At 58.4% G+C, this 47,002-nt stretch carries 53 protein-coding genes; 37 read left to right on the forward strand and 16 right to left on the reverse strand.

Annotation, left to right across the window (positions count from 1 at the left end; genetic code table 11):
* From VK574_RS18005 to VK574_RS18165, 33 genes are all read left to right on the forward strand, one after another.
* On the forward strand, positions 1-514 hold a 514-nt coding region (locus VK574_RS18005; protein WP_472799411.1), incomplete at its 5' end, for an EF-Tu C-terminal domain-related protein.
* Positions 515-628: 114 nt separating this feature from the next.
* Positions 629-946, forward strand: coding sequence for a 30S ribosomal protein S10 (gene rpsJ / locus VK574_RS18010; protein ID WP_348264174.1), 318 nt, complete (start codon positions 629-631; stop codon positions 944-946).
* Positions 947-1,077: 131 nt separating this feature from the next.
* On the forward strand, positions 1,078-1,803 hold the full coding sequence (rplC, locus tag VK574_RS18015) for a 50S ribosomal protein L3 (protein WP_472801258.1): 726 nt from the start codon (positions 1,078-1,080) through the stop codon (positions 1,801-1,803).
* 115 nt (positions 1,804-1,918) lie between these two features.
* The gene (gene rplD / locus VK574_RS18020; RefSeq protein ID WP_472801259.1) at positions 1,919-2,587 is read left to right on the forward strand and encodes a 50S ribosomal protein L4; all 669 of its coding nucleotides are present in this window, start codon (positions 1,919-1,921) and stop codon (positions 2,585-2,587) included.
* Positions 2,587-2,880, forward strand: coding sequence for a 50S ribosomal protein L23 (locus tag VK574_RS18025; protein ID WP_472801260.1), 294 nt, complete (start codon positions 2,587-2,589; stop codon positions 2,878-2,880). Before rplD ends, VK574_RS18025 begins: the two co-directional genes overlap by 1 nt.
* 160 nt (positions 2,881-3,040) lie before the next feature.
* On the forward strand, positions 3,041-3,865 hold the full coding sequence (rplB, locus tag VK574_RS18030) for a 50S ribosomal protein L2 (protein ID WP_472801261.1): 825 nt from the start codon (positions 3,041-3,043) through the stop codon (positions 3,863-3,865).
* Between the two features lie 15 nt (positions 3,866-3,880).
* A complete protein-coding gene (gene rpsS, locus VK574_RS18035; protein WP_472801262.1) occupies positions 3,881-4,183 on the forward strand; it encodes a 30S ribosomal protein S19 in 303 nt (100 codons plus the stop codon).
* Positions 4,184-4,255: 72 nt separating this feature from the next.
* On the forward strand, positions 4,256-4,774 hold the full coding sequence (gene rplV / locus VK574_RS18040; protein WP_472801263.1) for a 50S ribosomal protein L22: 519 nt from the start codon (positions 4,256-4,258) through the stop codon (positions 4,772-4,774).
* 24 nt (positions 4,775-4,798) lie between these two features.
* Positions 4,799-5,467: a 30S ribosomal protein S3 gene (rpsC, locus tag VK574_RS18045; RefSeq protein WP_472801264.1), complete on the forward strand. Its 669-nt coding sequence runs from the start codon at positions 4,799-4,801 to the stop codon at positions 5,465-5,467.
* Between the two features lie 174 nt (positions 5,468-5,641).
* Entirely contained in the window at positions 5,642-6,088 is a 447-nt protein-coding gene (gene rplP / locus VK574_RS18050; RefSeq protein ID WP_472801265.1) for a 50S ribosomal protein L16, read from the forward strand.
* Positions 6,089-6,142: 54 nt separating this feature from the next.
* Positions 6,143-6,550, forward strand: a complete 408-nt coding sequence (rpmC, locus tag VK574_RS18055) for a 50S ribosomal protein L29 (RefSeq protein ID WP_472801266.1) — start codon at positions 6,143-6,145, stop codon at positions 6,548-6,550.
* Positions 6,547-6,879 carry a 30S ribosomal protein S17 gene (rpsQ, locus tag VK574_RS18060; RefSeq protein ID WP_472801267.1) on the forward strand — a complete coding sequence of 111 codons (333 nt, stop codon included), beginning with the start codon at positions 6,547-6,549 and terminating at the stop codon, positions 6,877-6,879. The genes rpmC and rpsQ overlap by 4 nt, the downstream gene beginning before the upstream one ends.
* Before the next feature lie 28 nt (positions 6,880-6,907).
* On the forward strand, positions 6,908-7,279 hold the full coding sequence (gene rplN / locus VK574_RS18065; protein ID WP_348264184.1) for a 50S ribosomal protein L14: 372 nt from the start codon (positions 6,908-6,910) through the stop codon (positions 7,277-7,279).
* A 129-nt stretch (positions 7,280-7,408) separates the two neighbouring features.
* Positions 7,409-7,735, forward strand: a complete 327-nt coding sequence (rplX, locus tag VK574_RS18070; RefSeq protein WP_472801268.1) for a 50S ribosomal protein L24 — start codon at positions 7,409-7,411, stop codon at positions 7,733-7,735.
* 174 nt (positions 7,736-7,909) lie between these two features.
* A complete protein-coding gene (gene rplE / locus VK574_RS18075; RefSeq protein WP_472801269.1) occupies positions 7,910-8,458 on the forward strand; it encodes a 50S ribosomal protein L5 in 549 nt (182 codons plus the stop codon).
* A 98-nt stretch (positions 8,459-8,556) separates the two neighbouring features.
* The gene (locus tag VK574_RS18080) at positions 8,557-8,742 is read left to right on the forward strand and encodes a type Z 30S ribosomal protein S14 (RefSeq protein ID WP_472801270.1); all 186 of its coding nucleotides are present in this window, start codon (positions 8,557-8,559) and stop codon (positions 8,740-8,742) included.
* 161 nt (positions 8,743-8,903) lie between these two features.
* Positions 8,904-9,299 (forward strand): 30S ribosomal protein S8, encoded by a 396-nt coding sequence (gene rpsH, locus VK574_RS18085; protein ID WP_472801271.1) that lies wholly within the window; start codon positions 8,904-8,906, stop codon positions 9,297-9,299.
* 211 nt (positions 9,300-9,510) lie between these two features.
* The gene (gene rplF / locus VK574_RS18090; RefSeq protein ID WP_472801272.1) at positions 9,511-10,050 is read left to right on the forward strand and encodes a 50S ribosomal protein L6; all 540 of its coding nucleotides are present in this window, start codon (positions 9,511-9,513) and stop codon (positions 10,048-10,050) included.
* Positions 10,051-10,195: 145 nt separating this feature from the next.
* Positions 10,196-10,543: a 50S ribosomal protein L18 gene (rplR, locus tag VK574_RS18095; RefSeq protein WP_472801273.1), complete on the forward strand. Its 348-nt coding sequence runs from the start codon at positions 10,196-10,198 to the stop codon at positions 10,541-10,543.
* Between the two features lie 118 nt (positions 10,544-10,661).
* Positions 10,662-11,168 carry a 30S ribosomal protein S5 gene (gene rpsE, locus VK574_RS18100; protein WP_472801306.1) on the forward strand — a complete coding sequence of 169 codons (507 nt, stop codon included), beginning with the start codon at positions 10,662-10,664 and terminating at the stop codon, positions 11,166-11,168.
* 2 nt (positions 11,169-11,170) lie between these two features.
* Positions 11,171-11,380, forward strand: coding sequence for a 50S ribosomal protein L30 (rpmD, locus tag VK574_RS18105; RefSeq protein WP_472801274.1), 210 nt, complete (start codon positions 11,171-11,173; stop codon positions 11,378-11,380).
* Between the two features lie 155 nt (positions 11,381-11,535).
* The gene (gene rplO / locus VK574_RS18110; protein ID WP_472801275.1) at positions 11,536-11,997 is read left to right on the forward strand and encodes a 50S ribosomal protein L15; all 462 of its coding nucleotides are present in this window, start codon (positions 11,536-11,538) and stop codon (positions 11,995-11,997) included.
* 196 nt (positions 11,998-12,193) lie between these two features.
* The gene (gene secY, locus VK574_RS18115; protein ID WP_472801276.1) at positions 12,194-13,579 is read left to right on the forward strand and encodes a preprotein translocase subunit SecY; all 1,386 of its coding nucleotides are present in this window, start codon (positions 12,194-12,196) and stop codon (positions 13,577-13,579) included.
* 68 nt (positions 13,580-13,647) lie between these two features.
* A complete protein-coding gene (locus VK574_RS18120) occupies positions 13,648-14,316 on the forward strand; it encodes an adenylate kinase (protein ID WP_472801277.1) in 669 nt (222 codons plus the stop codon).
* Positions 14,317-14,370: 54 nt separating this feature from the next.
* Entirely contained in the window at positions 14,371-15,123 is a 753-nt protein-coding gene (gene map, locus VK574_RS18125; RefSeq protein ID WP_472801278.1) for a type I methionyl aminopeptidase, read from the forward strand.
* A 58-nt stretch (positions 15,124-15,181) separates the two neighbouring features.
* Entirely contained in the window at positions 15,182-15,400 is a 219-nt protein-coding gene (infA, locus tag VK574_RS18130) for a translation initiation factor IF-1 (RefSeq protein WP_472801279.1), read from the forward strand.
* A gap of 153 nt (positions 15,401-15,553) precedes the next feature.
* Positions 15,554-15,667 (forward strand): 50S ribosomal protein L36, encoded by a 114-nt coding sequence (rpmJ, locus tag VK574_RS18135; RefSeq protein ID WP_026445768.1) that lies wholly within the window; start codon positions 15,554-15,556, stop codon positions 15,665-15,667.
* A gap of 230 nt (positions 15,668-15,897) precedes the next feature.
* The gene (gene rpsM, locus VK574_RS18140; protein WP_472801280.1) at positions 15,898-16,284 is read left to right on the forward strand and encodes a 30S ribosomal protein S13; all 387 of its coding nucleotides are present in this window, start codon (positions 15,898-15,900) and stop codon (positions 16,282-16,284) included.
* Positions 16,284-16,706, forward strand: a complete 423-nt coding sequence (rpsK, locus tag VK574_RS18145; RefSeq protein WP_472801281.1) for a 30S ribosomal protein S11 — start codon at positions 16,284-16,286, stop codon at positions 16,704-16,706. Before rpsM ends, rpsK begins: the two co-directional genes overlap by 1 nt.
* A 237-nt stretch (positions 16,707-16,943) precedes the next feature.
* Positions 16,944-17,573, forward strand: a complete 630-nt coding sequence (gene rpsD, locus VK574_RS18150; RefSeq protein WP_472801282.1) for a 30S ribosomal protein S4 — start codon at positions 16,944-16,946, stop codon at positions 17,571-17,573.
* 164 nt (positions 17,574-17,737) lie between these two features.
* Positions 17,738-18,832 carry a DNA-directed RNA polymerase subunit alpha gene (locus VK574_RS18155; RefSeq protein ID WP_472801283.1) on the forward strand — a complete coding sequence of 365 codons (1,095 nt, stop codon included), beginning with the start codon at positions 17,738-17,740 and terminating at the stop codon, positions 18,830-18,832.
* Between the two features lie 88 nt (positions 18,833-18,920).
* Positions 18,921-19,400 carry a 50S ribosomal protein L17 gene (rplQ, locus tag VK574_RS18160; RefSeq protein WP_472801284.1) on the forward strand — a complete coding sequence of 160 codons (480 nt, stop codon included), beginning with the start codon at positions 18,921-18,923 and terminating at the stop codon, positions 19,398-19,400.
* A 128-nt stretch (positions 19,401-19,528) separates the two neighbouring features.
* Positions 19,529-19,897: a VOC family protein gene (locus tag VK574_RS18165; RefSeq protein ID WP_472801285.1), complete on the forward strand. Its 369-nt coding sequence runs from the start codon at positions 19,529-19,531 to the stop codon at positions 19,895-19,897.
* Positions 19,898-19,928: 31 nt separating this feature from the next.
* Here VK574_RS18165 and VK574_RS18170 read toward each other — a convergent pair whose 3' ends face one another.
* The 6 genes from VK574_RS18170 to VK574_RS18195 all read right to left on the reverse strand — a co-directional run bounded on the left by VK574_RS18170 (position 19,929) and on the right by VK574_RS18195 (position 28,401).
* On the reverse strand, positions 19,929-20,816 hold the full coding sequence (locus VK574_RS18170) for a DUF72 domain-containing protein (RefSeq protein WP_472801286.1): 888 nt from the start codon (positions 20,814-20,816) through the stop codon (positions 19,929-19,931).
* A 90-nt stretch (positions 20,817-20,906) separates the two neighbouring features.
* Positions 20,907-21,401 (reverse strand): VanZ family protein, encoded by a 495-nt coding sequence (locus VK574_RS18175; RefSeq protein WP_472801287.1) that lies wholly within the window; start codon positions 21,399-21,401, stop codon positions 20,907-20,909.
* Complete coding sequence (gene guaB, locus VK574_RS18180) at positions 21,394-22,914, reverse strand: IMP dehydrogenase (RefSeq protein ID WP_472801288.1); 1,521 nt, start codon at positions 22,912-22,914, stop codon at positions 21,394-21,396. The genes VK574_RS18175 and guaB overlap by 8 nt, the downstream gene beginning before the upstream one ends.
* A gap of 130 nt (positions 22,915-23,044) precedes the next feature.
* Positions 23,045-23,911 carry an SCO family protein gene (locus VK574_RS18185; protein WP_472801289.1) on the reverse strand — a complete coding sequence of 289 codons (867 nt, stop codon included), beginning with the start codon at positions 23,909-23,911 and terminating at the stop codon, positions 23,045-23,047.
* Between the two features lie 4 nt (positions 23,912-23,915).
* On the reverse strand, positions 23,916-26,528 hold the full coding sequence (locus VK574_RS18190) for an FG-GAP-like repeat-containing protein (RefSeq protein ID WP_472801290.1): 2,613 nt from the start codon (positions 26,526-26,528) through the stop codon (positions 23,916-23,918).
* 97 nt (positions 26,529-26,625) lie between these two features.
* Complete coding sequence (locus VK574_RS18195; RefSeq protein WP_472801291.1) at positions 26,626-28,401, reverse strand: cellulose synthase family protein; 1,776 nt, start codon at positions 28,399-28,401, stop codon at positions 26,626-26,628.
* Positions 28,402-28,540: 139 nt separating this feature from the next.
* Between VK574_RS18195 and VK574_RS18200 the strand changes: the two genes are divergently transcribed.
* Positions 28,541-30,340, forward strand: coding sequence for an acyl-CoA dehydrogenase family protein (locus VK574_RS18200; protein ID WP_472801292.1), 1,800 nt, complete (start codon positions 28,541-28,543; stop codon positions 30,338-30,340).
* A 46-nt stretch (positions 30,341-30,386) separates the two neighbouring features.
* On the opposite strand, the gene VK574_RS18205 is transcribed toward VK574_RS18200, so the two are convergent.
* The gene (locus VK574_RS18205; RefSeq protein WP_472801293.1) at positions 30,387-30,839 is read right to left on the reverse strand and encodes a CBS domain-containing protein; all 453 of its coding nucleotides are present in this window, start codon (positions 30,837-30,839) and stop codon (positions 30,387-30,389) included.
* Between the two features lie 255 nt (positions 30,840-31,094).
* Here VK574_RS18205 and VK574_RS18210 point away from each other — a divergent pair, with 255 nt between their 5' ends.
* Complete coding sequence (locus VK574_RS18210) at positions 31,095-31,862, forward strand: Bax inhibitor-1/YccA family protein (RefSeq protein WP_472801294.1); 768 nt, start codon at positions 31,095-31,097, stop codon at positions 31,860-31,862.
* Positions 31,863-31,974: 112 nt separating this feature from the next.
* On the opposite strand, the gene VK574_RS18215 is transcribed toward VK574_RS18210, so the two are convergent.
* The 3 genes from VK574_RS18215 to VK574_RS18225 all read right to left on the reverse strand — a co-directional run bounded on the left by VK574_RS18215 (position 31,975) and on the right by VK574_RS18225 (position 36,465).
* Positions 31,975-33,837 carry a tetratricopeptide repeat protein gene (locus VK574_RS18215; protein WP_472801295.1) on the reverse strand — a complete coding sequence of 621 codons (1,863 nt, stop codon included), beginning with the start codon at positions 33,835-33,837 and terminating at the stop codon, positions 31,975-31,977.
* 71 nt (positions 33,838-33,908) lie between these two features.
* Positions 33,909-35,747: a serine hydrolase domain-containing protein gene (locus tag VK574_RS18220; RefSeq protein WP_472801296.1), complete on the reverse strand. Its 1,839-nt coding sequence runs from the start codon at positions 35,745-35,747 to the stop codon at positions 33,909-33,911.
* Between the two features lie 154 nt (positions 35,748-35,901).
* Positions 35,902-36,465 carry a type 1 glutamine amidotransferase domain-containing protein gene (locus VK574_RS18225; RefSeq protein WP_472801297.1) on the reverse strand — a complete coding sequence of 188 codons (564 nt, stop codon included), beginning with the start codon at positions 36,463-36,465 and terminating at the stop codon, positions 35,902-35,904.
* Between the two features lie 333 nt (positions 36,466-36,798).
* Between VK574_RS18225 and VK574_RS18230 the strand changes: the two genes are divergently transcribed.
* Positions 36,799-37,821, forward strand: coding sequence for an aldo/keto reductase (locus VK574_RS18230; RefSeq protein ID WP_472801298.1), 1,023 nt, complete (start codon positions 36,799-36,801; stop codon positions 37,819-37,821).
* Positions 37,822-37,830: 9 nt separating this feature from the next.
* Here the strand turns inward: VK574_RS18230 and VK574_RS18235 are convergent, their stop codons facing one another.
* From VK574_RS18235 to VK574_RS18260, 6 genes are all read right to left on the reverse strand, one after another.
* Positions 37,831-38,415, reverse strand: coding sequence for a hypothetical protein (locus tag VK574_RS18235; RefSeq protein WP_472801299.1), 585 nt, complete (start codon positions 38,413-38,415; stop codon positions 37,831-37,833).
* 10 nt (positions 38,416-38,425) lie between these two features.
* Complete coding sequence (locus VK574_RS18240) at positions 38,426-39,010, reverse strand: hypothetical protein (RefSeq protein ID WP_472801300.1); 585 nt, start codon at positions 39,008-39,010, stop codon at positions 38,426-38,428.
* Complete coding sequence (locus tag VK574_RS18245) at positions 39,003-39,530, reverse strand: RNA polymerase sigma factor (RefSeq protein ID WP_472801301.1); 528 nt, start codon at positions 39,528-39,530, stop codon at positions 39,003-39,005. The genes VK574_RS18240 and VK574_RS18245 overlap by 8 nt, the downstream gene beginning before the upstream one ends.
* A gap of 166 nt (positions 39,531-39,696) precedes the next feature.
* Positions 39,697-42,927, reverse strand: coding sequence for a translation initiation factor IF-2 (gene infB, locus VK574_RS18250; RefSeq protein ID WP_472801302.1), 3,231 nt, complete (start codon positions 42,925-42,927; stop codon positions 39,697-39,699).
* Between the two features lie 119 nt (positions 42,928-43,046).
* Positions 43,047-44,642: a transcription termination factor NusA gene (gene nusA, locus VK574_RS18255; protein WP_472801303.1), complete on the reverse strand. Its 1,596-nt coding sequence runs from the start codon at positions 44,640-44,642 to the stop codon at positions 43,047-43,049.
* 118 nt (positions 44,643-44,760) lie between these two features.
* The gene (locus tag VK574_RS18260; protein WP_472801304.1) at positions 44,761-45,351 is read right to left on the reverse strand and encodes a ribosome maturation factor; all 591 of its coding nucleotides are present in this window, start codon (positions 45,349-45,351) and stop codon (positions 44,761-44,763) included.
* Positions 45,352-45,832: 481 nt separating this feature from the next.
* Between VK574_RS18260 and VK574_RS18265 the strand changes: the two genes are divergently transcribed.
* Positions 45,833-47,002 (forward strand): EAL domain-containing protein (locus VK574_RS18265; RefSeq protein ID WP_472801305.1); only part of this gene is annotated, 1,170 nt, incomplete at its 3' end.

The following is a 47,002-nucleotide window of genomic DNA, read 5'->3' on the forward strand; positions in this document are numbered from 1 at the left end:
TGGCACGGTAGTCACGGGCCGCATCGAGCGCGGCAAGGTGAAGGTTGGCGAGGATGTCGAGATTGTCGGCTTCCGCGAGACCCGCAAGTCGGTTTGCACGGGCGTTGAAATGTTCAAGAAGCAGCTGGACGAAGGCCTGGCGGGCGATAACGCCGGCATCCTGCTGCGCGGCATTGCCAAGGAAGACGTGGAGCGCGGCATGGTTCTGGCCAAGCCGGGATCGATTACGCCTCACACCAAGTTCAAGGGGACGATCTATGTCCTGAGCAAGGAAGAAGGCGGCCGTCATACGCCGTTCTTCAAGGGTTACCGTCCGCAGTTCTACTTCCGTACGACGGATGTAACCGGAGTGGCGGAATTGCCTGAAGGCACGGAGATGGTGATGCCGGGCGACAACGTGGAGCTGACGATTGAACTGATTACGCCAGTAGCCATGGAAAAGGGATTGCGGTTTGCCATCCGCGAAGGCGGACGCACGGTAGGCGCAGGCGCGATTTCGGAAATTATCAAGTAGCGAGTGTGCAGTGAACAGTGGACAGCCGAAGCTGCTGCGGTTCAAGCAAAGAGCGACGGCAGGCGAAGAAAACTGATCACTGTTCACTGAACACTGATCACTGGAAGGACGCAAATGGTAGGTCAAAGGATACGAATTCGGTTGAAGGCATACGACTATCGCGTGCTGGATACCTCGACCGGCGAGATTGTGGAGACGGCCAAGCGCACCGGAGCAACGGTTGCAGGTCCGATTCCGTTGCCGACGATCAAGAACAAGTACTGCGTGCTGCGTTCGCCGCACGTGGACAAGAAGTCGCGCGAGGCGTTCGAAATTCGCACCCACAAGCGGCTGATTGACATTCTTGAGCCGACGCAACAGACGGTGGACGCGCTGATGAAGCTCGATCTCCCGGCAGGCGTGGACGTCGAGATCAAGGCGTTTGAAAAATAGGACTGGCCGTCCAGGCGGACGCGCTCTTCGAGCGCCAAGTCTGAGCAGCAGGACCTAAACCAAAAGTAGAAAGCCCGAGAAGGGCCCGGCAGTGCAGAGTCGAGTGCTTTGCATGATGAGGTGAGGAAGATATGGCAGTCACAGGGATTCTGGGAAAAAAGATCGGCATGACGCAGGTCTTCGACGAGAAGGGCGATGTGCACCCGATTACGGTGTTGCAGGCCGGCCCTTGCGTGATTACGCAGTTGAAGACGTTGGCCAGGGACGGCTATGACGCCGCGCAAATTGGCCTGGTGGAGTTCATCAAGACCAAGAACGTGACCAAGCCGCAGGCCGGACACTTCGCGAAGACCGAAGCGCCGCCGGTGAAATTGATCAAGGAAGTCGCCGTGGAAGCTTCCCCGGAAGGCGAAGTACAAACGAAGGCCGGCGACCGCGTGCTGGTGGATATCTTCACCGATGCGAAGTTTGTTGACGTGATCGGTACTTCGAAAGGCCGCGGTTTCGCTGGCGTCGTTCGCCGGCACAAGTTTGGCGGCGGACCGAAGTCGCACGGACACATGTTCCAGGTGCAGGGTTCGATCGGTGCATCGAGCTTTCCGTCGCGCGTTTTCCCAGGGCAAAGAATGCCGGGGCACATGGGCGCGGCGCAGATCACGGTTCGCAATCTTCGCATTCGCGGTATTGATCTCGAAGAGAACCTGTTGATGGTTGAAGGTGCAGTTCCGGGATCGCGTGAAGGCTATGTGCTGATTTCGAAGGCCAAGACTCCACCACGCGAGCGTCGTGGATTTGCGGGCTCGACCACGGTCGATCCGCTGAAGGCTTCGAAGAAGGCAACCGCAAAGAGGAAGTAAGCCAGCTGCGGTGGGCCGAAGGCGCCATGCGGCGCATGAGATGGAAGCTGACGGAAAGACGTCGGCGGAAGAGATTCAGAGCCGGATGTGAGTCCGGCGGAAGAAGAAGAAGACGATGGCAAACGTAGATGTTGTAAATTTGAACGGCGAAAAAGTGGGCTCGCTCGAACTGGCCGATTCGGTTTATGGCCAGGTCAACGAGGCTCTGCTGTGGGAAGCGGTGAAGCACTATCGCGCTTCGCTGCGCCAGGGCACGCACAAGACCAAGAGCCGCACTGAAGTTTCGGGTTCCGGCAAGAAGCTGTGGAAGCAGAAGGGCACTGGCCGCGCACGTATCGGCTCAGTCCGCTCGCCACTGTGGCGGCATGGTTACACCGTGCACGGACCCAAGCCGCGCAGCTATGACTATGCATTCCCCCGCAAGAAGTTGCAGGGCGCATTGCGTTCGGCGCTGGCTTCAAAGCTGGCCGACGGCAAGCTGACGGTGGTGGATACGCTGGAGTTGAAAGAAGGCAAGACCAAGCTCTATCGCCAGGCGCTGGACAAGCTTTCCGTGACACGCACGGCGTTGATTGTCGAAAACGGCAAAACGCTCTCGCAGTCGCTGATGCTCGGTGCGCGCAATCTGAAGGGCGTCGAACTGGTTCTCAACAACGAAGTGCATCCCTACGATCTGTTGCGGTATGAGCGGGCTATTTTCTCCAAGGCCGCGATCGAGCAGTTGACGGATTCTCTTGTGAAGACCGTTTCAAAGCGCAGCGCAGCGCATACGGAGGCCGCGTAATGTCGAGTCTTTATACAGTGATTCGTCGGCCCTTGATTACGGAAAAGGGTTTGAGCGTAAAGGAAACCGAGGGCACGCTGGTGTTTGACGTGGCTCCCGATGCTTCAAAGACCGAAGTGAGGCAGGCAGTGGAGGCTCTCTTCAAGGTGAAGGTGGCCGCGGTGCGGACCGCGAACGTGGTGGGCAAGGAACGCCGCCGCGGAAAGTTCGCGGGATTTCGACCGGATTGGAAGAAGGCTTACGTTCGGCTGAAGGCTGGGGAGAAGCTGCCGGAGTATGTGAGCAACCTGTAAAGGCAGTGAACAGTTGTCAGTGAACAGTGTTCAGTGGAGTTCACGATTCAAAGTTCACAGTTGCCAACAAGGAATATCGGAGCCGGTGAAGTAGAGAGGCTTCGGAGAAACGGGGAGAGCGGCGCAGAAGTCAGGCGCAGGCACTCCAGGACATAAGACGATGGCTATCAAGACATACAGACCGATAACGCCGACGTTGCGCTTTCAGACCACGCTGGTCAATGACGACCTGACGACGGACAAGCCGCACAAGCCGCTGCTGGCAGTGCGCAAGCGCACGGGCGGACGGCGCAACACGGGCGACATGACGATTCGCCACCACGGCGGCGGACACAAGCAGAAGATCCGCCTGATCGACTTCAAGCGCGATAAGTTCGGAGTGCCGGGGAAGGTTGCGACCATTGAATACGATCCAAATCGCTCGGCCCGCATTGCGCTGGTGCACTATGCCGACGGCGAGAAGCGCTACATTCTGCAGCCTGTGGGCTTGAAGGTTGGGGCAACGGTAAGTTCCGGTCCCGAGGCCGATATCCTGGTGGGCAATGCACTGCCGCTCAAGAATATTCCCGCCGGCACTACGGTGCATGCCGTTGAGTTGCGGCCGGGCAAAGGCGCGCAGATGGCGCGTTCGGCCGGTGCGCAGGCGCAGCTGGTGGCGAAGGAAGGCGACTACGCGCTTCTGAAGCTTCCTTCCGGCGAAACGCGCAAGGTGCTGGTAGAGTGCCTGGCGACGGTTGGACAGGTGGGTAATACCGATCACGAGAATGTGTCGATCGGCAAGGCGGGACGCAACCGCTGGAAGGGCATCCGCCCGACCAACCGCGGCGTCACGATGAATCCTGTGGATCACCCGCACGGCGGAGGTGAGGGCAAGACCTCGGGCGGCCGTCATCCGGTAACCCCGTGGGGCCAGCCGACGCGCGGATACAAGACACGCAACAACAAGCGGACCGATGCGTTCATCATCAGCCGCCGGGCGAAGTAGAGGAGCTGAGGGACTATGGCACGTTCGACGAAAAAGGGCCCGTTTGTGGATGCGCACCTGACGACAAAGATCGAGGTGCTCAACGTGGCCAACGATAAGAAGGTCGTGAAGACCTGGTCGCGGCGCTCGACGATCTTCCCGGAGTTTGTGGGACACACGATCGCGGTGCACAACGGCAAAAAGTTCGTTCCGGTGTACGTGACCGAGAACATGGTGGGACACAAGCTGGGTGAATTCGCTCCGACGCGCACGTTCAAGGGGCACACAGGCGGATCGAAGGCGGCGGAAGCTGTGGCGAAGCCGGCGGGACCGCGTTAGAGAAAAGCAGTGGACAGTGAGCAGTGGACAGTTCACTGAATACTGCCAGCAAAGATTTTGAGGAAGAAACCAATGGCAGTCGAGACAAAAGAATACCGGGCCGAAGCAAGGTTTCAGCGGGTGTCGCCGCAGAAGGCGCGGCTGGTGCTGGACCTGATCAAGGGCCGGGGCGTTCAGGAAGCGCTGGAGACGGCCCAGTTCACCAAGAAGCGCATTGCTCCGGTGATTCACAAGCTGCTGACCTCGGCTGTGGACAACGCGAAGTACGTGTCGGGCGAGCGGGGTGAAGATGTCGACGTCGACAACCTCTATGTGAAGTTGGCGATTGCCAACGACGGTCCGCGCATGAAGAGGATCCGTCCCGCTCCGATGGGGCGCGCATATCGCTACCAGCGCAGGCTGACGCACATCATCTTGTCCGTGGCCGAGCGCGATGGCGGAAACTCGCACCTGGTGACCAAGGCTGACGAGCCGGCAACAGCAGGCAAGTCAGGGAAGAAGACGGGCGCGAAAAAGTCAGTCCCGAAGACGGCAAAGAAATCAGCGGCGAAGAAGCCGGTTGCAGCAACGAAGAAAAAGGCCAAGAAGTAGGCCGAGAGGTTTGAGGAAAAAAGTATGGGACAGAAAGTCCACCCTTATGGATTCCGGCTGGGAGTGAACAAGCCGTGGCGTTCGCGCTGGTTCTCTGAGCGCGACTATGACAAGCTCCTGGTCGAAGACGTGAAGCTCAAGGCAGAGCTGCGCGAAAAGCTCAAGGCTGCCGGCGTGAGCTCGGTGGAAATCGAGCGTCCGGGCAACAAGCTGCGCTTTCTGATTCGCACCGCGCGTCCGGGTATCGTCATCGGCCGCAAGGGCGCGGAAATCGAGAAGCTCAAGACCGAGCTCGGCAAGCGCACCAACCGCGAAGTGTTCATCGACATCATCGAGGTGAACAAGCCGGAACTGGACGCACAGCTGGTGTCTGAGAATATCGCGCTGCAGCTCGAAAAGCGCGTGAGCTTCCGCCGCGCGATGCGCAAGAGCGTGGATTCGGCGCTGCGTTTCGGCTGCAAGGGAATCAAGGTGCGTGTCTCCGGCCGTTTGAACGGCAACGAAATCGCGCGCTCGGAGTGGTATCTGCAGGGGCGTTTGCCGCTGCACACGCTGCGCGCCGATATCGATTACGGGTTTACCGAGGCGCACACCACCTACGGCGTAATCGGCGTAAAGACGTGGATCTATCGCGGCGACATTTACGAGCAGAAGCGTCGCCAGCCCGCGCCCGCAGGTTCGGGAGTGTTTTAAGGGCAGTGGACAGTGATCAGTTAATAGTGGTCAGTGTCCGGGCGAGTTGAAGGTTTTTGGGTTCTTACGAAGGCGGTTGGAGCAGGACGAAGGAACAGTTGAGATGCAGGCTGAAGTAAATGCCAACTGTTCACTGTTCACTGTCAACTGACCACTGCACTTGAGGATTTCGTTATGTTGATGCCAAAGAAGGTGAAGTTCCGGAAGCAGCAGAAGGGCAAGCGGCGCGGTAAAGCGTGGCGTGGATCCTCCCTGTCTTTCGGTGAGTACGGTTTGAAGGTCCTGGAGTGCGGGTACATCACCGACCGGCAGATCGAAGCCAGCCGTATCGCCATGACTCGCTTCATCAAGCGCGGCGGCAAAATCTGGCTGCGGCTGTTTCCAGACAAGCCAATCACCAAGAAGCCGGCCGAAGTCCGTATGGGTTCCGGCAAGGGCGCGCTGGATCACTGGGTAGCAGTCGTTCGCCCCGGCAAGATCCTGTTCGAGATGGAAGGCGTGACGCCTGAAATCGCGCAGGAAGCAATGCGACTGGCGTCGAACAAGTTGCCGCTGCGGACCAAGTTTGTGCAGCGTCCGGGCGCCGAGCGGGTAGTAGCGGCCGAAAAGAAGTCGGCCTAGGGAAAGACGCGTCGCTGATTCCCGCGGGGATTGGCAGAGCGCCGGAGAGAAAAGATGGAACTCGCAAAGATTCGTAGTTTGAGCGACGACGAGCTGCTGCACCACGAGAAGACCTCGGGTGAACAGCTGTTCCGGCTTCGCTTCCAGGTCTCGATGGGGCAGAACGACGGAGTGAAGAAGCTTCGCCAGTTGCGCAAGGAGATCGCACAGATCAAGACCGTTTCGCGCGAGCGCGCACTGGGCATTCGCGGCGCACAGCATGAGCTGGTTTCAACCTTGCCCCATGGCGAAGAGAAGAAGACCGCGAAAACCAGCGCGAAGAAGCCGGCGAAGGCCAAGTCTGCGAAGGCCAAGTCTGGCGCAAAGAAGAAAAGCGTGACGAAGGGACCCAGGTCCACCGCTAAGAAGAGCGCCAAGAAGAGCGCAGCGGGCAGCGCAAAGAAGAAGGGAGCCGGTAAATGACGGTAGCAACAGAGAAGCAGGCGCCGGCATCCCGGCGTAACGAGAAGGTGGGCAACGTGGTTTCGACCAAGATGCAGAAGACCATTGTGGTCGAGGTCGAGATGCGCAAGGCCCATCCGAAGTACAAGCGCATTGTGAAGAGCTCGAAAAAGTTCTACGCGCACGACGAGCAGAATTCGGCGCGGCTGGGCGATGTGGTTCGGATTCGCGAGACCAGGCCGTTGAGCAAGCTGAAGCGGTGGTCGCTTGAAGAGATCGTTCGGCGTTCGTCGCTGGCGCAGATTGAAGACACGGCTGGAACAGCCGCCGCAGTAGAAGCCGCCAAGTAGGCGGACCGGTTCTTAAGGAGAAGAATCCATGGCTGTGCAAATGAGAACCATGCTCGCGGTGGCCGACAACTCCGGCGCGCGCAAGCTGCAAGTGATTCTGCCCCTGGGCGGCGGACTCGGCAAGAAAGCCGGATTGGGCGATGTGGTGACTGCCGCGGTGAAGGAAGCTTCGCCGGATGGCACGGTGAAGAAGGGCAAAGTGGTGAAGGCGGTGATTGTCCGCACCCGCAAAGAGCACCGTCGCCGTGACGGAACCTATATCCGCTTCGACGAAAATGCGGCAGTGGTGATTGACGACGCGCACGAGCCGGTGGGTACGCGCGTGTTCGGCCCCGTCGCTCGCGAACTGCGTGAGAAGAAGTTTTTGAAGATAGTGTCGCTGGCACCGGAAGTGGTTTAGGGGCAGTGAACAGTGCACAGTGAGCAGTGAACAATTTTGACGGTGGCAATGAAGCAGTCATGGCTAAGTAGGGCTGAGATTCTGCAAGTAGACCTGTCCACTGTTCACTGACCACTTGGGAGAAAACAAATGCCGAGTTTGAATATTCGTCGTAACGATGTGGTGAAGGTGCTCGCGGGTTCCGATAGCGGCAAGACCGGCCGTGTGTTGCGCGTATTCCCCGACAAGGGAACGGTGCTGGTGGAGCACGTGCGCGTAGTGAAGAAGACGGTCTCGAGCAAGCAGGGACAGCGGACCAAGGGCGGCATTGCGGAACACGAGTCCCCGATCAATGTGTCCAATGTGGCCCTGCTCTGCCCGAACTGTGAAACCGCCTCCATCGGCTACAAGGTTGAGGGCACAAGCAAGCAGCGGATTTGCAAGACGTGTGGGACCGAGTTGCCCACGAAGAAGTAAGAGGCAGTGAACAGTTGTCAGTGATCAGTGGTCAGTTTTTTCGTGCCCAAGTGCAGCATCATTTCTGATCACCGAACACTGATCACTGAAGACTGATTTTGGAAACCTTCCGCAGCGGTACACGGATCGACAAAAGCGGTCCACTCCGAAGACCGGAAGAAAGAGAGTGAAGGAATGGCAGCAAGGCTGAAAGAGAAGTACAACAAGGAAATCAAGCAGGCGCTCAAGAAGGAACTGGGCATCGAGAACATGATGGCTGTTCCGCGGCTCGAGAAGGTCGTCATTAACATGGGCCTGGGCGAAGCGACGCAGAACACCAAGCTTCTGGATCCGCTGGTGGGCGACCTGACGCAGATTACCGGACAGAAGCCGGTGATGACCAAGGCCAAGAAGTCGATTGCGGCCTTCAAGGTGCGTGCGGGCATGTCCATCGGAGCGATGGTGACGCTGCGCAACGAAAAGGCGTACGAATTTCTCGATCGCCTGATCTCGACAGCACTGCCGCGGGTTCGCGATTTTCGCGGCGTGTCGACCAAGAGTTTTGACGGGCGCGGCAATTACACGCTCGGTTTGCGCGACCAGTTGATCTTCCCTGAGATTGATTATTCGAAGGTGGAAAAGCTGAAAGGCATGAACATCACGATCGTGACCACGGCGAAGGACGACAACGCAGCGCGTGCGCTGCTGAAAGCCTTCGGCATGCCGTTCCGGCAGGGCGCGTAAGAACAGTTCGTAGTTCGCAGTTTGTAGTTCGCAGCCAGGGTGCCGGCGATTGAACAACTGAGAACTATGAACTAAGAAATGTGAACTTTTGAGGGTTTATGGCAACTACTGCAAAGAGAGTGAAGGACGCGCGGAAGCCGAAGTTCAGCTCCCGCAAACACAACCGGTGCAAGCTCTGCGGACGGCCGCGGGGATTCCTGCGGAAGTTTGGGATTTGCCGCTTGTGCTTCCGGTCGCTGGCGCTCAAGGGAGAAATCCCCGGCGTCGTCAAGTCCAGCTGGTAAGAAAAGCAGTGAACAGTGAACAGTGGTCAGTGAACAGAAAAACTGACCGGCACGAACCGAACTGATCACTGTCCACGGTGCACTGATCACTGAAGTACGCATTTCCGCTGGTTCTCCTGTTGAAGTGAGACCGGGAGCGAACGGGGAATGAAGGAGAAGGAATGAGTCTGACCGACCCAGTAGCAGATTTTCTGGCGCGGATCCGGAACGCAATCCGGGCGCGTCATCAGAAGCTGGATGTACCGGCTTCCAAGTTGAAGACCGAGATTGCCCGCATTCTCAAGGAAGAGGGCTACATTTCGAACTACAAGACACAGGAAGAGGATGGCAAGCCGATTCTCCGCGTGTACCTCAAGTACGGCGGACAGGAAGCTGCTATTCGTGACCTGGCGCGCATCTCGCGTCCCGGCTGCCGTGTTTATATCGGCCGCGATGAGATCAAGCGCGTTCAGGGTGGACTCGGCATCTCGATCATGACGACCCCCAAGGGCGTGATGACCGGCCGCCAGGCACGCCGCGAAGGCGTAGGCGGCGAACTGCTCTGCGAAGTGTGGTAAAGGCAGTGAACAGTTGTCAGTGATCAGTGGTCAGTTTGTTCGTGCTTGAACTCGCCGCTTAAGAATTGGGTAAACGTTCTGATCACTGTCCACTGAACACTGTTCACTGTTTTCCGGCTGCAGTGGAACGAATGAGAGTGGAAGCAATCACTGTTCACTGAACACTGACCACTGTTCTTCGGGACTCGCAAGCCAATGAAGGATTGATTCGATGTCGCGTATTGGGAAAAAAGTGATTCCGCTGCCCTCCGGCGTGAAGTACAAGGTTGAGGGCAACACGGTCCTCGTTGAAGGGCCCAAGGGTAATGTATCGGCGCTCGTTGCGGATGGCATTTCCCTCGAGACCAGGGACGGCGCTCTGCATGTAATCCGCGCCAGCGAGGACAAGGCTGCGGTGCATGGCTTGACGCGTGCGCTGGTGTTCAATGCGGTGCACGGTGTGACCAAGGGCTGGACCCGGGAACTGGATATCGTTGGCATCGGCTATCGCGCCGAGTTGAAGGGCAAGGGCACCGTTGTTTTCACGCTGGGTTATTCGCACCCCATCGAGGTTCCGCTGCCCACGGGCATTGAAGTCGCGATCGATCCAAAGCAGACGCACCTCACCATCTCCGGCATCGACCGGCAGAAGGTAGGCCAGGTTGCCGCCGACATGCGTTCGCTGCGCAAGCCGGATCCGTACAAGAACAAGGGCGTCCGCTACTCCGACGAGAAGTTGAAGAAGAAGGCCGGCAAGACCGGCGCGAAATAAACACTGATCAATTGTCAGTGTTCAGTGATCAGTTAGATGACCGTCGACATTAGCAAGTTCTGACCACTGACCACTGTTAACTGATCACTGCAGTTCAACCCGAACGGATCCGTAGGTCGGCTCCGCTATTAGGAAAGAGACGAAGATGATCAAGAGAAATGAAATTCGCCAGCGGATTCACTCGCGCATCCGCGCAAAGCTGGCCGGTACCGGTGAGCGGCCAAGGTTGAACGTGTATCGCTCGCTGAACCACATCTACGCGCAGGTAATTGACGACCAGAAGGGCGTGACCATTGTGTCGGCCTCTACACTGGCCACGAAATCAAAGACCGGCGGCAATGTGGCAGCGGCTAAGGAGATTGGCAAAGCGATCGCGGAGAAGGCGCAGGAAAAAGGCGTCAAGAGGGTGGTCTTCGATCGCGGAGGCTTCCTGTATCACGGCCGCATCAAGGCACTGGCCGAAGCAGCGCGCGAAGCAGGGCTTGAGTTCTAAAAGCAGTGAACAGTGAAACAGTGCACAATGCACAGTGAAAACTTCGAAATGGTGAGAGCATCCAAGTCTGACCACTGATCACTGTCCACTGTCCACTGAAAGAGACGAGAGAGCAATGATGATCTTGAATAAGAAACTCGATGCCAACCAGTACAACCTGAAGGATCAGGTGGTTTCAATTAACCGCGTGACCAAGGTGGTGAAGGGCGGCAAAAACATGTCGTTTGCCGCGCTGGTTGTGGTGGGCGACGCTGCTTCGGGCGTGGTTGGTTACGGATCGGGCAAGGCCAAGGAAGTTCCCCAGGCCATTCGCAAGGGAATCGAAGCGGCCAAGAAAAACCTGGTTCGCATCAACCTGACCGATACGACGATTCCGCACCAGGTGCTCGGCCGCTACGGTTCTGGCCATGTGCTGCTGAAGCCGGCTCCGGAAGGAACAGGCGTGATTGCCGGCGGTGCGGTGCGCGCGGTGATGACCTCGGTCGGCGTGCAGAACGTGCTCACCAAGAGCCTGGGAACGGCGAACCCGCACAACGTGATCAAGGCTACGTTCGATGCGCTGGTGCAACTGCGCGACAGGGCCGATGTGGCCACGGCGCGCGGCAAGCAGGTTGAGGAGCTTTAATCATGGCTGAGACCAAAAAGATTCGCATTGAATACTACCGCTCCAAGAACTCCACTCCCGCCAAGCACAAGGCGGTGGTGAAGGGTCTTGGCTTTACGCGGCTCAACCAGATCGTCGAGCGCGTAGACAACGAATCCATCCGCGGCATGGTGAAGACGGTGCCGCACCTGGTTCGCATTCTGGAAGACGAGAGTGAAACAGTGAAGAAGTGAAGGAGTGAAAAAGTGAAGTATCCTTCGGGCCCCTTCGCTTCTTCAATGCTTGACTGATTCATTTCTTCACTGATTTACTGGTTCACTTCTTCACTGCTTTATCAAACGCGAGTCGCTGAGGATCAACCTCATCGGCGCTATCAGCGAGGAAAATCATGGCAAAGAATCTTTCGAATTTGCGCGCGCCCAAGAATGCAAACACCGGGCCAAAGCGTGTGGGCCGGGGCATGGGATCCGGCATGGGAAAAACCTCGACCCGCGGCCATAAGGGTCAGGGTTCGCGTTCGGGCTTCAGCCTCATGCGCGGTTTTGAGGGCGGCCAGATGCCGCTGCACCGCCGGCTTCCGAAGCGCGGCTTCACCAATATCTTCCGCACCGAGTACAGCGTTGTGAATCTCGACCGGTTTGCCGAGCTCTCCGTGAAGGAAATCGGCCTCGACGACTACAAGAAGCTGGGCCTGGTCTCGAGCAAGAAGGCTCTGATCAAGGTGCTTGGCTCGGGTGATTTGAAATCGGCCATCACCATCCATGCGCACAAGTTTTCAAAGTCGGCCATCGAGAAGATCGAGAAAGCCGGCGGCAAGGCCGTTGTGGCGGGAGCGCCGGCGGCAGCGTAGGACACCCGTCCCCGGGCTAAGAATCGAGATCCGGGGCACCCAATGTGTCCGCGAACACCGCCAGGCTGACTTCAGGGCTGCCAAGATCGAAAGCTGAAGGCATCCGGCGGAATTCGGGGACATGGGGCGACCTTCGCGCTTACACTGGACTTTGGCAAGATCGAGCGGCGTCATCGCCTGAAGCGGAAAACCAAACATGCTTGAAAAGTTTCTGAATATCTTCCGGATTCCTGACCTGCGCAAGCGGGTTCTGTTCACATTGGGCATTCTCGCCGTGTACCGCCTGGGTGCGTTCATCCCCACACCCGGCGTGAACACCCACCAGCTTGAACTGATGTTCAACGCGCAAAGCGGTTCGGCGCTCGGCCTGATGGACCTGTTCGGCGGCGGCAACCTGCGCCGTATGACCATCTTTGCGCTGGGCATCATGCCCTATATCACTGCGTCGATCATCTTCCAGCTGCTGACGGTGGTGTATGAGCCGCTGGCGCGCATCCAGAAGGAAGGCGAACTCGGCCGCAGGAAAATCACGCAGTGGACGCGCTATGTGACGATTGTGCTGGCAGCACTGCAGTCCATCGGCATCGCGGCCATCCTGACCAAAGAAGGTTTGGTCCTTAATCCAGGAATCGGCTTTAGTCTCATGACGGTCCTGACGCTGACGACAGGGTCTGGCTTCATCATGTGGCTCGGCGAGCAGATTACGGATCGCGGCATCGGCAACGGCATGAGTTTGCTGATCTTCGCCGGCATCATTGCGGGTCTGCCTCGCGGTGTTGCCGAAATGGTGACCAAGGTACAGACCAGCGCCTGGGGCTCCCTTACCATTTTTGCCGTTCTGTTCATGGCCGTGGGCATGATCGCGGTCGTCGCGTTTATTGTGTATGTCGAGCGTTCCGAGCGCCGCATTCCCATCCAGAGCGCCCGGCGCATTGTCGGACGACGCATGATGGGCGGCTCCTCAAGTCACCTGCCGCTCAAAGTCAACTCCGGCGGCGTGATGCCGATTATCTTTGCCAGTTCCATACTCTCAGCGCCCCTGTTGTTCGGACAAATGGATTGGGTGCAGAACAACCGGTTCTTCCAGCCAATTCTCCAAGCGCTCGCACCAGGCTACCCCTGGTACGTTCTGCTCAATGCGCTGGCGATCGTATTTTTTGCATATTTCTACGTGTCCATCGTGATGAAGCCAGATGATATTGCTGACAATTTCCGCAAATCCGGATCGTTCATTCCCGGCATCCGACCTGGCAAGCGCACCTCTGACTTTATCAATGACATCCTCACGCGCATTACCTTGGTGGGAGCGGTGTATTTGATCGTGATCCAGATGGTGCCCACTTTCATGATTTCGGGCGTCCGTTTTGACAAGATTTGGTTAATCGGTAGGTTCTTTGAGAGTTTGCCTACCTGGGCTACGCACGGTTTGGGGGTCAATTTCTACTTTGGCGGCACCTCGCTGCTTATCGTAGTGGGTGTCGCTATGGACACTGTCAACCAGATCGAATCGCAGCTGATCATGCGCCATTATGACGGCTTTTCCCCGCGTTCCGGTCGTGTACGCGGAAGGAAAAACTGGTAATGTCGTCGTCTGCAGCAAGTATTGAAAGTGCAAGAGAAACAGTAGAAGGAGATCGAGGGTCGGCAAGAATGATCGTACCCGGACCGATTCTCCTGTTGGGTGCGCCGGGCGTGGGAAAGGGGACCCAGGCCAAGGAACTGGTGCAACATTGGGGGATACCCCAGATTTCGACCGGCGACCTGCTCCGAGCCAATGTGGCCCAGGGCACGCCTCTCGGCAAAACTGCCAAGGAAATCATGCACCGAGGAGAACTGGTTCCAGACTCCCTCGTGAATGAGATGGTGGCCGTGAGACTTCAGCAACCGGATACGGTCAAAGGCTACATTCTGGATGGGTTCCCGCGGACCTTGGCGCAGGCGCACTGGCTGGATGGCCGTCTTTCGACGCAAACAGAGGCTTTGCCGCTGGTTGCCGTCAGTATCCAAGTGGATTATAATCTGTTATTGCGCCGCATTACGGGGCGCAGGAACTGCCCGGTCTGCCAGACCATCTACAACATCTATACGAAACCGCCTCAAAGGGCTGGTTTTTGTGATGTTGAAGGGGCTGCACTGATCCAGCGAGCCGATGACACGGAGAAGGCTTTTGCGGAGCGCATGCGCGCCTACGCTGCCCAAACCGCGCCTGTGATTGAGCACTACCGGGAGCAGGGTAGATTTGTAGAAGTGCCTGGAGATGGGCCAATTGCCGCGATTGCGGCTGGAATTGTAGCTGCCGTTGAGCGGCTGCGCCAATAGCGCAGTGCGCGAACGGGGTTTTGTGCGTGCATTGAACCTGAAAGGGTAAACGAAGTGGCGGTCGTATTGAAGTCGTCTTTGGAGATAGAAAAAATGCGCCGAGCGGGCAAGGTTGTTCGCGAAGTGCTGGAGTTGGTGCGCAGCCAGGTCAAGCCAGGCGCCACTACTCTGGATCTCGAAAAGGTGGCGGAGGCGCGCATCACTGAATTGGGAGCCAAGCCGGCCTTCAAGGGATACCACGGGTTTCCCTGCGTGCTCTGCACCTCCATCAACAATGAAGTTGTGCACGGTATTCCTTCGAAGAAGCGGGTCCTGAAAGAAGGGGACATTGTTTCGGTGGATTGCGGGGCGATCGTGGATGGCTACTATGGGGATGCCGCGATCACCGTGCCCGTGGGCGAGAAGATTGCGCCCGATACGGCGCGGCTGCTTGAGGTGACAGAGAAGTCACTGCATGCGGGTATCTCGGTAGTGAAGCCGGGAGCGACGCTGGGTGACATCGGCAGCGCGGTACAAAAGGTGGTCGAGGCCGAGGGATTTTCGGTAGTGCGCGATTTTGTGGGCCACGGAATTGGCAGCCATATGCACGAAGATCCGCAGGTGCCGAACTTCGGCGAAGCGGGTTCAGGCATGCGGTTGCGTGCAGGAATGGTAATCGCGATTGAACCCATGGTGAATGCAGGCAAACCGGATGTGCGCGTGTTGCGCGATGGCTGGACGGCTGTGACGGGCGATGGAAGCATGAGTGCTCATTTTGAGCACACGGTGGCGGTTACCGACACCGGGGCAAAGGTTCTGACCGAATAGCGGCAAGGATTCGGTCCAAAACACAAGGGCGCTTCAAGCGCCCAGAAGTGGATACAGTTTGTCGAAGGAAGATGCGATTGAGGTCATGGCAACGGTCACAGAGACGTTGCCCAACGCCATGTTCAAGGTGAAGCTCGAGACGAACCACGAAGTGTTGGCTCATGTCTCGGGAAGAATGCGCAAGAACTTCATCCGCATTTTGCCGGGTGACCGCGTAGCCGTAGAACTGAGTCCGTACGACCTGAACCGCGGGCGAATTGTGTACCGCTATAAGTGAACAGTGGACGTGATCAGTGCCCAGTTGGACAGTTTTGAAAGGGCACGGCTTTAGCCGTGCCGATAGGCCCCGCGAACAAGGCGGGCTTTGTTGGACGAGGTTAAGATCTACAGACCGCGTTGTCGGCAGATGCGCGGAGAAGGGCAGTAAACAATGAAGGTCCGTGCATCCGTAAAGAAGATTTGCGTGAAGTGCAAGGTCATCAACCGCCGTGGGGTGGTTCGCGTGATCTGCGAAAACGCAAAGCACAAGCAGCGCCAGGGCTAAGCGAGCCTGGCAAGAGGGCGGAACTCCAAAAAGTGAACAGTGCACAGTGAACAGTTGAAGCGGTTGAATCGGAAAGAACACAACTGATCACTGTCTGCTGATTACTGACCACTGTTCAGGGGCTAGTTAGCTTGAGTCAAGGCTTGCGATGAACCCCGGAGTAAACCGCAATAACCAGTGCGAGCCGGTTGAGGCCGGAGGCACAAAACAGCAGCAGCAAAGGATTCAGAATGGCACGTATTGCTGGCGTCGATCTGCCCCGCAACAAGCAGGCTCGGATCGCGCTCACGTACATCTACGGCATCGGCAATCCCCGGTCGCTGAAGATCCTGGAAAAGGCGAAAGTTGACGGCCACAAGAAAGTCCAGGACCTCGGCGAAGAAGAGGTAAACCGCATCCGCCAGGTGATTGAGGACGAGGGTGAAGTCGAGGGCGATCTCCGCAAAGACACCCAGATGCACATCAAGCGCCTCATCGATATTCAGAGCTACCGCGGCAACCGGCATCGCCGGTCGCTCCCGGTACGTGGACAACGCACCCACACCAATGCACGCACCCGCAAGGGACCGCGTAAGGGCACTGTGGCGGGCAAGAAGAAAGCGACGGCGAAGACCTAATGGCGAAACCAGAACAGAAGGCCGCAGCCGGCAAAGCTGGCAAAAACAAGAAATTCAAAAAGCGCGAGCGCAAGAATGTGCCGTTTGGTATTTGCCACATTCAAGCCTCGTTCAACAACACCATCGTGACCATCACCGACCCGGTGGGCAATACGCTCAGCTGGAAGAGTTCGGGTTCGCTCGGCTTCCGCGGTTCGCGCAAGGGTACGCCGTTCGCGGCGCAGCAGGCTGCGTCGAATGCGGCGTCGATGGCGCGCGATCACGGTTTGCGGGCAGTCGACGTACGCGTTGCCGGTCCCGGATCGGGTCGCGAGTCGGCTATCCGTGCGCTGGCAGCAGCGGGCATCGATGTTCGCTCAATCCGCGACGTCACGCCGGTTCCGCACAATGGTTGCCGTCCGCCAAAGCGGCGGAGAGTCTAAAGACAGTTGTCAGTGGTAAGTGAACAATGATCAGTTGTTCGTGCAGAAGTTCGCAGTATTAAGTGTTCCGTTGACCAGACAACTTGCAGTGGCAGGGTAGGAATCAGTTGATGCTGTAGATTACGGCACGCCAAAAACTGTTCACTGCTCACTGTCCACTGTTCACTGAAACACCGGGCCGGGAGGAAGTCTCCTCCGGAGATGTAAACCGGCCGACATCCGAAGTCAGGAGAAGAAATGGCTCGTTATACCGGAGCAGTCTGCCGCCTTTGCCGTCGCGAAGGCACCAAGCTCTTCTTGAAGGGCACCAAATGTTTATCGGACCGTTGCCCGATTGAGAAGCGCAACTTTCCTCCCGGACAACATGGCAAGGACCGCAAGGCCAAGATTGTAGGCTACGGCCTCCAACTGCACGAAAAGCAGAAGGCCAAGCGCATGTACTTCACCCTCGAAGGCCAGTTCCGCGCTTATTACGAGAAGGCCAACCGCGCACCGGGCGTTACCGGCGAACTGCTGATTCAGCAGCTCGAGCGGCGCCTTGACAACGTGGCTTTCCGTCTCGGCTTTGCCATTTCGCGCCGCCAGGCTCGCCAGGTTGTTCGTCACGGCCACGTTTCCGTCAACGGCCGCAAGGTGAACATTCCTTCGTTCCAGGTGAACGTGGGCGACGAGATCGCAATCCGCGAAGCAGCGAAGAAGCTGATCATCATCGAGCAGGGCACGCAGTACGCTGCGCAAAACCCCGTGCCGGTATGGCTCGAAGCAAATTTCGAAAACATGTCTGGGCGCATTCTCAGCCTGCCCAAACGCAAGGATGTCAATCTCCCGATCAACGAACAACTGATCGTCGAGTTGTACAGCAAGTAGAACCACAGTGAGCAGTGAACAGTGCACAGTGATCAAAAACGCTCCGGCGCCAAGGTCAACTGTCCACTGTTCACTGTCCACTGATCACTCACATAAGGAGAACTTGCGCGGCCGCCGCAAAATGCATCGCGACGTACATGCCACGCGGGAAAAGAGATCAACATATGCTTTGGAGAGGATTCCAAAAACCGAAGCGCCTCGCAGTTGATGCCGAGACGCTCAGCGAAACATTTGGCAAGTTCAGCGCCCAGCCCTTTGAGCGCGGATTTGGCACAACCATCGGCAACGCCCTGCGCCGCACGCTGCTCAGCTCCATCGAGGGCGCCGCAGTTACAGCGGTTCGCATCGAGGGCGTATTGCACGAGTTCCAGTCGATCGCGGGCGTTGTAGAAGATGCGACCGACATCATCCTGAATCTCAAGCAGATTCCATTCAAGCTTGTGGGCGACGGTCCCAAGGCGCTGTACCTGCGCGTCGACCAGCCCGGTGTGATCACCAGCGGCATGATCGAGGCCGATGGTGAAGTGGAGATTCTGGACAAGAACGTATACATCGCCACCGTCTCCGAGGGCGGCCGGCTTGAGATGGAAATGCGCCTGAAGCGCGGCCGTGGATACATCTCCGCCGACAAGAACTTCGACGCCGATCTCGGACTGGGCTTCATCCCCGTGGATTCGGTCCACTCGCCCGTGCGCCGCGTGAACTACGTGGTCGAAGCTGCTCGTCTGGGGCAGATCACCGACTACGACAAGCTCACCCTCGAAGTGTGGACGAACGGCGCGGTTCTGCCCGCCGATGCTGTGGGTCTCGCTGCGAAGCTGCTCAAGGACCACATGAACATCTTCATCAACTTCGAAGAAGAAATCGAAGCTGAGTCGCGCAGCGAAGAAGGCCGCGTGATGCTGCGCAACGACAACCTGAACCGCTCGGTCGAAGAGCTGGAACTGTCGGTCCGCAGCTACAACTGCCTCAAGAACGCAAACATTCAGACCATCGGCGAACTGGTGCAGAAGACTGAAGCCGAGATGCTGAAGACGAAGAATTTCGGCCGCAAGAGTCTGAACGAGATCAAGGAAATTCTCGCGCAGATGGGCCTCTCGCTGGGTATGAAGATCGACGAGAGCGGCAATGCCGTTCCCGGACCGACCAGCATTCCTCCGGCGACAGCACTGGCTGCGAACTACAGCCACTTCGACGACGAGGACGAGCCGCTGGATTCGGTAGATCTCCAGCTGCCCACCGAGACCGAGAACTTTTAAAGGCAGTCAACAGTGATCAGTGGACAGTGATCTGTTCTGTCCACTTTTCACTGTGCACTGTCTACTGACTTCGAAAGAGAGTTTCACCATGCGCCATCGCAATGCAGGATTCAAACTCGGACGCAACACCAGCCATCGCCGCGCGCTGCTGCGCAACCTGGTCACGTCCGTCATCGTGGAAGACCGCGTGGAGACCACCGTGGCCAAGGCCAAGGCTGTGCGTCCGCACGTGGAAAAGATGATCACGCTGGGCAAGAAAGGCGACGTGCACTCACGGCGCATGGCGCTCAGCTTTCTCATGACCGACAAGGCGGTCGAGCGCCTGTTTGACACCGTGGCCCCGCGCTACGGCGATCGCCAGGGCGGCTACCTGCGTATTGTCCGCACCGGTTTCCAGAAGGGCGACGGCGCCGAAAAGGCGTTCATCGAATTGCTGGGCGCCGAAAAGCAGCTCGACGAGAAGCGCCAGAAGCGCGACGAAGTCAAGGCCAAGAAGCGCGCCGAACTCGAGAAGCAGCTCGAAGAAAGCAAGAAGGACGAAGAAAAGGGCGGCGAAGAGGCCGCGTAGCTTCTATCGCTCCTCACTCTTCTCTTCCAATTAGATCGACGGCGCATCGCCCACTCCGGGTGATGCGCCGTCCTTTTTTCTGCGAGAATATCATCTTCGGAGTTTCTAGCTGACAAGGAGTTGGATGAATGCCCGCGCGAATCGTACCCATGATTCACGTCTCCAATGTGGCTGCCACGGCGGACTGGTACGCCTCAATCGGATTCGAGATACGAGGCACGAACCGTGAGTGCGAGCATGGCGAGATCGATTGGGCATTGTTGCGTCTGGGAGAGAGCGAAATTATGCTCAGCGCTGGCGGCCGCACAAGCTCAGATCCGCGCCGCGAATTCGATCTCTACACGCATGTTGATGATGTGGACGCATTGCGCAGCCGCCTCGACGGCAAAGCCGAGATCGTTGAAGACCTGCACGACACATTCAGCGGCATGCGCGAATTCATCATCCGCGATTGCAACGGCTTCTGGATTACATTCGGCCAGCCGATTTCGCAATGAGTTCAACCCGCTGGCGTCGAAGGTACGCCAGTTATCCTTCGACTATTTCCTTGATCCGCTTGCTCAGGCTCATCGCGTCGAATGGCGCGCGAACTTTGACATCATCGTCGAAGTAAACGAAGACATCGCGCGCCGCCCGCTTGGGGCCGGGCTCGGGATGGATTGTGGTACCGTCGGTCACTTCTTCTCCGCGCGACCAGGCGATGACTCGGCGAGCCCATGTATCAATCGCATCCGGGGTATAACCGTTGGGGTAGACCTTTTCGCTGCCGTGAAGCCTGCAATAGACAATGTCCGCCGTGACGTCCAACATGCATGGCCACTTGACTGAGTCGGCGACGACAAGAGCGATGTTGTTTTCACGAAGCAGCGCAACGTATTCGGGAACCGCGAAGCTTTTGTGGCGGGTTTCAACGGCGTGATGAAGCGGCAGGTCTTCTTCAACTTCGAGCCATGAACGGCTTGCCATCCATTCATCGCGTTGCCGCGCGTAGGCCGCCGCCTGTTTTTGTGTTCGCGGCAGAAGCTTGAAGAAAGTCTCGAATCGCGGCAAGTCCATCGAGAAATTTGGCGGGAATTGCCAGAGAATCGGCCCGAGTTTCTTGCCGAGCCGCAGCAACCCTTGCGCAAGGAAGTTAGCCAGCGCCGTCTCGACATTCTCAATCTTGCGAATGTGTGTGATGAATTGCGAGCCCTTGATTGCGAAGACAAAGTCGTCGGGCGTGTCTTTGCTCCACTGCTGAAAACTCTGCGGCCGCTGCGTCGAGTAGAAGGTCCCATTCAGCTCGATGGAATTGAGCTGCCGCGAGGCGTACTCAAGTTCGCGCTTCTGCGCAAGGTCCTCCGGATAGAAGGTCCCTCGCCATTCGTCGTAGCGCCATCCGGCGATACCGATGCGAATTTTTCCCTGTTGGCTCATCTGATCTTTGACGCGCGAGATTGAACTGGCGACAACCGCAATTTAACACGCGCAGTCCATCAGGCGGCGAGAATGTTGCGACGGATGAGATCAAGCCGCTTTTGCGATCCGTTTAGGCCATCGCAGGCGAATGCAGAGATACGCGATCGAAAGCAGCACTATGGCGCCGGAGCAATCGAGCAGCACGTCCGATGGCACGCCAGTGCGGTTGGGCAGGAAGGATTGGTGGAACTCGTCGGAGCCGGCGACCAGGGCTGTGCCGAGGAGCGCGAGCGTGGCATCGAACAGGAAGCCGGAGCGCGGCAGGCTCATCCACCAGGCGCGCAGCCACAGCACACCCATGGTTCCGTAGCCGACAAAGTGGCCGGTTTTCCGAATGAGGTGATGAAAAAACTGCCAGCGTTCGTTGGTGACCGGCCCGAAAAGGTGTTCCCAAACCCAGCGCAGTGGTCCGCTGGTATGATCGGCGCCGAAGTACGCCGTCGACTCCATCGCGATCACGCAAATCGCAAGAAATACCGGCAGCCAGGCGCGAATCCAGAAGAGTGTCGATCGCCGATCAGTTGTACTAGATGTTTTATTCAACGTGGTAATTCGGCGCCTCGCGGGTGATGATCACGTCGTGCACATGGCTTTCGCGAAGGCCTGCATTGGATATGCGCACAAACTGCGCCTTCTCTTGCAATTCCGCAATGCTGCCGCAGCCCAGGTAGCCCATGCCGGAACGAAGTCCGCCGACAAGCTGGTACACCATGGCTTCAAGCGGCCCGCGATACGGCACTCTGCCTTCAATGCCCTCAGGAACGAACTTCGCGAGGCGATTTTGTCCGTTGCGTTCGCGCTGGACCACGCCCTCGGTGTCAATTTCCCTGGCAAGATCTTCGGCGCTCTGAAAATAGCGCTCGCCTGAGCCCTGGCTCATGGCAGTCAATGAGCCCATGCCGCGATAGCTCTTGAAGCTGCGGCCCTGGTAGAGGATGGTCTCGCCCGGGCTCTCGTCAACGCCGGCAAAGAGCGATCCAATCATCACAGAGTTGGCGCCTGCGGCAATTGCTTTGGTGACCTCGCCGGAGTACTTGATCCCGCCGTCTGCAATGACAGGGATACCGCGTTCGCGTGCGGCCCGCGCGGCCTCGGCAATTGCGGTAATCTGCGGCATCCCCGCGCCTGTGACCATGCGCGTGGTGCAGATGGAACCGGGTCCGATGCCTACCTTCACGGCATCCGCCCCCGCATCGATCAAGGCCAGCGCGCCTTCATAGGTGGCGACATTGCCGGCGAGAAGTCCCACACCGGGGAAGCGCTTCTTCACTTCGCGTACGGCTTCGAGCACGCGCGAAGAATGGCCGTGCGCCGAATCGATAGCCAGTACGTCAACGCGGGCGTTTACCAATTCTTCAGCGCGTTCGAGAAAATCGCCGGTCGCGCCGATAGCACCGCCTACGCGCAAGCGGCCCTTTTCGTCCTTGCTGGCGTTGGGGTATTTCAATTTCTTCTGGATGTCTTTTACGGTGATCAGTCCCTTGAGGTTGTACTGATCGTCCACCACGAGAAGCTTCTCCACGCGGTGCTTATGCAGAATCAGTTCCGCCTCTTCAAGCGTAGTGCCGACAGCGACCGTGATCAGGTGCTCTTTTGTCATCACATCGCCCACCGGCACATCGGTGCGCGTCTCAAAGCGAAGGTCGCGGTTGGTTAGAATGCCGACCAGCTTCGTGCCCTTGGTGACCGGCACGCCGGAGATCTTGTAGCGCCGCATCACTTCAAGGGCGTCGGCGATCTGCTGATCGGGCCCGATGGTCACGGGATCGACGATCATGCCGCTTTCAGAGCGCTTCACCTTGTCGATCTCGCCCGCCTGCGCTTCAATGTTGAGATTGCGATGAACGATGCCAATGCCGCCCTGCTGCGCCATCGCGATGGCCATGCGCGATTCGGTCACCGTGTCCATGGCCGACGAGAGCAGTGGGGTGTTCAGCGTGATGTCGCGCGTGAGCTGGGTCTGCGTGCTTACCTGCGCGGGGACAACCTCGCTGTACGCAGGTATCAGCAGGACATCATCAAAGGTGAGGGCTTCCGGCAGGGTTTTGGATAGCATAATGCTCTGATGCGCCTGGAGGCTCTGGGATTCCGGTCGCGAAACCTTTACCAGGACTGCAGGCGCTTATCGCTATTGTATCGGAGTGCGCTTGGGTGCCCTCTGCAGAAGCGGGCTGCATTGGAGGAGGCTAAGCGGGGCGCTTCATCACAACCTTTACCAGATCGCCCAACTGCCGCGCGGAGAACTGGTTGCCGTCGATGTTGGCTGCAAGGCGGCCCTGCCGGTCGATGATGACAGTGTGCAGAGTGTGCGTGAGCAAACCTTCGGTGTTCCAGAAGTCCATTCCGAACATGCCGGCCACCTGGTGGACCTGCGACACCGTACCCGTGAGGAAGTGCCAGCTCTTCGCATTTGCCCCAAAGCTCTGCGCGTAGCGTGCCAGCGTCGGCCCCTGGTCGTATTCCGGATCGATGGCGATGGTGAGCAGGACGAGATCGCTGCCGGCGCGATCGTGAAATTGTCTTTCCACCTCGGCGAGATTGCGCGAAAGGCGAAAGCAATAGTTGGGATTCGGGCAGCGCGAATAGCCAAAGGTGAGGGCGACGACCTTACCGCGGAATTGTGAGAGGCTCACGTTATGGCCTGCCTGATCGGTCAGCGTGAAGTTGGGTACAGCTTCGCCGATCATCACGGGAGGTTTCGTGGAAGACGGATTAACGGCTGAATTCAATGCGCTGAGTGAACCGGCCGCCGCGGGTTCGGGCTCGAAGTTGGCAATGGGCTGGATGTCTTTCGCCGATGGATTCGAACCGTGTTCCACCATCGTGAAGCGAATAACCGATCCAGGTTTCAGCGCGTTGAGTTGGGTGGCATCGGGAACGTCGAAGGGCATATCCATGGCTTCCATGTAACCGGGAACCGAATCGCACGACACAACCAGTCTGTGATGGGCGCGATCGACTTCGAGCACGAGTCCCCGGGCCGCGTGCTCCTGTGCAAGCGCAAGTGTTGCACCCAGCAGGAAAAGTGCGGCGATGGTCGGGGTGTTTCTCATGGGATCAATCAGCGGGAATTGCACGATCCGCAACATGATTTTCGCCCATGCGGACGGGTTTGCGAATGAGCTTTGTGATGCTGGAGTCAAATTCCTTGATCTGGATGAATGTGTTTTTGTCGACTTGTGCGAAATGCTGGTGCGTCCCGCTGGCCGGCCAGAAGACGTCGAGGCTCACGATCTTCGCATCCGGTCCGAGGCCGATGTGCTGTTCCGTCGGATTGCCGCCGAACGAACTTGTCTCTCCAACAGTTCGCCAGATGGAGCGCGGAGCGCTGGCTGCATTTTGCACGGTCACCTGAATTTTCGCGCCAATCGCGATGCGATTGGATTTGATGCCGACGAGATGTACGTTGGTCCAGTCGTTGCGATTGCCGGGATTCTGAAAGAGGCGCAGAACATGCTTTTCGGCGGGAATGGCGCCGCCGTTTTCGCTGATGATGTCTAGCAGCCCGTCGTGCCGCAGATCAGCGAAGGCGATACCATGTCCCTTGTGCAACTCGCCTGTACCCGAGGATGCGGTGATGTCTACGAACCGCTTGCCATTCTCGTTCCTAAGCAGTTCATGTGGCGTCAGCGAACCCAGTGACGGATTGCCCATGCCCAGGTAGATGTCGAGAAAGCCATCGTTGTCTACGTCGCCGAAGTTCGTGCCCATAGGCATGAAGACGCGATCCAGGCCGACCTGTGAAGTCACATCTTCAAACGTGCCATTGTGCATGTTCCGGTAGAGCTTCATCGTCTCTGACCGCGCGGGCTGATGCAGGTAGCTGCGCATCTCGTCGTCGACGGACCATGGGTAGTCCGTAACCAGAAGATCGGGCCAGCCGTCGTTATCGTAGTCGAAGAACCACGACGAGAAGCTGAAGAGCGGTTCGCGCACGCCGGCCTGCGCTGCGATCTCGGTAAAGGTGCGATCGCCGTTGTTGCGATAGAGAAAATTTGCGCCATTGAAGTTTGAAACGTAGAAGTCGATGAAGCCATCGTTGTCGTAGTCGGCAGCGGCGACGGCCTTGCTGTATGCACTACGATCGACGCCTGCCGCATGTGAGATGTCTTCGAAGGTGCCATCTCCGCGATTGCGAAAGAGCTGTGCCGGGGTGTTTTCGTTGGCGATGAAGAGGTCAAGGTTCCCATCGTTGTCAATGTCGGCCCATACGGCGGATTGTGTCTGGGTAACAGTCCTGCCGAGACCGCTTGCGTCGGTGACATCGGTAAACGTCCCATTGCAGTTGTTGCGCAGCAGGGACTTTCGCATGCCGAACTCCCAGCCGCCGCGCAGCACCAGCAGGTCGATGCAGCCATCGTTGTTGTAGTCGGCCGCGACGATGTTCAGGCCGCCCAGTTGATCTGAGAGTCCTGCCTGCGCGCTGCGATCGGAAAATGTTCCGTCGCCGTTGTTGTGGAAGTAGCGCATCGGTTCGCACACATCCTGACTGGTGATTACGACGTCGAGGAGTCCATTGTTCTCAAAGTCGTCGACCACCAGACCTCCGGCGGCGAAAAACGCGTCGAGGCCGGTTGCGTGCGCGATATCTTTGAATCTGCCGATGTCCTGTCCGGATGCGAACGCGGCAGGCGGAATGAGAAGGGCAGGCGGGACGCCATCTGGATACTTTCCCAGCGTGAAGTACGCGAGATTCAGCAGCCACTTCGCCTGGTCATTGTCCGGTTTGGTTGCAAGATACTTGCTCAGATATTCGACTGCATGCTGCGATCCTTCCGGCTTGTCGAAATGTGCGCCGGGATGCAGCGGCGGAAAGATGTCGAGATCCCCCTTGCCGTGGAACGCACCATTTTCCATCTCCGCCTGCTGCAGCCATGCATCGCCAAGGGTTTCTTCGAGAATCGGAACACCATCCGGGAAGCCCGCCTGCGCGACGGTGAGTGCCGCCTCGAATTGCTGGATGGCCTGCGGCATCTCGCCCATGTAGGTGTAGAGCTGGCCGAGGGCGATCTGCGCGCGGAGCAAATCGAGTCGCGTGTTGCCGCTATCCGGCTTCGTCGCTGCCGCCACACGTGCCTGCAGGCCGGCCACGCCTGCGGCATACGATCCTTTGCGGATTTCGCAGATCTCGCTGAGGTCGCGACTCCAGTTTTCGGGCTTTTGCGCGGCGCGGAAGAGTGCGTCGGCTTGAGAGATTCCAGAGAGATCGAGGCCCGCGGGAACACTGCCGATTTCATGGAGGGAGTCAGCAAGCCTGCGTTCGACCGCCAGCCATGCCGGCTCGGAAGCAAACACTGTGAGAATCGCGAACCCTGTTGAAGTAGAAACGATCGAGGAAAATTGGCCGGCCTTGACGCCGTTCAACGCGTCCCGCAACTCGGATCGCAACTGGTCCGGGCGCAGACGGCCAAGGTAGCCGCCTCGGGCAGCGCTTGGATCGATCGAGTATTCACGCGCAAGTACACCGAAGTCCCAGCCGGCGTTCAGCTTTTTGAGAACACTGTCGGCTTGCTCGGCCGTGCGCGTGACGATGATGCCGAGATGGAGTTCGCCGGAGGTTTCAGTCTGTTGCCCGACCGCAGGGATGGGAATGGACGTGAGCAGCAACGCGAGAATCACCGCGCAGGCAAGAACATTGCACAGCTGTAACGCTCGATAATCGCTCGACATTCGACCTCGGCTCCAGCCTTCCACGAAAAGGGGAATCAGCAAGGCTTGCTAAAGAGTACGAAACGAAAGTCCGGATGGTTGCGCCTGAAGCACCTGCCTACACACCCACCGGAAAGGGCTTCGGGCTCGACTCATCGGTGTTCGCTTCGGTGCCGCTGCGCCAGTGCTCGAACCGGCCCTGCAGCAGGCTCATCAGCCCGGTATACCAATAGCCGATAACGAACAAAATGAGAAACGGTGCGGTGAAGTAATTGTGATTCGAGAAAGTGTAGATGATTGCCAGCAGGAAATAGCAGCCGATGATCAGCTCGATCCACGGGGCCAGCTTCAGCCGCTTGCGATACTTGGCTGCCTGCGACTTCTCTCCCTTTTGCGCCACGCGATATTTGGGCGTGCGGACAAAGGCGCTCTTGATGCCGAGCAGGGCTTCCATCACTGCCTTGGAATTCGTGACGGTGAGGCCGATGCCCAGGGCCATCAGGAACGGAAGGTAGAAAAACGTCTTCATCCATGTCTTCGGATAAAGCTCGCGTTGGCTGGCAAGATAAAAGACGGCGATCGACGCCGATGACGCTGTAAACAGCGGGAAGTCGATCAGCAGCATCTGGAACCAGCCCTGGTAGAAGCGGCAGATCATCGCCGGGATCAGCAGCGCCGTCATCACGATCATCAGGGGATAGCTCAGGTTGGCCGTCAGGTGATACACGGCCTCGATCTTGATACGCCTGGGCACATTCGACTTGAAGATCTTCGGCAGCATCTTGATCGACGTCTGGATCAGACCCTTGGCCCAGCGGGCCTGCTGCGTCTTGAATGCGGTCATCTCAATGGGCAACTCGGAGGGGCACTCCACTTCCGGCAGATACTTGAAGCGCCATCCCGCGATCTGCGAGCGATAGCTGAGATCGGTATCTTCGGTGAGCGTATCGTGCTGCCAGCCGCCGCCATCGGAAATGGCTTTCCTGCGCCACATGCCTGCCGTGCCGTTGAAGTTGAAGAAGTCCCCTGAGCGTACACGCGCGCCGTGCTCGAGCACGAAGTGTCCGTCAAGCAGGATGGCTTCGATGCGCGTCAGCAGGCTGTAATCGCGGTTGAGATGGGTCCAGCGCGTCTGCACCATCCCGACATCGGGTTCGGCGAAGTGGTGGATCACCTTCATCAGCCAATCGGGTGGCGGCACAAAATCGGCGTCGAAGATTGCGACATATTCTCCACTGGCCACCTTCAGGCCGGCATCGAGCGCTCCGGCCTTGAAGCCATGCCGGTTGGTGCGGTGAATATAGACAATCGGGTGGCCGAGCGCGGCGTAGCGCGCCACGATGCCCGAGGCGACTTCGGTTGTTTCATCGGTCGAATCGTCAAGGACCTGGATCTCCAGCTTGTCCTTCGGATAATCGATACCGCAGACGGCTTCTACCAGCCGGTCGATTACGAACTGCTCGTTGAAGATAGGCAGCTGGATCGTAACCCGTGGCAGTTCGTCGAAGTGGTTGAGCGGGTTGGGATTGTAGTTTTTGCGGTGCTTGAAGTAGAGATAGCAGAGCGTGTAGCGGTGAACGCCGTATATCGCCAGCACAATCATGACCGCGAAGTACGGGAGCAGCAGCGCAAGGTCGAACAGGTTCCAGTGGTAGAGCCCACGGAAGGTCTGGTCCGCGTACTGCATCTTCAGGTAGTGCTTAAACCCAGTGTTCTGTTGCACAGCAGCCAGCAAGGCACCCGTGTGCGCAGGGAGCCCGGCGACCAGGCTGGCGATCAATTTGATGTCGGCGAGCAGTGCAGATCCTCCACGAACGGGATAAGTGCATTGTATGCGATTGCCTTGCATGGAGGTTGCGTCAACGGACAGGCCCGATCCCGATTCCGAGCCCATGAGATTCTCACTCGCGCTGAGCGCCTTTTGCATCACAAAACCGTTTCATTCAAGTAACCCGAATGCACAATTTAACCGCTTGCCGATTGCCGAGTTTTCCGGATTAGCGTAATGTTTCCATACAGTTGGAGAGATCATAATGTCTACGACAGCTATTTCTCCCATCGTTGCCGCCAAGGGCGGAAGCTTTCTTATCGAGACCCGCACGCCTTCAGAAGTCTTTACCCCTGAGGATCTGAACGAGGAGCAGCGGCAGATGGCCGCTACGGTGGCTCAGTTTGCTCGCGACGAGGTTCTGCCGGCCACCGCCGACATCGACGCCAAGAAACCCGGCGTTCTGCCGGGGCTGCTGCGCAAGGCTGCGGAGCTGGGCTTTACGTCGGTCGATATTCCCGAGGAGTACGGCGGCCTCGGGATGGACAAAACTACCTCCGCCATCATCGCGGATCATCTCTCGATCCAGGCAAGCTTTTCGACCGCATTCGGAGCGCACACCGGCATCGCCACGCTGCCGCTGGTCTGGTACGGCACTGAAGAGCAGAAGAAACGCTACCTGCCGAGGCTCGCAACCGCCGAGTGGATCGGAGCCTATGGCTTGTCTGAGGCCACCTCCGGCTCGGATGCCATGAACGTGCGGGCCCGTGCGACCCTCTCGCCCGACGGAAGCACGTACACGCTCAACGGCGAGAAGATGTGGATTACGAACTGCGCGATCGCCGGACTGTACACCATTTTTGCCAAGATCGACGGCGAGAAGTTCTCAGCGTTCCTGATCGAGCGCGACACTCCCGGACTGACCGTCGGAGCCGAGGAGCACAAGCTGGGGATACGCGGCTCGTCCACCTGCCCGCTGGTCTTGCAGGATTGCAAAATACCGGTAGCAAACCTGCTCGGAGAGCCAGGGAAGGGCCACCATATTGCGTTTAACGTGCTCAACATGGGTCGCTTCAAGCTGGGTGTTGCCTGTGTCGGCGGGGCGCGTCACGCTCTGGCGCATATGGCTCGCTACGCCAGGGAGCGAAAGGCCTTTGGCAAGTCGATTGCCGAATTCGGCCTCATCCAGAGAAAGATATCCCTGAGCGCCACCCGTCTCTATGCCACTGAAAGTATGGCCTACCGGACCGTTGGCATGATCGACACTTCGTTGGAGCAACTGGGTGACCACGGGGGCCGTTCGCCGCGCGATATCCAGCGCCGTATCGAAGAGTACGCGGTCGAGTGCTCGATCCTGAAGGTCTACGGTTCAGAGATGCTGTCTTTCGTGGCCGATGAGCTGGTCGCCACCATGGCCGGCTACGGCTATACGGAGCACTACCCCGCAGAACGCTTTTACCGCGACGCGCGCATCAATCGCATTTTTGAGGGCACCAACGAAATTAACCGCCTGATCATCACCGGCTGGCTGATGAAGCGCGCACTGGCCGGCGAACTGCCCCTGATGGCCGCCATCAAGTTGCTGATGGATGAAGTGATGCAGCCGCCGTCGTTTGACTCTGCCGAGGACACCGGCGAAGTGCTGGCGCGCGAGGCCGGAATGCTTGAGGCCGTGAAGAAGATCGGCCTCTTCGCGGCCGGCGTTGCCAGTCAGCGCTTCATGGCGGCGTTGCAGGATCAGCAGGAGGTGATGGCCGATCTTGCGGACATCATCACCCAGGTGTTCGCATTCGAGTCGGCGCTGCTGCGGGCACGAAAGCTGGCTGCAGCCGGCAAATCCACCGCACCCGTAGCCATCGCAATGACCAGCCTGCTGGCTGAGGAGAGCATGGGGATGGCTGAACAGACAGCGCGGCGCATACTATCTGCCTGCGGAGAAGGCGATATGTTGCGGACGCAACTGGCAATCCTGCGGCGGTTGGTGCGATTCACTCCGGTGGATTCCGTTGCGCTGAGCCACGGGGTGGCCAAACAATGCGTTCAGTTGGAACGCTATCCGCTCTAGCTCCCGGGGATTAGCCCACTGGCCCGCGCGAATGAGGATTGAACGCCTACGACGGATACGCTCCAGCGATATAGCCTTCAAGCGCCTGGATGGTCTGTTGCTGGCCGGAGATTACCCACTTCACCAGGTCGCCGATAGAGATGACGCCGACTACCGTATCGCTTTGAACCACGGGTAGATGGCGGAAGTCGTGTTCCGTCATGAGGGTCATACACTCGTCAACCGTGTGTTTGGGGCTGACGGAGATGACCGGGCTGGTCATCAACTGGCTGACTTTGGTTTCGCGAGAGGTGTGACCACCCAGGATGCCTTTGCGCGCATAGTCCCGCTCCGAGAAGATGCCGACCAATCGATTGTCCTTGCACACGAGCAGGACGCCGATATTGTACTTGGCAAGCAGCTCCAGCGCCTCGTAGACCGAGTCATCGGGATCGATGGAAAGTACACTTCTCTCGGATCGACAACCAAGCAAGATGCCGATTGTGTCGCTGATCTTCATTACGGGCCTCCTGGGGCCAAGTGAATGACGGTCACTATAGCCCATTGCGATAACGACCGAAAAGCAAGAAATTTAAGAGATTCTTCGCCTCGCGGTACGAGGGCGTAAACCTGGTTCCTTCCGAACCTTCCGAGGTTGGACTCGGTAACCGCATGGCCGGTTGCCCCTATCGGATTTAGAATGAAGACAGCAGCCGCGGTTTTCCCTTTGGATTCTTCGGGACCCCGGCCCGTAAGTGAAAATGGAGAGACTCTGATGGCACTGTTCAAGACATCCAATCCTGCCTTGGGTACCAAGACCTTCCAGGACGCGGCAGCACGCTACGGTGGCGCGATTGATGCAGCCCACCGGATGACCCTGAACGGTACGGTCAATCGCACCGGCATCCTGCTGATCTGCGCCTTCGCTACCGCCGCATACACCTGGCGCGCGTTCATGCAGACGCATGATCCGGCCGATGTGTCGGGGCTGCTGATGGTCGGCGTCTTCGGCGGCTTCATCACTGCCATGGTCACCATCTTCAAGCAGACCTGGGCGCCTATTACGGCTCCGATCTACGCGCTGCTGGAGGGACTTTTCCTGGGCGGCATTTCTGCCTTCCTCGAGATGCGCTATCCGGGAATCGCGGTCCAGGCGGTGGGCCTCACATTCGGAACCCTGCTGACCATGTTGGTGCTGTATAGCTCCGGTTTGATCAAGGTGACAAACAGGCTTCGTATCGGCATCATCGCGGCCACCGGAGGCATCGCCCTGTTCTATCTGATGGAAATCATCCTGGGCTTCTTCGGAATCCAGTTCGTCTCGATCAATGGCTCGGGCGTGATCGGCATTTGCTTCAGCCTCTTCGTCTGCGCCATCGCCGCGTTGAACCTTGTGCTCGACTTCGATTTCATCGAGCAGGGCGTGAACGCTGGTGCGCCGAAGTTTATGGAGTGGTACGGTGCCTTCGGGATCATGGTCACGCTTGTGTGGCTGTACCTAGAGATACTCAGGCTGCTCAGCAAGATGCGAAGCCGGAACTAGCGCTCAACCACAACCTCAGATCTGCTGAAGCGGCAATCTCCATCCGAGATTGCCGCTTCAGCTTTATGGGCGGAATTCGGCTTTCGTGTTTCAAATCGCGATTCGGGTCTCTCTACCGCGCTGCCTGCATACCCGATGCGACAAATTGCTGTGCGTGAGCGACCTCCGGCAGGTTCGCATCGGCCCTCGGCCACGCCTTAAGAAATGCTTCGTATGCTGCGCGCGCACCCGCTGCATCGCCGGCTGACTCCTTCACCCTGGCAAGTCCGTACAAGCCGAAGCCTGAGTTCGGCCGCTGGACAAGCGCCGCCTGGTACCCTGCCTCCGCACCTTTGTAGTCTTTCACTCTCAGCAGCGCTTCGGCCTCGGTCTCGGCCACCGGGCGGATGTAAAACGGAGGTTCGTGATATCCGAGCTTCTTCTCCTGCTTTTCAGCGCTGGCATAGGCCTTCATGCCGGCTCTCCGTTTATGCTGCGCAACAAGCACGCCGGCCTGCAATTCCATCGACTCAATCTTCAGCGATTTCAAGATTGGCTCCGACAGCGCATCGGGCAAGATCGGCATCGTCGGCGGTTTTGCATTTGTCTCTTTTGCGTCTGCATCTTTTCGTTTTCCGAGAGCAGTCTGCATCTCGATCATCTGCTTCAGTCCCGCATCCAGGCTGGCGGAGTCTTTCCCGGCTGCAATCGCGTCGCCTGCATCCAGCGCTTTCATTCCCTTGGCATAGTCAGTTAGTTCGGCGGCGAAGAAGCGCAGATTTGAAGCCTTGTCTCCTTTGGGCAGATTGGCGTTGCTCAGCATGGCGAGAACCGCATCCCAGTCGCCCACACGCAGCGCCACCGGCAGACGCCGGCTGATGCGCGCCAGTTGATCGCGTGCCGACCAGATATAGAGCGAAGCCGAAAGCTGACCGCGTGCCGCCGCCAGGTGATCTGAGAGCGCGTTCGCGTCGGTCATTCGTCCCTGTTCCATCAGATTGGCAATCGAGTACATCATGTTGTGTGCATAGTTCCAGTCATCGTCCGGGCCCACGTGCTGTTCCTGCATATAGTGTTCATCGGCCGCCATCGACGCAGAAAACCAGTGTTCGGCATCGGCGTAATTTCCCAAGCGGTAGTAAATGTGTCCTGGCATGTGCACCATGTGGCCAGATGTCGGCGCGAGGCTGGCCAGCAGCGCCGCGCTCTGAATTGCCCGCTCTGGATGACTGCCGGGCTCGATGGCATGAATCCAATAGTGATTGGTCGCCGAGTCGTTGGGCGCATCGTGCAGAATGTCCTCCAGCATCGCAATGGCTTCCTGTTGACCTCTCTTCGGTTCACCGTTGTTGTCGTAGCCGTCTTGCAGCGCGAGGGCGAGGAAGAGCCGCGCTTCAATTTCCTTCGGCGCCTTGGCGACCAGTTCGCGCAGAATCGCAACCTGCACCTTGTTTGCTCCGCGTTTCGATTCGCTTTTGATAGCGGCGTCTGCCTGGGCGGCCTGAATGTAGAGTTTCTCCGGCTCGGTAACGTGGTCCGCGAGCTTGGCCGCTTTCTCCAGCGCCTCCTTGCCGTACGTTTGCCGAGGGCTGTGCCGGAACCCTTCAGCCTGCCCCAATCCCCACCAGCACATGGCGCAGTTGGGATCGACGCGCACGCTCTGCTCGAAGGCTTTCACCGACTCGTAATCCCAGAAGTCGTGCATCAGGTTCAGCCCCTGGTCGAACCATTGCTGCGCTTCGGCGCTGGCCGTGATTGCAATGTGCGCATTGCCGATCCCGGTCATGTGAATCGGCGCGGGTAGCTGTTCAGGCGGCGGCACCGGCTGCATGTCGGTCATGTCGCGCCCAGCTGGCATCGACTGCTGAGCGCGGATGGGAACTGACGCCGTCACGACAACAAAGATCAAGGCGAAGCCGATGAGAAACCCCGAATGCGCAGCGTGAGAAACAACGCGCGCACCGCCCCGGTGCAGGTCATAGCAATGGAAGCGCATGGCTCAAAATATACATCGCGCACAGAGGCCAAGGCGACGGGAATATGCAGGACGTCCGCCGACGGAATCCGCTAGTCGCCCAGCGAAATTGCGGGCTTGCCGGCAAGACGTTCGCTGATATGCTCGCCGATCTGATCGGCATAACTGCCCTTTTCGCTGATCGAGGCGTTGAGCAGGACCACCGCAGCGTAATCGCCCTTGGGATTGAAAAACACATACGCGCTATACCCGCCTGTCGCGCCGTTATGCCAGTAGTTGCCACTTTCCGGATTGAAGAGCCACGCCAGCGCAATCTTCAGGTTGCCCATTGCGTCGTTGCGTACCTCATGATCCTGGACGAGAGCGGCCGTGATTGTTTTTGAAGCTGGTGACGACCGCATGAACTTCAAGCCGTCGGGATGCAGATTGGCCGCGAGATATTTCAGCATGTCCGACGCCGTCGAACGGACGGCGCCCGCCCCTGCGAATGCGTCCAGATCCCAGGCATGCGCTGGATGATGGTCGCCCGTATGACCGGGGATAAAGCGCGCCTGCTGATCGGGCGTCAGCGTAACGGCCGTGTCGTTCATGCCAAGTGGATCGAGCACCTCTTCCTTCAGGAGGGCGGGGTAGGTCGTTCCCGCACGAACCGAGAGCGCGTTGCCGAGCAAGCCGAATCCCAGATTGCTATACAGGAAATCGGGTTTCTCGGGCTTCGCCACTCCGTGTGCGGCAAGAAACGCATAGAGGTTGGCTGCATGATAGTCCGCGTACGGATTCTCGCCATCGACGGGTTTGAAGTTGTCAGGCATCCGCGGCAGGCCGGAATGTTGCGTCGCAAGATCGAGCAGAGTGATCTCCGCGCCGGATGGCTTCTGCACTGTGCCGGCGGGCAACAACTCCCGCACCGGATCGTCGAACTTGACCTTACCCTGTTCCACCATCTGCGAAAGGACCAGCCCGGTGAAGGTCTTTGTGATTGATCCGATTTCGAAGATCGAATCCGCCTTCGCCACGCCATAACTGAAGACGTGCTGCACTCCGTGATCGAGAACGCCAATTACAACGCCTGCGCCCGTCGAAGGCGCGAGTTCGCCGGACTTCAAAGCGGCGGCAAGATCCCGGTCAAGCACAGCCTGCAGCCCTTCCGCACTGACTGGAGCAATGGCAGGATCGTACTTCGGCGGACGCGGAGGCTTGACGGCGATTTCTGTGGCCTGCCTTGTCAACGTGAGAGGCAGCGGATTTTTATTCTGGCTCCAGGTTCCAGTCAGGGTGTTTGAGTCTGCAGCGAGCTTGCCCTCGTAATGGCCCCCGACGGCCGGAACGTCGAACGAGAAGTCGTCGCCGTTGAGCGCGACCTTGGCGCAATCAAGACCCATGACATGCTGGTCGAGACTGTCGAGCGTGCAGAATTCCTGTCCAGCGTTATCGCTCTTTACATGAAGCTGAACGCGGAGCGAAGAACCGCCCGCCTGCAACGTCCCCAGCCAGATGCCGTCCACGCGCGAAGGCTTGGCTGCAGGCACGATGTCGCGCGTGAAAACCAGCGGCATCGGGCTGCCCTGATCCCATGTGCCGGTGAGCGTTTTGCCGTCAGCGGAAACAGTGCCTTTCCACGAACCATGAACAGAAGGAACAGAAAAGCTGAGAGCCTCGCGGTCCAGGTGGAAGTCTGCGCATCCGAGGCCCATCGCGCCCTGGTCAAGGCTGTCGAGGCTGCCGCTCAAAGCCCCTTTCGCATCCGCCTTCAAATGAAGGCGTAGATGGAGCGAGCCGCCGAGCACCCCAACATAATCGCCCGCAACGCCGGGCTTGGATTGTTGGGCCTGAATCGGCATAAGTGCGATTACCACCAGCAGGCAAGGAAACCAGGCATCATCAAAGCTCGTCCGAAGACGAGAAACAAGTGAACGCAGGAGCCGAATCATTCCAGGGCCTCACATTTGCTTACAGCATGCATTACGACGAAATAGAAGACAGTGCAGTGTACCTCTGTCGTGCCGGAAAAACGAAAAACAGCCATCCCTCCGCAATGCTCATGCGAAAGAATGGCTGTAGCCGTGCACGTTGGTCCGTTGTTTGTTACGCGTGAGCGTGCTCGTGCACACCGTGCGAGACCGACTCGATGATCGCCTTGTTGAACGCCGGAATATCATCGGGTTTGCGGCTGAAGATGAATTGACCGTCAGTGACAACCGCCTGGTCAACCCAGTTGCCGCCCGCATTCTTGATGTCGGTCTTCAAGGAAGGCCACGATGTTACGGTCTTGCCCTTAAGGGCGCCGGCTTCCAGCAGCGTCCACGGTCCGTGGCAGATGGCCGCCACTGTTTTTCCGGTCGACACAAATTGACGAACGAAATTCACCGCTGCCGGATCCATGCGCAGATGATCGGGATTCATCACGCCGCCGGGCAACACCAGCGCGTCGTAGTCGTGGGGGTTGGCATCGGCCAGCGCCAGGTCCACCTTAACCGCCTGACCCCAATCCTTCTTGTTCCAGCCCTTGATTTCTCCAGCTTTCGGGGATATCACAACGGTAGTGGCGCCGGCGTTGTTCAGCGCCTTCCGTGGATCAATCAGTTCTGCTTGCTCAAACCCGTCCGTAGCTAAAATGGCGATCTTCTTGCCCTTCAATTCTGAAGACATTTACATCCTCCTGTGGGATCGTTCAGACCCTTATGACGCCGGTCGGCAAGATGGGGTTGCGTGTCCGGCGAAATGAAAATAATGTGATTCTGAGATCGCAAAGGCGCATCCGCAACTCACTTGGTAGTCGAAGCAAACCCTTGTATTTACAACGCATCACAGCCCATGAAATGAGAACGCCATCCCGGCCGGAATGGGCACTCAATTGCAACCAAGGATAGCGCAGTGAAGCGTAGGGAATTCATGACGACGGCCGCAGCAGCCGCGGCTGCATTCGGGGCTCGATCGGTGCAATCGGCTCAATCAACAACAAACCCAGGGGGAGAAAAGTTCATGACAGCGCATTCGTCAATGCAGGCAGCCGCACGCATCCCGCGCGTGACAAATGGTGGAACCATGAAAGGGGAAATGCTGTATCGCGACCTCGGCGCAACCGGCGTGCAGGTCTCCTTGATCGGCATGGGCGGGTCTCATCTGGGGCTTGCCAATGTAGAAGAAGCCGATGCGATTCGACTGGTGCATGAAGGACTGGATCGCGGCATCAACTTCCTCGACAACTCGTGGGACTATAACGAAGGCCGCAGTGAAGAACGTGTAGGCAAGGCCCTGGCCCAGGCGGGATATCGCGAGAAGGCTTTCGTGATGACGAAGATTGATGGACGCACCAAAGAGGTTGCGACCAATCAGATCAACGACTCGCTGCGCCGACTCAAGGTCGATCACATCGATCTGCTGCAGCATCATGAGGTCATTCGCTTCGACGATCCCGATCGCATCTTCAACGAGGGCGGCGCCATGGAGGCGGTGGTCGCGGCGAAGCGGGCCGGCAAAATCCGCTTCATCGGCTTCACTGGGCACAAGGATCCGCACGTCCACCTCTACATGCTCGATGTCGCGCAAAAGCATGGATTCCATTTCGACACGGTGCAGATGCCGGTGAACATTATGGATGCGCACTTCCGCAGCTTCTCGCAACTCGTCGTTCCCGAAGCGATGCGCCAGAAGGTGGCGGTGCTGGGCATGAAGTGTTTCGGCGATGGAATCATCCTGAAAAGCGGTGCTGTCGAGCCGATGGATTGCCTTCGCTATTCACTGAATGTGCCGATATCCGTGCTCATCACCGGCATCAACTCGAAGATGCTGCTGGATCAGGCGTTCGCCGCGGTAAAGTCCTTCCAGCCGATGGACGAAGCATCTGTCGCCACGTTGATCTCGAAAACTGAAGAGGCAGCAATGAATGGCAAATACGAGCTCTTCAAGACAACCGCACACTTCGACACAACGGCCCGGCATCCTGATTGGCTCGGTTCCGACAGCCAGGAGGTGCAGAAGCTCGCACCTCAGCTGCCTGGATAGATCCCGAGGCTATTGCAGAGGCGTGGCCGTCGCGACCACCTGCATACTGCCCTTGCTGTCGAGAGAGTCCGAAGTAAACACCACGACTGGCTTGCCGATGGGAATCAGGACTGACCCCTGCCATTTGTTCTGGCGAATGACCGGCTGATGGATGCGAGCATCAGTGGTTGGCGCTACGCTGCTGACGTCCGCAACAAGGTCGAGTGATAATTGACGTCCGTTTTCATGCGTATTGTGTGCATCAATGTTCACGCCCACATCGACATACTGAAATTGCGTATTGACTAGCGCGAGCGCGGCGTTCTCGCCGCCGGTATTGAAAGATCCAGTGGGAACGGGAATCCTGGAATTGGTCCGGATCGATGTGCCGTGATCATGTGAATCCGTGCTAACGGTCGCCGTATATGTGCGGCTATTGGTGGCTTTGCCGTCCGTTCCCATTTCCTGAACAAGAAACTCAAGATGGTAGAAGTGAACGGGTCCCGGGGCAACCTTCGCAGGTTCCGCAGCAGGCGTTGAATCCTGGGCGAAAGATTTTGGTCCGCTAAGCATCGCAACAAATACGAGGCAGCAAATGAGGGTGAGCTTGCGCATTTGGATCTCCTTAGTTCTTCCCTGTATCGGGTATTTCGAGTGGTGGAATGTGAATGGCGGCGATATTGAGAGGCGCGTCGTCATTTTTTTGTGCCGCCAGGACGGCTTGACGTTGCTCTTCAGGAACCTGCGTTGCAAAGGCGTAGAGCGCCTGTTCTTCAGGCGAAAGCGGCTGGGGGAGGGGGAACACATCTAGCTTCGGCCGAGCCGCAGATCCGGCGACAGCGACAGCCCGCCGAGACGTCGTTCCGCGGATCGCGCGAGTCGGGATCGTCTGCGCAGGCCTGACTTTTGCAATTACGGGAGTCTGGCTTTTGGATGTTACAGACGCGGCGTTCGGCTGATGAGTTGACGGGCGAATCGCCGGTGGCCCCGCAGGCTTCCATACAAAGACGGTCAACAGCAGGCAAGCAGCTGCCGGAAGAGCGGCCCATGGCAAAAAGCGGCTGCGCCATCTGGGCGCGGAGCGATCTGAACTCTGCTCCCTCGAGAGGCGCGCCAGGATGCGCTCAGCGAGTCCGGAATTCGCTCCCGCGTCGCCGTAGCTGGAGAGCGACGACTCAATGATGCGGTCGAGGCGGTCGTCTTCATGCATAGCGCGACTCCTGGAGTGAAGCGAGCTTCTGGCGAAGAATCTGGCGAGCGCGCTGCAGTCGGGTGCGCACAGTCCCTTCGGGAATTCCGAGGATGGTTCCGATCTCCGGCGAATGGAGTTCATCAAAGGCTGAAAGTGCCAGCGGCACGCGCAGTTCTTCCGGAAGCGCATCAATCATTGCGTGAATCACTGAATTCTGATTTGCAGAAAGCACCGTTTGCTCCGGCCCCGGCTGCAGCGATTGCGCTTCATCAATCTCCAGGGGTTCAGGGCTTGCGGTCGAGGACTGCGAACGGCGCGGACGAAGGTCGACCGCTTCCCGCCACGCGACCCGGGCAAGGTAGGCGCGCTCATTGGCGGCCTGCTCCCATGCGCGATTGCGATAAAGCTTCAAAAAGGTCTCCTGTACCGCATCTTCGGCGTCGTGAGAATTGAGCAGAACTGCATAAGCTACGCGGAAAACAAAACGCGACTGACGATGAACGAGCGCCGTGAACTCCGCGTCTGGATCTGTGGTCAAAACTCGCGCTCCCTCAGGCTGCAGATCATTGTCAGACGCAAGGTCCGCGATGTACATACCCTAAGACCGGAGACAAGGTCCAAGCGTTCGAAAATCTTTTCGCGAAAAGAAGAAACCCGCTCCTCATTGAGAGAAGCGGGCTGTAAAGGATTGAACTTCTTAAGGGCTATGCTTTGGCTGAGGTAAGAGCCCCGAGGTCGGCTGCCAACTTCTCCGTCGAGAAGGCTTCGATCAGATCGCCTTCCTTCAGGTCGCTGAAACCGCCAAGACCGATGCCGCACTCCATGCCGTTTGTCACTTCGCGCACATCATCCTTGAACCGCTTAAGCGAGCCGATCTTGCCCTTGTAGACTTGCTCCTCGCCGCGCATGACTTTGATTTCAGAGTCGCGGCGAATTACGCCATCCTGCACGCGGCAGCCGGCGATGGTGCCGACCTTGGGAATGCGGAAGACGTTGATGACTTCAGCACGGCCCACATAGTTCTCCTTGAAGGTTGGATCGAGGAGACCAAGCATGGCGAGACGCATCTCGTCCTGCAACTCATAGATGATGGAGTGCAGGCGAATCTCAATGCCTTCCTGTTGCGCCAGTTCAGCAGCCTTGCGCTCAGGGCGCACGTTGAAGCCGATGATGATGGCGTTTGATGCAGTCGCAAGCAGCACGTCGCTTTCGGTGATCGATCCGACTCCGGAGTGGATCACCTTTACGCGCACCTTCTCGGTCGACATGCGTACCAGCGAATCGGCCAGCACCTCAACCGATCCAGTTACGTCGCCCTTGATGATCAGCGCAAGATCCTTCACGCCCGCCTGGCGAATCTGCTCCGCCAGCCCTTCGAGCGAAACACGCGAGCTCTTGGCAAGCTGTGCTTCGCGCTCCTTCATCTTGCGGTATTGCGCAATGCCCTTGGCCTTGTCACGATCCGCAACCACAAGGAACGTGTCGCCGGAGTCCGGCATGGATTCGAGACCGAGCACTTCGATCGGCGTTGACGGGCCAGCTTCTTCAAGCGGCCGTCCACGATCGTCGAACATGGCGCGGACCTTGCCGAAGGTGTTGCCGACGATGTAGCTGTCGTTCAAGCGCAAAGTTCCGTCCTGAACCAGGACGGTGGCCACGGCGCCGCGTCCGCGATCGAGCTTCGCTTCAATGACCGAGCCGACTGCCTTGCGGCCCGGTGTGGCCTTGGGCGCGCGGATGTCGGAAACGAGGCAGATCATTTCGAGAAGCCCATCGAGGTTCTGGCGCTTCTTCGCGGAGACCTCGACAAAGACAGTGCCTTCACCGCCGGCTGCCCACTCCTCCGGAATCAAACCGCGGTCGGCGAGCTGCTTCTTGACGCGATCCGGATTGGCTTCCGGCTTGTCGATCTTGTTTACGGCCACGATGATGGGCACACCAGCCGCCCTGGCGTGATCGATGGCCTCAAGGGTCTGCGGCATCACGCCGTCGTCTGCGGCGACCACGATGACCACGATGTCCGTAACCTTGGCGCCACGGGCACGCATGCGGGTAAAGGCTTCGTGACCGGGAGTATCGAGGAAGACGATTTCGCGGCCGGAAGCAGGTGAGCCTTCTTTGGAGAACTTCACTTTGTACGCGCCGATGTGTTGCGTAATGCCGCCGGCTTCGCCAGCCGCCACTTCGGTTTCGCGAATCGCGTCGAGCAATGAAGTCTTGCCGTGATCGACGTGACCCATAACGGTGACGACAGGCGCACGCGGCACTTCCAGTTCGCCGGTGTTCTCGGCCTCGAGCACTTCTTCGATTGCCTGGTTCGCGAGCTCTTCTTCGTAGCTGATGACCGTTGCGCCGGCACCGAATTTGGCAGCAACGTCTTTCACCATGGCAGCGTCGAGCGACTGGTTCACGGTTACAAAGACACCGCGCATCAGGAGCGCCGCGATCAGGTCCTTGGCGCGAATCTCGAGCTTCTCGGCCAGGTCCTTTACGCTGATGCCTTCGGTCACGGTGATTTCCCGCGTGATCGGCAACGGCTCATCGCTGAAGTGCGTGGCACCGCCAAAACGAGGTGGCGGCACAAAGCCCTTCATCGGGCCTTCCTTGGTCTTCGGGTACTGCTGGCCGCCGCGGCGCGCGCGATTCTGCGGTGCGCGCTGCGGACGCGGCGCTTCGCCGGTCGGAGGTGCACCGCCGGCACCCGGTCGTGCGCCAAAGCCGCCAGGTCGCGGAGCGCCGAATCCGGGGCGTGCACCGAATCCGGGACGTCCACCGGGCGCGCCAGCGCCGCCAGGGCCTGCAAATCCAGTGCGGGTCGGATGCTTGGGTCGCGGACCGCCGCCGGGGAACTGCCCGGGAGGTCCACCGGGACCAGGCGTACGTTGCTGGAATCCGCCGCCGGGTGCTCCTGAAGGTCTGCGATCGAAGATTGGCTTGCCGCGCTGAATGCCCACGCCCTGTGCGGGTGGGGGAGCAGTGCTCGCTGCGACGATTGGTGCCTTGTACACAGGACGCGGGCCGGTTTGCGGCATTACCACGCGCCGCGGTGCAACCACCGGTCGCGCTGGCACGGGAGTCGATTCGAGAGTTGGTGAAATGGGAGCCTCTGGCTCTGCTGCTACTGTGGCTGGTGCCGCAGGAACTTCCTTTGCCTTCGCAGCAATCTCGGGAACCTGCACGTTGGGCGCTTCGACTACCGGAGTGACCGGGGCGACGGCCTCGTGTTTCTCCTGCGCGGGTGGTGCTGCTTGTGGTGGCGGGGCTGCAACAGCCTTGGGTGCCGCTGGCTTTGCCGCTGCAAGTGTTGGTTCGATGGCCTTGGTCGCAGTTGATCCGGCTGCCGGCGGCTTCACCACAACCGTTGGCGGAACAACCGTCACGATGGGACGTGTCGGCGCAGCGCCTGCGGGAGCCTTCGCCACTACGGCGCCGACTGGCGGTTTCGATGCGATGGCAGGGGTGGCAGGGGGAACAATCGCCGGCGCCGGCCGAGGCTGCGGCACAATCTTCCGCGGCTCGGGTCGCACCGGGGCTGCTGGCGGCGCAGCTACCGAAACAACCGGCGGTGTGGGCTTTGCCGGAGTCTTCGGCGCAGTCGTGGCAGCCTTGCTGGGAGGCACGTGGCTCCTGCGAGCCTCGGCTTCCTCTTCCTGCTTTTTGGCAAGGATAGCCTTCATCACGTCGCCGGGCTTGGAGACGTGCGACAAATCAATCTTCGGTGTAATAGTCTGCGCAGAGCGCGATGACCCCGCGCCCGCGTGGCCGCCCTGGCGCCCATGCTGAAAGTGCGCGCGGACCTTTTCGGCTTCGTGCTCCTCGATCGAGCTCGAATGCGTCTTGCCCTCACCCAGGTTAAGTTCCGCGAGCACGTCGAGAATCTGGCGACTCTTGACTTCCATCTCGCGCGCGAGATCGTTAATTCGAACCTTACTCATCCGCCTCTTTTCAGAATGTGCTGCCCCAAGCCCTTTAGTCGCGCATCGCAACCTCTTGGCATTGGCTGGTTACGTTACCACCATTATCACTTGATTCCACTTGAAAGGCGCGACGCATACTACGCGCCGCCCTCTTCGTTTTCCGCTTCGTTCTCTTCGATTCCTTCGTCTGCGCTGGGAATGTTGTCGACCGCAAGCTCTTCCGCCGTTTCGCTCTGGTCTTCGGTCGCCTCTTCCAGCACTTCCTGCGAATTTTCCAGTTCAGCTTCCGCGGTTCCGGAAACGGCCTCGGCAGTCTCAATCTCCGACTCGCCTTCTGAAAGCTTGCCCGTATCGGCCGCTGCAGTCAGAGCCGCGGGCTCGTCACTGCCTTCCACTTCCGACGCTCCCGCTACACCTGCGCCCTCGGTTGCCTCGGTTGCCTCGCCCTCTTCTCCCTCTTCAAAGTGGCCGAAGTAGTGTCGAACCGCAACACTGATGCGTTCCAGTGTCTTCTCGCCAATGCCTGGAATCTCTTCGAGCTGCTCCGGCGTCATATCGGCCAGACCTTCCACAGTGGTGATACCGGCAGCCACCAGCTTCTGGATGATCCCTTCACCCAATTCGGTAACCTGCTCGATCGGAGTCGAAGGTCCACCCGTGAGAGCCTGCATCTGCTGCTCCACTTCCTGGCGCTTCTCTTCCTCGCTCTTGATGTCGATCTTCCATCCCAGCAACTTGGCGGCAAGCCGGACGTTCTGCCCCTTCTTGCCGATCGCCAGTGAGAGTTGCGTATCATCCACGATCACTTCGAGCTGCTTGTCTGTCAGGTCGGTAATCGAAACGCGACTCACCTTGGCGGGCTGCAAAGCCTTTTCCGCGAAGGTTGTAATCTCCTCGCTGAACTCGATGATGTCGATCTTTTCGCCGCGCAACTCGCGAATGATGGACTGCACGCGCATGCCCTTCATGCCGACGCAGGCGCCTACCGGATCCACATCCTTGTCGCGCGACTGCACCGCAATCTTGGTGCGCTCACCGGCTTCGCGCGCGATGGCGCGAATGACCACGGTGTTGTCATAGATCTCGGGCACTTCCGACTGAAACAGGTTCGACACCAACTCCGGCGCGGCCCGCGATACGATCACTTGCGGCCCCTTGGCGGCGCGATCCACCTTGAGGAGCACTACGCGCAGACGCTCGCCGATAGTGAACTGCTCGAGGCGGGACTGCTCCCGCTTGGGGCAGCGTGCTTCCGCTTTGCCCAGGTCGAAAATAATGTCTTGCCCTTCGATGCGCTTTACCGTCGCGTTCAGCACTTCCTTTTCGCGATGCGCATACTCATTGAAAACCGTGTCGCGCTCAGCCTCGCGGACCTTCTGGAAGATCACCTGCTTGGCAAGCTGCGCGGCGATGCGGCCCAGCGGCGTGGTATCGCGATACATACGGATCTCGCTGCCGACTTCGACTCCGGGCGCAAGCTCGTTCGCCTCCTCCAGCGTGATCTGATTCACGGGATCTTCGAGTTCATCGTCGGTGGCAACAACGGTCTTGAAGATGTAGGCGGTGATCTCACCCGTATCTTTGTTCAGTTCTCCGCGCATGTTCTCCTGGGTCTTGTAGTATTTGCGCGTGGCAAGGGCGATCGCCTCTTCCACGGCACCCACCACGATCTGGGGCTCAATCCCCTTCTCGCGGCTCAGGAGTTCGATACTTTGATATAAAGCGCTGGCCATACTCTTCTTACTCTCTCGGTTTGTTTCCGGCGACCGTCCGCTCTGAGACCGGTTGCACCGTTGGATTGTCGTTGAAGAGGCTTTGTTTCCGCCTCCGAAGCCATGCCTCGCGGCTTGGCTAAATCTCCGGGATCAGCTCTGCTTTCTCGACATTATTCAGAGCGATCTCTACTGTGTTTACGCCTGCCTTCCGGCTCTTGCTGTTCTGCTGCACGCCTCCAAGATCGAGTGTGATGATCTGCCCGTCACCCGACTGCAGCCGCCCTCGCCAATGCCGGTTATTGCGAACCGGCTCGAATGTCTGCATCTTCACCAGGCATCCGGCAAACCGGCGAAACTCCTCCGGCTTCGTCAACTTCCGATCCAGCCCCGGTGAACTGGCTTCCAGCGTGTACTCCGCTCCCGGCACCAGGTCTTCCACGTCCAGCAGGACGCCAAAATCACGGCTGAACTCCGCACAATCTTCGTGGGTCACGCCGGAAAGCTGTTCCACGCTCAACTTGCCTTCCGCCAACCGTTCCGGAAGCCCCTCAACCCCTGCTGCAATCTCCGCTTTCAGTCGTGCTCGACCCTCGGCGTTCTTCTCGAGAAAAACCCTCAATACACGCTCTTTAGCCGGTCCAGCAAGTTCCACATCCACCACATCCAGACCATGTGATGCAGCTACACGCTCCGCGGCGTTCCGGATTTCTTCCAGCTTTGCTGCCATGCATCGAAGCCCGCCCGTTGGCCCCTCAATCAAGGGGCTCCCGGTCAAAATCAGCGGCCGTATTCCGGGAGAAATTTGCACCAAATAAAAAGTGGGCTATAAGCCCACTCATCTCTCCGCCAGCCGGCATCCTCACGGCAACTCAGGCGGACAAACTCGTCTGCAACTCCAGCATACGGCGTTTCGCAGGGAAATTCAATGCGTTGCTCCGCGCTGACAGCGCGAATCCGCTGGCCCGCGACTCAATTCGCCGGCAACTTGTGAGGCCGATCTCACTTGCGCAATCGATAGTGCTTGCCTTGCTCTTAAGTTGTAAATCGGTTCAGCTGTCGGTTTACGACTCCCTGAAACATCCAAAGTAACCGCCATTTTCCTTTTGGAATGAGTGACTTATGCTGCTAGTACCCACGGGGCATCCGCCTACCACCATTGGGGAGCAGAAATTCGCCCCTTTCACGCTAAATAATGGGCTTGCTCATTCATGCGCACCCTTGTCCAACGCGTTGTGGTCACACTTGTGTCGACCATCTTTCTTGCCGCATCCGGTGCGCTCGCCGGTTATCTGCTGGGTCACGCCGTTGTACTTCGACAGGCGGAAGCCCGGCTCGATACCTATGCAAATCGGATCCTGCTTGAGTCGATCACGTCTTCGGCGGAGTCCCGCGCAATCCTGGCGACCATGAATTCCTCGCCCTACGCCTTTTGTTCCGATCCCGAAATCGAATACTTCCGCCAGCTCATTTTCCAATCGCAATTTCTGAAGGCCGCCGGTCGCATGCAGAGTGGAAGCATTAACTGCTCTACGACCTCTGGCCGCATGGTGCTGGCGCAACCGCAATTCATCCCGACGATCGCCCGCAAGGACGGCACGAAGATTTATAAGAATCTCACTCCGTTCCGCGTCGACGATCAGGACGTGATCTCGGTGCAGCTGGGTGATTCCTTCGTTGTCTACAACCCCTACAATCTCGTTTCGCTCGAAGCGCCGCCCATGCATTACACCGCGACGGCCATCGATTCCTTCACACGGCAGGGCGACCCGCTGCTTGGCCAGATTCCGAACGTCGAGAAGCACATTCTGATGCGCAACGGCAAGGTGCAGGTAGGCAACACCCTCTATGCCACCCGCTGCTCAACCGACGGCGATACCTGCATGACGGCCAATATCTCGATTCCAGACGCACTCTCTGTCGGTCGAGGGCTTACCCTGGCCTACCTTGCTATGGGCGCAGTTTCGGGCGCTCTCATCGGATTGCTATTCCCTCTGCTCTACAGCCGCAACAAGAGCGTCGAACAGCAGTTGCTCCGCGCCATCCGTGCGGACGCTCTTACGGTTGCCTATCAGCCCATCGTCGACCTCGCCACCGGCCGCATCGTCGAGGCAGAGGCCCTGGTGCGCTGGACAGACGAATACAAGAATGCGGTGGGTCCCGACATCTTTATCAAAATCGCCGAGGAACGCGGCTTCGTGGGCCAAATTACAAAGCTCGTCCTCCGCCATGCCCTGCGGGACTTTGGCGCCACCATGCGCGCGCGTTCCACGTTCCGCGTGAACGTGAATATCGCCGCCTCTGACCTTGCCGACAGCGATTTCCTGCCCATGGTCGAGCACGCTCTTGCCGATGCGGAAGTTGCCCCTCGCAACCTCGGT

Origin of the sequence: Occallatibacter sp. (assembly GCF_035317045.1) — a bacterium.
Classification (GTDB): domain Bacteria; phylum Acidobacteriota; class Terriglobia; order Terriglobales; family Acidobacteriaceae; genus Telmatobacter.

Excerpts from the sequence above, each read along its gene's own strand:
- rpsJ (WP_348264174.1), top strand. The coding sequence starts at position 629 with ATGGTAGGTCAAAGGATACGAATTCGGTTGAAGGCATACGACTATCGC.
- rplC (WP_472801258.1), top strand. The coding sequence starts at position 1,078 with ATGGCAGTCACAGGGATTCTGGGAAAAAAGATCGGCATGACGCAGGTC.
- rplD (WP_472801259.1), top strand. The coding sequence starts at position 1,919 with ATGGCAAACGTAGATGTTGTAAATTTGAACGGCGAAAAAGTGGGCTCG.
- VK574_RS18025 (WP_472801260.1), top strand. The coding sequence starts at position 2,587 with ATGTCGAGTCTTTATACAGTGATTCGTCGGCCCTTGATTACGGAAAAG.
- rplB (WP_472801261.1), top strand. The coding sequence starts at position 3,041 with ATGGCTATCAAGACATACAGACCGATAACGCCGACGTTGCGCTTTCAG.
- rpsS (WP_472801262.1), top strand. The coding sequence starts at position 3,881 with ATGGCACGTTCGACGAAAAAGGGCCCGTTTGTGGATGCGCACCTGACG.
- rplV (WP_472801263.1), top strand. The coding sequence starts at position 4,256 with ATGGCAGTCGAGACAAAAGAATACCGGGCCGAAGCAAGGTTTCAGCGG.
- rpsC (WP_472801264.1), top strand. The coding sequence starts at position 4,799 with ATGGGACAGAAAGTCCACCCTTATGGATTCCGGCTGGGAGTGAACAAG.
- rplP (WP_472801265.1), top strand. The coding sequence starts at position 5,642 with ATGTTGATGCCAAAGAAGGTGAAGTTCCGGAAGCAGCAGAAGGGCAAG.
- rpmC (WP_472801266.1), top strand. The coding sequence starts at position 6,143 with ATGGAACTCGCAAAGATTCGTAGTTTGAGCGACGACGAGCTGCTGCAC.
- rpsQ (WP_472801267.1), top strand. The coding sequence starts at position 6,547 with ATGACGGTAGCAACAGAGAAGCAGGCGCCGGCATCCCGGCGTAACGAG.
- rplN (WP_348264184.1), top strand. The coding sequence starts at position 6,908 with ATGGCTGTGCAAATGAGAACCATGCTCGCGGTGGCCGACAACTCCGGC.
- rplX (WP_472801268.1), top strand. The coding sequence starts at position 7,409 with ATGCCGAGTTTGAATATTCGTCGTAACGATGTGGTGAAGGTGCTCGCG.
- rplE (WP_472801269.1), top strand. The coding sequence starts at position 7,910 with ATGGCAGCAAGGCTGAAAGAGAAGTACAACAAGGAAATCAAGCAGGCG.
- VK574_RS18080 (WP_472801270.1), top strand. The coding sequence starts at position 8,557 with ATGGCAACTACTGCAAAGAGAGTGAAGGACGCGCGGAAGCCGAAGTTC.
- rpsH (WP_472801271.1), top strand. The coding sequence starts at position 8,904 with ATGAGTCTGACCGACCCAGTAGCAGATTTTCTGGCGCGGATCCGGAAC.
- rplF (WP_472801272.1), top strand. The coding sequence starts at position 9,511 with ATGTCGCGTATTGGGAAAAAAGTGATTCCGCTGCCCTCCGGCGTGAAG.
- rplR (WP_472801273.1), top strand. The coding sequence starts at position 10,196 with ATGATCAAGAGAAATGAAATTCGCCAGCGGATTCACTCGCGCATCCGC.
- rpsE (WP_472801306.1), top strand. The coding sequence starts at position 10,662 with ATGATCTTGAATAAGAAACTCGATGCCAACCAGTACAACCTGAAGGAT.
- rpmD (WP_472801274.1), top strand. The coding sequence starts at position 11,171 with ATGGCTGAGACCAAAAAGATTCGCATTGAATACTACCGCTCCAAGAAC.
- rplO (WP_472801275.1), top strand. The coding sequence starts at position 11,536 with ATGGCAAAGAATCTTTCGAATTTGCGCGCGCCCAAGAATGCAAACACC.
- secY (WP_472801276.1), top strand. The coding sequence starts at position 12,194 with ATGCTTGAAAAGTTTCTGAATATCTTCCGGATTCCTGACCTGCGCAAG.
- VK574_RS18120 (WP_472801277.1), top strand. The coding sequence starts at position 13,648 with ATGATCGTACCCGGACCGATTCTCCTGTTGGGTGCGCCGGGCGTGGGA.
- rpmJ (WP_026445768.1), top strand. The coding sequence starts at position 15,554 with ATGAAGGTCCGTGCATCCGTAAAGAAGATTTGCGTGAAGTGCAAGGTC.
- rpsM (WP_472801280.1), top strand. The coding sequence starts at position 15,898 with ATGGCACGTATTGCTGGCGTCGATCTGCCCCGCAACAAGCAGGCTCGG.
- rpsK (WP_472801281.1), top strand. The coding sequence starts at position 16,284 with ATGGCGAAACCAGAACAGAAGGCCGCAGCCGGCAAAGCTGGCAAAAAC.
- rpsD (WP_472801282.1), top strand. The coding sequence starts at position 16,944 with ATGGCTCGTTATACCGGAGCAGTCTGCCGCCTTTGCCGTCGCGAAGGC.
- VK574_RS18155 (WP_472801283.1), top strand. The coding sequence starts at position 17,738 with ATGCTTTGGAGAGGATTCCAAAAACCGAAGCGCCTCGCAGTTGATGCC.
- rplQ (WP_472801284.1), top strand. The coding sequence starts at position 18,921 with ATGCGCCATCGCAATGCAGGATTCAAACTCGGACGCAACACCAGCCAT.
- VK574_RS18165 (WP_472801285.1), top strand. The coding sequence starts at position 19,529 with ATGCCCGCGCGAATCGTACCCATGATTCACGTCTCCAATGTGGCTGCC.
- VK574_RS18170 (WP_472801286.1), bottom strand. The coding sequence starts at position 20,816 with ATGAGCCAACAGGGAAAAATTCGCATCGGTATCGCCGGATGGCGCTAC.
- guaB (WP_472801288.1), bottom strand. The coding sequence starts at position 22,914 with ATGCTATCCAAAACCCTGCCGGAAGCCCTCACCTTTGATGATGTCCTG.
- VK574_RS18185 (WP_472801289.1), bottom strand. The coding sequence starts at position 23,911 with ATGAGAAACACCCCGACCATCGCCGCACTTTTCCTGCTGGGTGCAACA.
- VK574_RS18190 (WP_472801290.1), bottom strand. The coding sequence starts at position 26,528 with ATGTCGAGCGATTATCGAGCGTTACAGCTGTGCAATGTTCTTGCCTGC.
- VK574_RS18195 (WP_472801291.1), bottom strand. The coding sequence starts at position 28,401 with ATGGGCTCGGAATCGGGATCGGGCCTGTCCGTTGACGCAACCTCCATG.
- VK574_RS18200 (WP_472801292.1), top strand. The coding sequence starts at position 28,541 with ATGTCTACGACAGCTATTTCTCCCATCGTTGCCGCCAAGGGCGGAAGC.
- VK574_RS18205 (WP_472801293.1), bottom strand. The coding sequence starts at position 30,839 with ATGAAGATCAGCGACACAATCGGCATCTTGCTTGGTTGTCGATCCGAG.
- VK574_RS18210 (WP_472801294.1), top strand. The coding sequence starts at position 31,095 with ATGGCACTGTTCAAGACATCCAATCCTGCCTTGGGTACCAAGACCTTC.
- VK574_RS18215 (WP_472801295.1), bottom strand. The coding sequence starts at position 33,837 with ATGCGCTTCCATTGCTATGACCTGCACCGGGGCGGTGCGCGCGTTGTT.
- VK574_RS18220 (WP_472801296.1), bottom strand. The coding sequence starts at position 35,747 with ATGATTCGGCTCCTGCGTTCACTTGTTTCTCGTCTTCGGACGAGCTTT.
- VK574_RS18225 (WP_472801297.1), bottom strand. The coding sequence starts at position 36,465 with ATGTCTTCAGAATTGAAGGGCAAGAAGATCGCCATTTTAGCTACGGAC.
- VK574_RS18230 (WP_472801298.1), top strand. The coding sequence starts at position 36,799 with ATGACAGCGCATTCGTCAATGCAGGCAGCCGCACGCATCCCGCGCGTG.
- VK574_RS18235 (WP_472801299.1), bottom strand. The coding sequence starts at position 38,415 with ATGCGCAAGCTCACCCTCATTTGCTGCCTCGTATTTGTTGCGATGCTT.
- VK574_RS18240 (WP_472801300.1), bottom strand. The coding sequence starts at position 39,010 with ATGCATGAAGACGACCGCCTCGACCGCATCATTGAGTCGTCGCTCTCC.
- infB (WP_472801302.1), bottom strand. The coding sequence starts at position 42,927 with ATGAGTAAGGTTCGAATTAACGATCTCGCGCGCGAGATGGAAGTCAAG.
- nusA (WP_472801303.1), bottom strand. The coding sequence starts at position 44,642 with ATGGCCAGCGCTTTATATCAAAGTATCGAACTCCTGAGCCGCGAGAAG.
- VK574_RS18260 (WP_472801304.1), bottom strand. The coding sequence starts at position 45,351 with ATGGCAGCAAAGCTGGAAGAAATCCGGAACGCCGCGGAGCGTGTAGCT.